The following is a 57,418-nucleotide window of genomic DNA, read 5'->3' on the forward strand; positions in this document are numbered from 1 at the left end:
CCTGCCCACAACGACGGCGCGGGTGGTCAGCGCCGTCGTTGTGGGCAGGGGTGTACTGGCTGGAAGTCATACGTCGTTCCTCAACAGTCCGGTGGCCACCGTTCATCCACCGGGCGCGGGGCACCCGTCAGGGGCCGCTTCGCACGTCGGGGTCGGACGTCGGGTCGCCGGCGCGCCTCCGTGGCGCTGCCTCGCGCCGACGTCGAGTCCACCCGCTCTCGGATTGAGCGGGGGGCGGCGCCGGTGATCCCCACTCTGCCAGAGCGGGGCCGTGCTGCGCAGGGACGCCACGGAGGCGCTCGTCACATCGGGGTGGCCGCTGCGCCGGTCGGCGCGGACCCGCGGAAGGTGCGCCGGTAGGTCAGCGGCGCCACCCCGATCGCGGCGTGCAGGTGCTGGCGGAGCGACGCGGTGGTCCCGAACCCCGCCTCGTCGGCGACCCGCTCGACCGGGGTGTCGGTCGACTCCAGCAGGTGCCGGGCCAGCGCCACCCGCTGCTGGGTCAACCAGCGCTGCGGGCTCAGCCCGGTCTCCTGGCGGAACCGCCGGGTGAACGTGCGCACGCTCATCCGGGCGTGCCCGGCCAGCTCGGCCAGGGTCAGCGGCTCGCCCAGCCGGGTCATCGCCCAGGCGCGGGTGTCCGCCGTCCCGGTCCCTGCGGGGTCGGGCAGCGGCCGCTCGATGAACTGCGACTGGCCGCCGTCCCGCCACGGCGAGGCCACCCGCCGGCGGGCGACGCTGTTGGCCACCTCGCTGCCGTGGTCACGGCGCACGACGTGCAGCAGCAGGTCGATGCCCGCGGCGTTGCCGGCCGAGGTGAGCACGTCGCCGTCGTCGACGAAGAGCACGTCGGGGTCCAGGCGCACCTGCGGGAAGAAGCCGGAGAAGGCGGCGGCGTGCATCCAGTGCGTGGTGGCCGGGCGGCCGTCGAGCAGCCCGGCGGCCGCGAGCACGAAGGCGCCGGTGCAGATCGAGACGATCCGGGCGTGCGTCGCCGCGCGGGTCAGCGCGTCGGTCAGGGCGGGGGAGAGGACGCCGTCGGACTGCGGTCCGCCGTAGACGCCCGGGACGACCACGGTGTCCGCCGTCTCCAGCAGGCGGAGGTCGTGGTCGGGCAGCACCGCGTAGCCGGCGCTGGTGCGCACCGGGCCGCCGTCCACCGTGGCGACCCGGACCCGGTACAGCGGGCGCCCCGCGGCGTCGACCGCGCCGCCGAGGAAGGCGTGCGGCAGCCCGAGCTCGAAGGCGACGGTCGTGTCCATGGCCAGGACGGCGACCTCGTGGACGGCGGAGTCGGGCATGGCCGGATCGTTGCACATGCTGGCTTCCCGGCCACTGGTTGCGCGCCTGCGGTGCCCGGCAGGATCTGCTCCGTGACCACCGCGCTGCCGACCCGCACGTCCCGGATCCACCCTGCGTGGTGGGTCGCCGCGGTGACCTTCCTGGCGCTGATCGGCGCCGCCGCGTTCCGTGCCGTGCCGGGTGTGCTCATCGACCCGCTGCACGAGGAGTTCGGCTGGTCGCTGTCGACCATCTCGCTGGCCGTCGCGATCAACCTGGCTCTCTACGGCCTCACCGCGCCGTTCGCCGCCGCGCTGATGGAGCGCTTCGGCATCCGCCGGGTCGTCGTCGCCGCGCTGCTGGTGGTCGCCGTCGGCAGCGGGCTGACCGTCTTCATGACCGCGAGCTGGCAGCTGGTCCTCTGCTGGGGCGTGCTCGTCGGGCTGGGCACCGGCTCGATGGCGATGTCACTGGTCGCGACGGTCACCGGGCGCTGGTTCGTGGCCCGCCGGGGGCTGGTGTCCGGCGTGCTGACCGCCGCCGGTGCCACCGGGCAGCTGGTCTTCCTGCCGCTCGTCGCCTGGGTGAGCGAGCACTGGGGCTGGCGCCCGGCGGCGCTGGGCACCGCAGCGGCGGCGCTCGCGGTCGCGCCGTTCGTCGCCTGGCTGCTCCGGGACCGACCCCGCGACGTCGGGGTGGCGCCCTACGGCGGCACGCCGGAGGACGACGTCGAGCCCGCCCGCGGCAACCCGGCCCGCACCGCGCTGCGCGGGCTGGCCGAGGCGGTGCGCACCCGGCCGTTCTGGCTGCTCGCCGGCGGCTTCCTCATCTGCGGCGCCTCGACCAACGGCCTGGTGCAGCCGCACTTCATCCCCGCCGCGCACGACCACGGCATGCCGGTGACCACCGCGGCCGGCCTGCTGGCGATCGTCGGGGTCTTCGACGTCGCCGGCACGATCTTCTCCGGCTGGCTCACCGACCGGGCCGACCCGCGGGTGCTGCTGCTGGCCTACTACGGGCTGCGCGGGATGTCGCTGTTCCTGCTGCCGCAGCTGTTCGGCACCGACATCCAGGCCTCGATGATCGCCTTCATCGTCTTCTACGGCCTGGACTGGGTGGCCACCGTGCCGCCGACGCTGGCGCTGTGCCGGCAGTACTTCGGTGCCCGGGCGCCGGTCGTCTTCGGCTGGGTCTTCGCCTCCCACCAGGTGGGTGCCGCGCTGGCCGCGTTCGGTGCCGGCGTCATCCGCGACGTCACCGGTTCCTACGACGGCGCCTGGTACGGCGCAGCCGCGCTCTGCGTGGTCGCCGCGGCGCTGTCGATCTCCATCCGCCGCCGGCCGTCGTCCCCAGAGACCACGCTGCCGGTCGAGCCGGTCCCCGCCGCCGCCGACCAGGCCCACGGCTGAGCCGGGGCGCCGGACACCCTTCCGGTGGGTGCGGTGGGCGAGCAGCATGGCGGGGTCGGGGAGACGCCCGACACCCGTGAGCGAGCCTGGCGCCGGGGGCTCCGTCGACCCGCCATCCCACGCGAGGAGACGACCATGGCAGTCGACCAGGACAAGGTGATGGACTTCCTGCACCGGTTCGTCGGTGACCTGGGAGCCGCGATGGCGGCGGGCAACGTCGTCGTCGGTCACCGGCTGGGGCTCTACGCCGCACTGGCGCAGGGGCCGGCGACGCCGGCCGGCCTGGCGGAGCGCACCGCGACCGATCCCCGCTACATCACTGAGTGGCTGCGCGGGCAGGCGGCCGGTGGCTACGTCACCCGGGACGCCGGAGCCAACGAGGAGACCTACTCGATGACCGAGGAGCAGGCCTTCTGCCTGACCAGCCCGGACAACCCGGTCTACGTTCCGGGGGCGTTCCTGCTCACGCTGGGCGCGCTGCGCGCGGAGCCGCGGATCACCGAGGCGTTCCGGACCGGTGGCAGCATGGGGTGGCACGAGCACGACGGGGACGTGTTCGTCGGCACCGAGCAGTTCTTCCGCCCGGGCTACCACGCGAACCTCACGACCAGCTGGCTGCCCGCACTCGACGGGGTCGAGGCGAAGCTGCAGGCGGGTGGGTCGGTCGCGGACATCGGCTGCGGCCTGGGCGCCTCCAGCGTGCTGCTCGGCCAGGCGTACCCGGCCGCGCACGTGACCGGCTCGGACTACCACGATGGCTCGATCGAGCTGGCCCGCAAGCGCGCGGCCGATGCCGGCGTCGGCCACCGGGTCAGCTTCGAGGTCGCGACGGCGCAGACGTTCAGTGGCAGCGACTTCGACCTCGTGACGTCGTTCGACTGCCTGCACGACATGGGTGACCCGCTGGAGGCCGCCCGGCACGTGCTCCAGGCGCTGGCTCCTGACGGCAGCTGGATGATCGTGGAGCCGATGGCAGCCGACGACCCGGCGGACAACCTCAACCCGGTGGGTCGCGTCTTCTACAGCGCCTCGACGTTCCTCTGCCTGCCCAACGCGAGGTCGCAGCCCGGCGGCTACGCGCTGGGGGCCCAGGCGGGGGAGGCGGCGATCCGGCGGGTGGTCACCGACGCCGGCTTCACCCGGTTCGCCCGGGTCGCGGAGACCCCGTTCAACCTCGTCTTCGAGGCCCGCCCGTAGCCCCGCCTCCGGTTTCGGCGCCGGACCCCGACCGGGGTTTCGGCGCCGAGACCGGCTGGGTTCAAGCGGGGACGGCGGAGGCCGTGGTTCCGACGGCGGCTCTGATCAGGTCGGACGCCCGTTCGGCGATCATGATCGTCGGGGCGTTGGTGTTGCCGGGCACCAGCGTCGGCATGACCGAGGCGTCGACCACCCGCAGGCGGTCGATGCCGCCGGCCTCCAGCAGCAGCACCCGCAGCGAGGGGTCCTCGGTCAGCCGGCCGGCGAGCGTGCAGCCCGCCGACCCCGCACCGACGACGACGACGTCGAACTCGTCCAGGGCAGAAGTGGCCACTTCTGCCCTGGTCACCGGTGGCGGCCGTGCACGATGCCGATGACCCGGGCGAGCACGTTGGCGGCGGCGGCCGGGCGGCTGAAGCTCATCAGGTCCACCGGCAGCGGGAAGCGCTGGCGGGTGATCGCCTTGGCCCGGGTGAACTCGCGCAGCCCGTCCTCGCCGTGGATCCGGCCGAAGCCGCTGTCGCCCACCCCGCCGAAGGGCAGCGAGGGCACCGAGGCGAAGGTCAGCACCGAGTTGATCGACGTCATGCCGCTGCGCATCCGGCGGGCCAGGTCCATCGCCTTCGCGGTCGAGCCGCTGAACACCGAGCCGCCCAGGCCCAGCGAGGTGGCGTTGGCGCGGCGCAGGCCCTCCTCGGCGTCGGCCACCCGCGCGATGGTGATCGTCGGCCCGAAGGTCTCCTCGGTGACCGCTGTCGACGTCTCGGGGACGTCGAGCAGCACGGTCGGGGCGATGTAGCCGCCGTCCAGCGTGCCGCCGGTCGCGGCCCGCCCGCCGGCGCCGATGGCGTCGTCCAGGTGCCGGCGGACGACGTCGCCCTGGCTGGCCATGGTCATCGGGCCGTAGGTCGCCTCGTCGTCCGAACCCGGGCGCAGGTCGGCCACCTGCCTGGTGACCTCGGCGACGAACCGGTCGTAGACGGCGCTGGTCGCGTAGACCCGCTCGATGCCGATGCAGGTCTGCCCGGCGTTGCTCATCCCGCCCCACACCGCGGCGTCGGCCGCGGCAACAATGTCGGCGTCGTCGTCGACGATCATCGCGTCCTTGCCGCCGCACTCCATGAGCACCGGGGTCAGCGTCTCGGCGCAGGTGGCCATCACCTTCCGTCCGGTCGCCGCCGAGCCGGTGAAGGCCAGCTTGCCGACGCCGGCCCGGCACAGCGCCGCGCCGGTCTCCCCGGACCCGGTGACGAGCTGGAAGGCGTCGGCCACGTCGGGGACGGCGGCCCGCCAGGCCCCGGCCAGCCACGCGCCGACGGCCGGGGTGAACTCGCTGGGCTTGAAGACGACGGCGTTGCCGGCTGCCAGCGCGTAGGCGATCGAGCCCATCGGCGTGAACACCGGGTAGTTCCACGGCCCGATCACGCCGACGACGCCCAGCGGCTGGTACTCCAGGGAGGCGGCGTGGTTGGCGGCGAGCAGGCCGGGGTTGACCCGGCGCGGACCGAGGGTCCTCCTGGCGTGCGCGCCGGCCCAGGCGAGGTGGTCGACGGCGAGGGTGATCTCCAGGACGGCGTCGGCGTGCGGCTTGCCGTTCTCCCGGTGCACCAGCTCTGCGAGCTCGTGCACCCGCCGGGCCAGGTACCCGCGGTAGGCGGCGAGCCGGAGCCGGCGCTCGGCGAAGCCGAGGGCGGCCCACCGCTCGGCGGCGACCCGCGCCCGGGCGACGGTCTCCCGGACGGTGTCTGCGTCGTGCACCGGGAAGACCCCGACAACGGCGCCGGTGGCCGGGTTCGTGGACTCGAAGGTCTGCTGGGTGGAGTGGCGGTCCACGGTCCCGGCGGTGGTGGCCGAGACGCTGTCCAACTCCTCGCTGAGCGGCATGGCACGGCAGGTTACCGGCCGGTAGTGCGGTCCGCGTCCGCGCCTGCTTGGTGCCCAACTCCTTGGCACGCGACCGGTCAGGGGTGACCGATACCCTCGCGCGGTGCGCCCGGCTGTCGGGTGCGGGAGGCGGAGGCACGTGGAGCAGGCCGGGGCAGCGCACGGCGGGATCGACCTGGCCGCGGTGTTCGGCGCACTGCCGACGTCCTTCCTGGTCATGACGCCCGACCTGGTCATCGTCGAGGCGAATGACGCCTACCTGGCCACCACCGGGCGTACCCGCGCGGAGCTCGTCGGCCGGCCGGTCTTCGAGGCGTTCCTGGGCAACCCGTCCGACAGCGAGGCCGACGGCGGGGTCGGCAAGGTCCAGGCCTCCCTGGAGCGCGCCCGGGACACCCGGCGGCCGGACACCATGCCGGTGCAGGAGTACGACATCCCCGACGGCACGGGGGGCTTCAGCAAACGCTTCTGGAGCCTGATCAGCACGCCGGTCCTGGACGCCGAGGGCCGCTGCGCCTACCTGGTGCAGCGGGCCGAGGACATCACCGACTACGTGGTCGAGCAGCGCCGCATCGGCGTCGACGACCCCACCGACCTGCAGCGGCGCGTCCTCGAGGTCGAGTCCGACCTCTACGCCCGCGGCCTCGAGCTCGCCGACGCCCGCGCAGCCCAGGCCGCCAGCGCCGGGCGTCTCACCGCCCTCGCTGGGGTGGCGCGGCGGCTGGCCGGCGCGGAGACCGTCGCCGACCTGGTCTCGGTGGTCACCGAGGGCGGGCTGGCCGTGGTGGGCGCACCCGGCGGGGCCGTGGCGGTCCGCGACGGCGACGTGCTCCGGTCGGTGGTCTCCGGGGAGCTGGGCGGCCCACGGACCCAGCAGACCTACCAGCTGCTGCCCCTCGACGGGCCGCTCCCGGTCAGCGTCGCGGCGCGCACCGGCCGGCCGGTGCTGCTGCCCGACCGCGCGGCGTCGCTCGGGTTCGCCCCGGAGATGGCCGGCGTCGTCGAGGCCACCGGCGGAGTGGCCTACGCGAGCCTGCCGCTGCGCACCCCGACCCGGGACATCGGCGTGCTGACCGTCGTCTGGGACGAGCCGCAGGCCTTCGTCCCCGCCGAGGTGGAGGTGCTGGTCGCGTTCGCCGCGCAGTGCAGCCAGGCGCTCGACCGCATCCAGACCCGCGAGGCGGAGCTCCGCAGCGCCCGGCAGCTGACCGCGCTCGCCGAGCTCGCCCTGGCGCTCGGACGCGCGGAGTCGGTCCACGAGCTGACGGCGACCGTGGTGGACCGCGGCCTCGCGGTGCTCGGTGCCCAGGGCGGCGCGGTGGCGATCAGCGACCCCGACGACCCGGCGATGCTCCGGCTGGCGATCACCGACGGGCTGGGGGAGGACACCCAGCAGACTTACGGGTTGATCCCGGTGGCCGGTCCGCTCCCCGCCAGCATCGCCGCGCGCACCCGTCGACCGGTGGTGCTGCACGACGGGGCGGAGTCCCGCGCGCTGACCGCGGACATGGCCCAGGTCATCACCGACACCGGCTGCCAGGCGTGGATCGCGGTCCCGCTGGAGAGCGGTGGCCGGCTGCTCGGGTCGCTGACCGTCGGTTGGGCCGACCCGCAGCTCTTCGGTCCTGCCGACCTCGAGGTCGTCGTCGCCTTCGCCGCCCAGGCCGCGCAGGCGCTGGACCGGCTGCAGACCCGGACGGCCGAGCGGACCGCGCTCAACGCGCTGGCCGGCACGGTCGAGGCACTGCAGCGCAGCCTGCTCTCCGACCCGCCGGAGCCCGACCACCTGGAGCTGTCCGTCCGGTACCTCCCCGCCGCGCGCCAGGCCCAGGTCGGCGGTGACTGGTACGACAGCTTCCTGCTCTCCGACGGGCGCACCGTGCTGGTGATCGGCGACGTCACCGGCCACGACAGCCACGCGGCCGCCGCGATGGCCCAGGTGCGCAACGTGCTCCGCGGGGTCGCCCACCACAGCGGCGGCAGGCCGTCCGAGGTGCTCACCGGGCTGGACGCCGCCATGCGCGACCTGGACATCGGCACGCTGGCCACCGCGGTGCTCGCGACCGTCGAGCAGACCGCCGCCGACGCCGCCCGCGGGGCCCGGGTGCTGCGCTGGTCCAACGCCGGGCACCCGGCACCCCTGCTGGTGCAGCCCGACGGCAGCATCGAGGTGCTGGAACGCCCGGCGGACCTGCTGCTCGGCGTCGACCCGGAGCGCCCCCGGCACGACCACGCGCGGGAGCTGGCCCCGGGTTCGACGGTGCTGCTCTACACCGACGGGCTCATCGAGCGCCGCGGCGTCCCGCTCGACGACGGCGTGCGCTGGCTCGGTGACCTGCTCCGCGAGCTCCGCCACCTCGACCTCGAGGAGCTGTGCGACCGGGTGCTGGCCGAGCTCGCCGGCCGGGTCGACGACGACGTCGCGCTGCTGGCGATCCGGGCGCACCCGGAGGACCGGCCCCGGCCGCCGTCGGCCGGCTCGGGGCGGCTGCCCGAGGAGCACAGCGCGCTGCGGTGACCGCGGTCAGCGGGCGCTGCCGGGGGTGAGCAGGTCGTCCAGGCCGATCCGGCGGAAGAACTCCACCCGGATCCGGTCGGCGACCGCCCGGTCGGGATCGGCCGGGTGCCCGGCGTGCGCGAAGTGGTGGGTGCCTGACGGGTACGCGCCGGGCACGACGATCGCCGTGTCCACCCCGAACCGGACGAGCTCGCCGGCGCAGGAGACCGCCAGGGCGTCCAGAGCCGCCTTCGCCGCCGCGGAGTACGGCGCCAGGAACGGCGGGGCGCCGCCCCGGGTGCTCGACGAGCCGATCCACACCAGCGGCTGTCCAGCGAGGACGGCCGGCAGCGGCTCGCGGCGGACGCGCTCCCCGACTGACCCCCGCCGGTCGGGCATGCTGCGCAGGTGCCTGACCCCGCCGAGCTGCGCCGCCGGGTGCTGGCCGCCTGGACCGACGCCCCGGCCCGCTTCCGGGAGGACGCGAACGCCGAGGAGGACCTGGTCCTCGGCGGCTACCGCGACCGGCTGCTCGTCGAGCTCGCCCAGAACGCCGCCGACGCCGCCGCCCGGGCCGGCGTCCCCGGCTCCCTGCGGCTGCAGCTGGACGGCGACGTCCTGCGCGCGGCCAACACCGGCGCCCCGCTGGACGACGACGGCGTCCAGGCGCTGGCCAGCCTGCGGGCCTCGGCCAAACGGGGTGCGGGCGACTCCGTGGGGCGGTTCGGCGTCGGGTTCTCCGCCGTCCTGGCCGTCAGCGACCAGCCGGCCGTGGTCTCCACCGGCCGCTCGGTCCGGTTCAGCGCCGAGGGGACCCGGGCCGCCGTCGCCGCCGTGCCCGCCCTCGCCGACGAGGTGGCCCGCCGGGGCGGTGCCGTCCCGGTCCTCCGGCTGCCGTTCCCGGCCGACGGCACCCCACCCGCCGGCTTCGACACCGAGGTCGTCCTGCCGCTGCGGGCCGGCACGGCCGGGCAGGTCCGCGCCGCCCTGGGCGGCCTGGACGCCGAGCTGCTGCTCGCCCTCCCGGCGCTGACCCGCATCGACGTCGACCTCGACGGCGCCGTCCGCACGCTGACCTCGCGGCCCGGTCCGACCGCGGACGTGGTGCTCGGCGACGGGGACCGGACGACGACGTGGCGGGTCGTCCAGCGCTCCGGCGAGCTGCCCGAGCGGCTGTTCGCCGACCGACCGGTGGAGGAGCGGGACCGCCGCGGCTACACCGTCACCTGGGCCGTCCCGGTCTCCGACGACGTCCCGCTCCCGCTGACCGGCCGGCAGGTGGTGCACGCCCCGACGCCCAGCGACGAGCCGCTCTCGCTGCCCGCCCGGCTGATCGCGCCGTTCCCGCTCGGTCCCGACCGGCGGCACGTCGCACCCGGCCCGGTCACCGACGCGCTGGTGCAGGTGGCCGCCGACGGCTACGCCGAGCTGCTCGCGGACCTGCCGGCCGACCCGGTCCTGCTCCGGCTCGTGCCCCGGACCGGCCTCGCCGCCGCCGAGCTGGACGCCGTGCTGTGCCGCGCCGTGCTGGACCGGATCCGTGGCGCGGCCTGGCTGCCGCCCGCCGACCCGGAGGAGGCACCGCTGCGGCCGGACCGCGCCGTCGCCCTCGACGACCCCACCGACGAGCGGGTCGCCGCGCTCGTCGGGGTGCTGCCCGGCCTGCTGCCGGCCGCGTGGTCCCGGCGGTCGGACGCGACGGTGCTCAGCGCGCTCGGCGTCCGCCGCGCCGGGCTGGCCGAGGTGGTGGAGGCGGTGCGCGGCGTGCAGCGGCCGGCGGGGTGGTGGGCCGGTCTGTACGCCGCGCTGGAGAGCGGCGACCGGGACGAGCTCGCGGCCCTCCCGGTGCCGCTGGCCGACGGCCGGACGGCACAGAGCCCGGCCGGGGTGCTGCTGACCGACGCCTCGCTGCCCGCCGACCGGCTGGCCCCGCTCGGCCTGCGCATCGCCGACCCGGTTGCGGCGGCCGGCCCGGCGCGCCGGGTGCTGGAGCGGCTGGGCGCCCGCCCGGCGACCGCCGCCGCCGTGCTCGCCGATCCCGACGTGCGGGCGGCGGTGGAGAACTCGCTGGACGAGGCCGACGACGGCGTGGACGTCGAGCCGCTGGCCGTCGCCGTCCTCACCCTGGTCGGCGCCGCCGGGACGGCGCCCGGGGAGCTGCCGTGGCTGGCCGAGCTGGCGCTGCCCGACGACGACGGCGGCTGGGCGCCGGCCGGGGAGCTGGTGCGCCCGGGCTCGCCGCTGGCCGACGTCCTGGCCCCCGCCGCGCTCGGCGCGCTGGACCCCGAGTTCGCCGCCGGCCAGGACGTCGCCGCGCTGCGGGCCGTGGGGGTGCTGGACACCTTCGCGCTGCTGACCGCCGAGGACCCCGACGACCTCGACGTCGACCGGGTCGACGAGTGGCTGGACGCCGTCCTGGACCGGCTGCCCGCCGACGCCCCACCGCCGGTCTGGCCGCCGCTGACCGCGGTGCGCGACCTGGAGCTGGTCCGGGACTGGGACCGCGCGCTGCCGCTGCTGGCCGGCCTGCCGGCCGCCGCGCTCGCCGACGTCGACCTCGGCGGGACCGTGGTCCCGGGCTACCTGCGCTGGTGGCTGCGCACGTCCCCGGTGCTCCGTGGCACCCGGCCCGACCGGCTGCGCTCCTCTGACAGCGTCGAGCTGCTGGGACTGTACGAACCGGTGCCCGAGCTCCCGGCCGACGTCCTGGCCCTGCTGCGGCCGCCGGCGACGGTGGCCGACGTGCTGGCCGACGTCGAGGACGCCCTCGACCTGCTCGACCGGCTCGGCGACCCCGCGCGGACGGTCGGCCCGGCGGTGCTGCGCACCGTGTACGCCGACCTGGCCGCCGCGCTGGCCGACGTCGACGTCGAGCCCCCGCGCCGGGTGCGGGTCGCGCCCGGCCGGGTGAGCGACGAGGCGGTGGTCCTGGACGCGCCCTGGTTGCAGCCACTGGTCCCGGCCGCCGTCGTCCCGGCGGGCGGGGCGTCCGGTCCGGTCGCCGACCTGCTCGACCTGCCGCTGGCCAGCGAGCAGGCCGGCCGTGCGCGGGTGACCAGCCGGGCCGCGCGCACGGTGGGGTGGGCCGAGGTGCCGGGGGCCGGGCTGGCCGCGGCGCGGCTCGGCCTGCCCGAGCTGCCCGGGTCGGTCGCGGTCCACCCGACGCTGACCGTGACCGGCGGCCGGACCGTCTCCTGGTGGCCCGGCGAGCCGGACGCGGTGGACGGCTCACCCGCGGCGCTGGGCCGGGCGCTGGCCTGGCGGTCCGGGGTCTGGCCGCTGAGGCAGGCGCTCGCCGAGGCGTTCGCCCACCCGCAGCGGGCCGCCGAGCTGGCCGGCGAGGACGCCGTCGGCTGAGGAACCGGCTCCCGCGGTTTCGTGGTGCAGATCACAGCCACGTGCGAGACTCCCTCAGCCGGCACTCGGTCGACGCACAGGGAGCACCTCTCGGGGACGTCCCAGCGACCTGCTCCGGTGCAGCTGAGTCCCGAGGACGAGCTCGAGGGGTGGCACGCGGATGAGGCACCGGACCCGCTGGACCGGACGGGCGCTGGCGACAGCGGCGGCAGTCGCACTCGGCATGGGCGTGGTGGTGGCGCCGACCGCGAGCGCCACACCACCGGCAGGCGGGGCTCCACCACCCGTCGGCTGTGCGGAGGTGAGCACCGCTCGGCTGGCCCTGCCGAACACCACCGTCACCTCGGCCGTGGCCGACCCGGGTGACGCCACCACGCCGGCGTCCTGCCGGGTCACGCTGACCGTCACGCACCCGCCGGCCGGGGACGCGGTGACCGTCTGGGTGCACCTGCCCACGGACACCTGGAACGGCCGGTTCCAGGCGATGGGCGGCGGCGGGTTCCGCGGCGGCTCACCGGACTCGCTGCTGACCCCCCTGCGCGACGGCTACGCCACCGCGGCCACCGACGCCGGGCACGCGGGCGCCACGGCCGACTTCGCGTTGAACCCCGACCGGACGCTGAACTGGCCGGCGATCGAGGACTTCGGCTACCGCGGCGTGCGCGACATGACCGTCACCGCGAAGGCCGTCATCGCCGCGTTCTACGGCACCGGGCCGGAGTACTCGTACTGGAACGGCTGCTCCACCGGCGGCCGGCAGGGCCTGATGGAGGCGCAGCGCTACCCCGACGACTACGACGGCGTGCTGGCCGGTGCTCCCGTCATCAACTACTCGCGCCTGCAGATCGCCCAGATGTGGGGCCAGGTCGTGATGCTCGAGGAGGCCAACCCGGTCGCCCCGTGCAAGTTCGACGCTGCTCTCCGGGCGACCGTCGCGGCCTGCGACACCGTCGGGGACGGCGTGGTCGACGGCGTGATCGGCGACCCGCTGGGCTGCTCCTTCGACCTGGGCACGCTGGTCGGCACCGCGACACCGTGCGGCGACATCACCGCGGCCGACGTCGAGGTGATGCGCCGGATCGCCGAGGGCCCGCGCACGCAGGACGGGCAGTTCCTCTGGTACGGCCAGGCGCCGGGCACCCCGTACGCCGGGCTCAACGACACCGAGGTGGTCGACGGCCAGCTGGTGGGCAAGCCGTTCCAGTACGACCTGTGGTGGATCGGCCTGTTCCTCGCCCAGGACCCGGACTGGGACTGGCGGACGCTGACCTACGCCGGCTACGAGGCGTTCTTCCAGCAGTCGGTCGAGATGTACTCGGCGGTGTTCTCCGCTGACGACCCCGACCTGTCCGCGTTCGCCGACTCCGGCGGCAAGGCGCTGCTGTGGCACGGCGCGGCCGACTTCGGCGTCCCGTTCCAGGGCACCGTCGACTACGTCGAGCGGGTCCAGGACACGATGGGACCGGGGCGGACGAAGGAGTTCCTCCGGCTGTTCCTCGCCCCGGGCGTCGGCCACTGCGGCGGCGGCGCCGGTCCGCAGCCGGTCGGCCAGTTCGAGGCGCTGGTCGACTGGGTCGAGCACGGGAACGCGCCGCGGACCATCGACGCGGAGGCGGTCGACGCCTCGGGGGCGGTCGTGCAGACCCGCCCGCTGTGCGCCTACCCGAAGGTCGCGCGGCTGGTCGGGCACGGCGACCCTGCCGACGCCGGCAGCTACCGCTGCGTCCGCGGCACGGAGATGGAACCCGCCGTCCGTTGACCGGGAGCCGGGGGCACCGGCGGGCAGGTCCCGCCCGGTGACCCCCGGATCCCGGCCGAGGGGGTCCTTGCGCTCAGAACCAGCGGGGAGCAGCCTGCGCGCCGGGGGCGTGGCCGTGCCGGCTGTCCGCGCGCGGACCGTGGCCACCGGACCGGCCGGTCGACCTCGGCGCCTGCTCGTGCGACCGCCACGCGGTGAACAGCGACACCCAGTGCTCGGCAGTCAGCGCGGACGCCCGGGACATCGGGGACAGGCCCTCGGCGTGCAGCCAGCGCACCCCGGCGGTGCCGGGGAGCTGGCTGCGCAGGACCGCGCCGAGCGCGGGCTGCCTGGTCGCTCCCGGGGCGGAGAGGACGGCGTGCGCGAGCCGGTCGAAGTCGGCCCGGTCGTCCTCGGGGAGCTGGGCGCGGGCGGCGACGGCAGGGCCGTCGAGGGCAGGGGTGGGGCGTGACATGGAGGACCTCCAGCAGGGGTGAGGGCACCCGCGACGTCCGGCGGGCACGCCGGGGAACGGGGGAGAGCGGTCGCGCCCGGTCACGAGGGGACCGGCGGACGGCGGGCCGGGGCCCGCGGGTCAGCTCAGGAGGTGCGCAGCCGCAGCCGCAGCGAGGTGTCGCCCATGGGGAGGACGGTAGCGGCGGCCCGGGGCGGCCGTCGAGGGGTTTTCAGGACGCCCGCTCGTCGGCGCCGCGCTCCTGCGCCGCCCGGGCCTTCTCCGCCTGGCGGGCCTGGTGCGCGGCGTACCGGGCGGCGTCCTTCTCCCGCTTGCCGGCGTCCCGCTCCCACTTCTGCTTGCGCTTGCGGGCCCGGACCAGCTCGCGGGCGGCGAAGTCCGGGTGCTCGTCCCAGCTGCTCGCCAGCTGGACGACGACCACGCCGATGCCACCGAAGATCAGCACGCAGGCGCCCAGGACGGGGTCGACGAGGAACGCCAGCACGGAGAGGAGGACCCAGACAGCTCCGGCGACGACGGTCCGCTTCGACATGCCCCCAGTATCCGCGCCCTCCCTGTGCAACCGGGACGACGGCCGGTGAGGACGACCGTCGGCGGCGGGCGTCGGGCATGCTCGCGCGCTGACCTGGGACGAGCAGGTCGCCGAGCTCGCGGTGGTCGTGGCGGTGGCGGAGGCGGTCTGAGGGTGACACGCCGGTGACATCGAGGGGGACGCGACGGCGTGGCGCGGCCGCCACGCCGACGACCCCTTGTGCACCACCGATGTCGTCTCTAACGTCCTGTTCGCGGTTCAACCACCAGCCGCGACCGGGCACCCGATGCCCGGCGCACGAGACTGGTGGCAGGTGCCACCGGTCACGACGGCCAGCCGGAGGTCCCCATGACCGCATCCATCGACATGGACCCCACCCGCATCGACGTCCGCGCCGCGACCAGCTCGTCGGGCACCGTCGTCCGCGTCAGCGGCGAGGTCGACTCCACCACCGCCCCGGGCCTGCGCAACTGCCTGCTCGAGGTCGTGGCCCGGCCGGGTTCCTCGGCCGTGGAGGTCGACCTGCAGGGCGTCACCTTCCTCGACTCCGCGGGGCTGTCCGCGCTGGCGACCGCGCACCGGGCTGCCGTGGCCGCGGGGCGGGTGCTGCAGATGCGCTGCGGCAGCGCGCGCGCCGTCGTCCGCCCGCTGCAGATCACCGGCCTGTGGAGCGTCTTCACCGTCGTCGACGCCGACTGAGGGGGCCCCGGCCGGCCATGATGGCCGGATGGTCGACGGCGTTCCTCCCCAGCTCCACCCCCAGCTCGCGGCGCTGCTGCCCGCGCTGCCCACCACACCGGCCCGCGAGGTCGGCCTCGACGCCGCCCGCCACAGGTTCGGCGAGCTGCTGGCCGCCGGGCTCGCCGGGGCGCCGGAGGTGGACGTGGACGACCTCGTCCTGGACGGCGGGCTCCCCGCGCGGGTCTACCGGCCCGCCACCGCCCGGGGCGCCACCGTCGTCTTCCTCCACGGCGGCGGCTGGACGCTGGGCAGCGTCGCCGACTACGACGGGCTGGCCCGCAGGCTGGCCGACGGCCTGTCCGCGGTGGTGCTCGCCGTGGAGCACCGCCGCGCTCCCGAGCACCCGTTCCCCGCCGCCGTCGACGACGCCGTCGCCGGCACCCGGTGGGCGCTGGCCCACGCCGCGGACCTGGGCGGGGACCTGCGGCGGGTGGCGGTCGCCGGGGACAGCGGCGGCGGCAACCTGGCCGCGGTCGCCTGCCAGCAGCTCCGGGACGCCGGCGGTCCGCAGCCGACGGCGCAGCTGCTGCTGTACCCGAACGTCTCCCGCGGCGCCGACCAGCCCTCGGTGCAGGCCTTCGGCCACCTGCCGTTCCTCACCCTGTCCGACATGGGCTGGTACACCCGCAGCTACGTGCCGCAGGGCACCGACCTCGGCGACCCGCGGATCAGCCCGGCGGAGGGCGACCTCGCCGGGCTGCCGCCCGCGTTGGTCGTCACCGCCGGGGTCGACCCGCTGCGCGACTCCGGGCGGGCCTACGCCGAGGCGCTCACCGCCGCCGGCACCCGCGCCGAGTGGCTGGACCTGCCGGACATGCCGCACGGCTTCGCCCACCTGGGCGCCCTCGCGCCGGCCGCGGAGGCGGCGCTGGTGCAGGTGCTCGCCCGCGCCGCCGTCCTGCTCGATGGGGACTGAGCGGTCCTCGCTCAGGTGGCGGGGTCCCGGTCGGGGAAGCGCGCCCGGGCCAGGGCGTAGACGCCGAACGCGGCGAACCCGACCGCGACGGCGGTGAGCAGCCACCGCCCGGTCGGCACGCCGGCGATCGCGTGCATCGCGCCGTCCAGCCCGGTCGCCGTCGACACGTCCTCGGTGGCCGCGGCGTAGACCAGCAGCCCACCGGAGACGGCGAAGGCGATGCCCTTGGCCACGTAGCCCACCGAGCCGATCCGCTCGATCAGCGGCTCCCACCGGTCGGGGGCCGCGGCCAGGTCGACGTCTTTCATGAAGCCGCCGGTCAGCCCGCGCACCAGCGTGTACGTCCCGACGGCGGCCACCCCGACCCCGACCAGGACCACGGCCGCCGCTCCGCCGGGGATCTCCAGGGCCTCGTCGGTCAGCTCCCGGAACCGGTCGGCGGCGTCGTACTCGGCGCCCACGGCGAAGAAGAGCGCGGTGACCCCGAGGACCGCGTACACCGTGCCCTTGGCCCCGCACTTGGCGCAGACCACGGCGGTGCGCACCCGGCGGGCCGGCCGCAGCAGGCCGGTCCACACGCGCAGCACCTCACCGGCCTGCCACAGCGCGAGCGCCAGCATGCCCAGCCCGATCACCCACAGCAGCACCCGGCCGCCGGGGGAGCCGGCCACCGTCTGCAGCGCACCGGTCTGGTCGGCGTCCTCGGCGCGGGGACCGGCGGACCAGGCGACCCGGGAGGCGAGCCAGCCGATCAGCACGTGCAGGACGCCGTAGGCGACCAGGCCGACCCGGGCCAGGTGGGTGAGCACCGGGTGGTCGGTCACCTCGCGGGCGCGGGCGACGGCGTCGTGCACCCGTTGCAGGACGGCGGTCACCCCGGGATCGTGCCCGACCCCGGGCGCGCCCGCACGGCGGTCAGGTGCGCTCGGGGTACCGGGCCCGGAAGAGGCAGAAGACGCCGAACGCCGCGATGCCCAACGCGACGACGGTGAGCAGCACCTTGCCGAACGGGGCGTCCAGCAGCGTCCGCATGGCGCCGTCCAGGCCACTGGCCTTCGCCGGGTCGAAGGTGATCGCCGCCCAGCCGAGCAGCCCGCCCACGAGGGCGAGCGCGACCCCCTTCAGCGGGTACCCGACGAGGCCGAGCCGCTCGATCACCTGCTGCTGGCCCGCCGTGGCCTGCGCGGTGTCGATCTCCTCCATGAAGTGCTTCGTGATGCCCTTGTGCACGTGGTAGATGCCCACGCCGATGACCACCAGCGCGGCGAGGCCGACCAGGAACCGGCCGGCCGGCCAGCTGAACACCCCGGCCACGGCCGACTGCTGCTGCTGCCCGCTCGACTGGCCGCCACCGGTGGCGAACCGGAAGGCGGTGACGGCGAGGAACAGGTACACGACGGTCTTGGCGACCGCCTTGGCGGTCTTCACGGCGGCCTTCTTCTTCGCGTCGCCGGAGCCGCGCAGCCGCGAGCGCTGCCGCAGCACCTCGGCCAGCTGCCAGAGGGCCAGCGCGACGAGCCCGATCGCCAGGACCCACAGCAGCCCCTTGCCGAACGGCTTCGAGGCGAGGGTGGCCATGGCGCCGGACTGGTCGGCCGAGCCGCCGCCCCCGCCCCCGCCCCAGGCCAGCTGCAGGGCCAGCCAGGCCACCAGCAGGTGGACGACGCCGTAGGCGATCAGCCCGACGCGGGCCAGGTCCTCCAACGCGTCGCTGTCGCCCGCCCGGTCGGCACTGGACGAGGTGCCCGATCTGGTCACGGTGGGTCCCTTCGGTCGCGGGAGCGGACGGCGCCCGGATCCGGTGCTCGCGTCCCCGTGGCCGCTCAGATTGGCACAGCCGCAGGTCGGGTGCGCGCCGGACGAGCGCGGCGTCAGCCGACCGGGTGCCGCGCGCGGGCCGGGCGGTGCGCCTGGGTGGTGTGCTCACCGGTGGGGGAGACTGGGTGCGTGACGAACGCCGTGACCGCCGGCCGGCTGGCCGGGACCCCCGCCGCCCCGCCCACGCCGCAGCAGGCCCGGTCGACCTGGCCGCGGATGGCCGCCCTCGGTGCCGCCCTGCTCGTGCTCGGTGTGCTGGCACTGACCTGGTCGGGGGTCGGGCCGCGGCTGCTGCTGGCGGCGCTGGGCCTGTTCGCCGTCGTCCGCGGCGTCGCGCTGCTCCGCAGCGCCCGCGCCGGTGAGGTCGAGCGGTCCGGCGCGGTCCTCGGCGCCGGTGCCGTCTGGGTGGGGCTCGTCCTCGCCGCACTGGGGCTGGTGTCGGCGACCACGGCCGGCTGGGGCCTCGTCGCCGCCGTCGTCCTGCTGCTGCCGGTGCTGGCCGCCGCGGTGACCGCCCGCCGCGCCGCGTGGGCCGGCGCCGCGGTCGCCGTCGCCGTCGCCGTCGCCGCCCTCGCGCTCGGGCTGCTCGCCGGCACCGACGCCCTGCTCTCGGCCGGGCGGGTCGTCGTCGGCGTCGTCGTGGCGGCGCTGGGGCTGGCCAACCTCGCCGGGGCCGCCGGCCTGGCCCGGATCGCCCGCCGGCCGGAGCCCGCGCCGGTGGCGGCCGGGTGCGGTGGCTGCGCCTGCGGCGCGGGGGGCTGCGGCGCGCTCGGCTGACGGGGCGCTCGCTGAGGGGCGCGCGTCCTCCAGTCGTTCCGTGCCGGACACCTCCCCGACATGCGACCGACCTACCGTCGGGTGTGCGGTGGCCGGCGATCCCGGACCACCGGCACAGCGGCCGCGACCGCCGGCCCGGCACGGAGGAGGGGACATGCGCACCATCGAACGCACGGTGTGGACCTGCGACAACTGCAGGTACACCAACGCCGCTGACCGCAAGCGGTGCACCGACTGCGGCACCACCCGGCACTGAGCACCGAGGACTGAGCACCGAGGCCCGCGACCGCGCGCGACGAGGCGCCGGTACGTGGGCGCCCGCAGGAGTGACCTGACCTCCCCGGGGTAACCCCGGCAGACATGGCAGACCTCATGGACGCCGCCGGCCGGCTGGTCGCCGTCCCCATCGCCGCGCTGACCCGGGTCCGCGGCGCCAAGCCGATGCACCCCCGGGGCACCCTGTTCGCCGCGGTGCTGCAGCGTTCCGGGCTGGCCGCCGGCATCCCGTGGCTGGACGCCACCGGCCGCGACGACGTCCTGGTCCGGGTCTCCCGCGGCGCCGGGCTGCCCCCGGCGCTGCCGGACCTGCTCGGCTTCGCGCTCCGGGTGCCGGGGGAGCACCCGGTCGACCTGCTGCTGTCCTCCACCGGCCGCGGGCGGTGGAGCCGGCGGGTGCCGGTGCTGCGCCGCGACGCGGCGACCAGCTACGGCTCGATCATGGCCTACCGCAGCGCCGGCGGGCCGGTCTGGCTGGCCGCCGACCCCACCGGTGGCCCGCTGCCCACCGCCGTCGACCGGCTCGCCGCGGCCGCGCCCGGCCGGGTCGTCACGCTCTCCGCCGCGGTCGGTCGTGGACCGTGGGAGCCCTTCGGCACGGTGACGCTGGGGGAGCCGAGCACACCGCCGGACCCGGAGCTGCCCTTCGACGCCGTCCAGCACGCACCCCCGGGCCTGGTTGCCGACGGCCCGCTCGCCCGCTTCCGCCGTCCCGCGTACGCGGCGGCCCGCGCCGCCCGCGGGGTCGCGCTGGAGACCGGCCTGCGGTGAGCGGTCACGTCTTCGTCGTCGGCGCGGACCTCACCCGGCTGTCCTGCGACGACGTCGTCATCCCCACCGACCGGTCCCGGCGGGTGACCGCGAGCTGGGTCCCGCTGCTGCCGGCGGACGCCGTCCGGGCGGAGGACGAGGACGGGGCGTGCGTGGCCGGTACCTGGCGGGGCGAGGAACGGGTGCACGAGGTGCCCGGCTGCGGCGACCGGCGCGCCTGGCTGGTCGACACCGTGGACCGCGACGGCTCCCGGGACGGGGAGCGGGGCCTCAGCTGGCTGCTCGACGGCGCCCGCGAGGTGCTGGCCGCGGTCGCCCGCCGCGAGGTCGCCGCACCGGCGCACGGGCGGGCCCGCCGGCTGGTCGGGCTCCCGGCGCTGGGCACCGGCTGGGGTGGGGCCGCCGGACAGCGCGGCGCACTGCTCCAGCAGCTGCTGCCGGTGCTCCGCCAGGCCGCCGACGAGCACGGCTACGACATCGCGCTGGTGCTCCGCCGGCCCAGCGACCTGGCCGCGGCCCAGCGGGTCCGGCGGGGCGACGGCGGTGGCTGGCGGTTGCCCGAGGCGCTGGACGGGCTCGCGGAGGACCTGGGCCGGCGGGCCCGCGAGGGGGAGCTGGCCGTCTTCCTCGGCGCCGGCGTCAGCGCCGCGGCCGGGCTGCCCACCTGGGAGCAGCTGCTCGCGGAGCTCGCCGTCCGCGCCGGCCTGGACGACGGCTCGCGCGCCGGGCTGTCCGGCCTCCCGCCGCAGGACGCCGCCGCCCTGCTGGCCCGGGTGCTCGGCCGTGACGAGCTGGCCGCCTACGTGCAGGAGCGCTTCGGCCCGGGCTCCTACTCGCTGGCGCACGCGCTGGTCGCCGCGCTGCCGGTGCGCGAGTTCGTGACCACCAACTACGACCCGCTGGTGGAGCTGGCCGCCGCCGACATCGGCCGGCCGATGCGGGTGCTGCCCTTCGACGAGCCCGCGCCGGGCGTGCCCTGGCTGCTCAAGCTGCACGGCGACGCCGCCCACCCGGACAGCGTCGTGCTCACCCGCGAGCAGTACCTGGAGTTCGGTGACCACCGCAGCGCCCTGGCCGGCGTCCTGCAGTCGCTGCTGCTCACCCGGCACGTGCTGTTCGTCGGCACCTCGATGCTGGACGACGACCTGATCCGGATCGCCCACCAGGTGCGCAGCGTGCTGCACGTGCCCGAGTCCGCGGACCGGCGGCGCAGCGGCACCGTGCTGGCGCTGCGCGAGGACCCGGTGCGCGCCCGGCTGTGGGAACGGGACGTCGAGACGGTGGCTATGACGAGCGCCGCGGAGGCCGCCGACGTCCCCCCGGCCGAGGCGGCCCGCCGGCTCGAGGTGCTGCTGGACCTGCTCGGCTGCCTCGCCAGCCGGCCGACCGGCTACCTGCTCGACCCGGCCTACCGCGGGCTGCTCGACGAGGAGGAGACCGCGCTGGCCGACGCGCTGACCGACGCCGCGGCGGCGCTCGGCGGCGGGGCGGGGCGGAGCTGGGCCGGCCAGGAGGTGCTGCGGCTGCTCCGCGAGCTCGGCCGGGGCGACGGCTGACCGTTTCCCGCACCGCCCGGCGGGCAGTGCACACCGCATGCGCCGGCCCCGGTTCGACCAGTCCCTCCCCATGCTCGCCAAGGGCTACGCCTGGCTGCCCGACCGCCGGCGCACCGCGGGCCGGGACACCGTGCAGACCCGGCTGCTGGGGGTGCGCCGGACGCTCGGGGTGGAGGGCCCGGCCGGGGCGCGGTTCCTCTACGACGAGGACCACGTCCGGCGCAGCGGCGCCCTCCCCGAGCCGGTGGTCAGCACCCTGTTCGGCCACGGTGCGGTGCACACGCTGGACGGCGAGCCGCACCGGGTGCGCAAGGCGATGTTCGTGCACCTGCTGATGGACAGCGGCACCGCGGACCTCGTCGACCGGGTCGGCGCGGCCTGGGACGACGCCGTGCCGCGCTGGGCGCACCAGCCGCAGGTCGTGCTCATGGACGAGGCGGCCCGGGTGCTCACCCGGGGCGTGTGCGACTGGGCCGGCGTCCCGGTGTCCGACGAGGAGCTGCCCGCCCTCGCCGCTGACCTGACCACGCTGGTCGACGGCTTCGCCACCGGCGCGCCACGGCACTGGCGGGCCCGGCGGGTGCGGCAGCGCCGTGAGGCGTGGCTGGCCGGCATCGTCGACGCGCTGCGCGCCGGCGAACGGACCGCGGCGGCCGGCTCGGTCCTCGACGTCGTCGCCACCCACCGCGACTCCGAGGGCGAGCTCCTCGAGCCGCGGGTGGCCGCCGTCGAGGTGCTCAACGTCATCCGGCCCACCGTGGCGGTCAGCTGGTTCATCGGCTTCGCCGCGCACGCGCTGCACCGCTGGCCGGCCGACCGCGAGCGGCTGCGCGCCGGGGGCGCCTACGCCACCGCGTTCGCCCACGAGGTGCGCCGCTACTACCCGTTCGCGCCGTTCATCGGCGGCCGGGCACCCCGGGACGTCGAGTGGGACGGCGAGCGGGTGCCGGCCGGCTCGATGGTGCTGCTGGACCTCTTCGGCCAGTCCCACGACCCCACGCTGTTCCCCGAGCCCTACGCCTTCCGCCCCGAGCGGTTCCTGACCGGGGACGGCGACCGGGTCCGCGACATCGGTCCGTGGGAGCTGGTGCCGCAGGGCGCCGGCGACCCGCGCACCGGGCACCGCTGCCCGGGGGAGGACGTGACGGTCGCGCTGCTGGCGTCGCTCGCCGTCCGGCTGGCCCGGCTGGGGTACCGGCTGCCCGACCAGGACCTGACCATCTCGCTGCGCCGGATCCCGGCTCGACCGGCCAGCGGGGTGGTGCTCAGCGACGTCCGGCCGGGCTGACCCGCAGGACCCCCGAAGGGTGGTCTCGGAACGGCGCGGTCGCGTACCTTCCGAGCATGAACGTCCGCGCACGGAACGACGTCCGTGTGAGTGGTGCGGCCGGTGCCCGCCCCATGGTGTTCGCGCACGGCTACGGCTGTGACCAGAACATGTGGCGGTTCATCACCCCCGACTTCGCGGTCGACCACCAGGTGGTCACCTTCGACCACGTCGGCTTCGGCAACTCCGACCTGTCGGCCTACGACCCGGTCCGGTACGAGTCCCTGCACGGGTACGCGGCCGACGTCGTCGACGTCATGCGTGACCTGGAGCTGACCGACGCGATCTTCGTCGGCCACTCGGTGAGCGCCATGATCGGCGTGCTGGCCCATGCCCGGGCGCCGGAGCTGTTCGGCGCCATGGTGATGGTCGGACCCAGCGCCCGGTACGTCGACGACGGCGACTACCGAGGCGGGTTCACCCGCGAGCAGATCAGAGAACTGCTGGACAACCTCGACGCCAACCACCTCGGCTGGTCCACGACGATGGCCCCGGTGATCATGGGCAACCCGGACCGGCCGGAGCTGACCGAGGAGCTGACCAACAGCTTCTGCCGGACCGACCCCGACGTCGCGCGCCAGTTCGCCCGCGTCTCCTTCCTCTCCGACAACCGCGCCGACCTGCCCGGCGTCGACGTGCCGAGCCTGGTGCTGCAGTGCTCCGAGGACGTCATCGCCCCCGAGTCGGCAGGTCGCTACGTGGCCGAGCAGGTCCCGGACGCCCGCTTCACGCAGCTGGCCGCCACCGGGCACTGCCCGCACCTCAGCGCCCCGGAGGAGACCACCGCAGCCATCCGGGCGTGGCTGTGACCCCGACCCCCACGACGGACCGGCGCCGCGACGACGACGCCCGGGGCCAGGTGCAGCAGCTGCTCGAGGACGACCCGGCCGACCTGTTCGAGAACGCGCCGTGCGGGTACCTGTCCACGCTGCCGGACGGGACGATCATCAAGGTCAACCGCACGCTGTGCAGCTGGATCGGGCAGTCCGCCGAGGAGGTGCTGCGGGTCCGGCTGCGGGACCTGCTCAGCGTCGGCGGCCAGGTGTTCCACGACACCCACCTCACGCCGCTGCTGCGGATGCAGGGCGCCGTCCGCGAGGTCGCGCTCGACGTCGTCCGGGCCGACGGCTCGCTGCTGCCCTGCCTGGTGAACGCCGTGGAGGTGCAGGGGCCCGACGGTGAGCCGGTGCTGGTCCGGGTCACCCTCTTCGAGGCGACCGCCCGCCGCCGGTACGAGCGCGAGACCCTCGCCGCCCGGCGGGCCGCCGAGGCGTCCGAGGCGCGCTCGCGCACCCTGCAGCAGTTCACCTCCGAGCTGGCCACCGCGGTCACCACCGCGGACGCGGCGGGCGTGGTCGTGCACCGCAGCCGCCGGGCGGTCCAGGCCGCCGGTGCCGCGCTCTGGCTGCTGGGCACCGCTCCCGGGCCCGGGGAGGAACCGGCCGTCGAGCTCGCCGCCGCCGAGGGGATGACGCCCGAACTGCTGCACCAGCTCAGCGGCGCCGCTCCCGGCCGGGTCCTGCCGGTGCTCGGTGCCGGGGTGCGCACCGTGCCGGTCGGCGACGCGCTGCGGGCGGCCTGGCCGGAGCTGGCCGCGGCCGCCGAGAAGGCCGGCTGCACCGACCTCGTCGTCGTCCCGGTGATCGCCGACGGCGACCACCTCGGCGCGATGGTGCTCGCCCGCGGCCGGGTGGACGAGAGCGCGCTCATCTCGCTCAGCGAACCGGGGGAGCACCACGCGCTGTCCGAGGCCGACGCCGACCTGCTCGCCACGCTGGGCCGCCAGGCGGGACAGGCCCTGGAGCGCGCCCGGCTGCACGAGGAGACCGCCCGCCAGGCGGAGCGGTCGACGTTCCTGCTCGACGCCGCCCGGCTGCTGGCCCGCGCGACCGGTGTGACCGAGACCGTCGAGCGGCTCGCGGAGATGGTGGTGCCCCGGCTGGCCGACATGTGCCTGCTCGACCTCGTCCTGGAGCACGGGATGAGCCGGGTGGTCGCCCGGCACGGTGACCCCACGCGGCAGCAGCACGTCGAGGAGCTGCGCGCGTGGGCGCCGCCGTTCCGAGACCTGCCGGCACCGGCCCGCGCGGCTCTGGAGGAGGGGCGCACCCGCTGGTTCCCGTCCCTGCCCGACGAGTGGCTGGCCGAGGTCGTCCGGGACCCCGCCGAGCTCGCCGCGGTCCGCGCGCTGGACCTGTCCAGCGTGATCAGCGTGCCGCTGGTGGCCGAGGGCAGGTCGCTGGGCGTGATGACGCTGTCGGCCGACCGGCGGCGCGCGCCGTTCACCGCCGCCGACGTCGAGCTGGCCGAGCAGCTCGCGCTGCAGGTGTCGCTGATGATGGCGAAGGCGCAGCGCTTCGAGCTCGAGGCGCGCACCTCGCACACCCTGCAGGCCACCCTGCTGCCGCCACCCCCGCCGGGGGTCCCGGGCGTCTCGGTGGCCGTCCGGTACCTGGCCGCGACCCACGGGGTGGAGATCGGCGGCGACTTCTACGACGTCGCGCCGCTGCCGGGGGACCACGTGGCCATCGCCGTCGGGGACGTCGTCGGGCACGACATCACCGCTGCGGCCACCATGGGGCAGCTGCGCAGCGTCTACCGGGCGCTGCTGGTCGAGGGCCCGGCGCCGACCGCGGTCATCGACCGGCTGCAGGCCAGCTGGCCGCTGCTCGGGCTGCAGCGGATGGCCACCGCGCTGTTCGCCACCCTCGACCTGCCCACCGGCGTGCTGCACATCGCCTCGGCCGGCCACCCGCCGCCGCTGCTGGTGGCCGACGGCCGCGCGGAGTTCCTGCCGGTGGTGCCCAGCCGGATGCTGGGCGCCCCGCCGGCGCCCGCCGTCGAGTGGACCGGGGTGCTGCCCCGGGGCGCCACGCTGGTGCTGTTCACCGACGGGCTGGTGGAGAGCCGCACCAGCGACCTCGACGCCGGCCTCGCCCGGCTGCAGGCTGCTGCTGACCGACGGGTGACGACCGACCCGGAGGAGCTCTGCGACCGGCTGCTCGGCGACCTGGCCGGCACCCACCGCGCCGACGACATCGCCCTGCTCGCCCTCACCCGCGACCCCTGAGGCCCCTCGCCCGTCGCACGCTGTGCCGACTGTGCAGCTACCGGGCTCCCGAGCGCGCTGAGGGCCCGGTAGCTGCACTCCCGACGGGGCCTGTGGACGGCGTCAGCGCCGACCCTCCTCCGACGGGCACCCTGCTCCGGTGGCCGTCCGTCCCCGCGTTCCCGCGGAACTGCGCACTGGGGTGTTCCGCGGGTCGACAGCGGTGCAGCGAGGCCTCCTGACGCCCGACGAGCTCCGCGGTCCGGCGTGGACGGCATTGTTCCGCGACGTCCACGTCGCCGCGGACCAGCCGATCACCCACGCACTCCGCGCCCGGGCCGCTGCAGGCGTGCTACGCCCTGGGGCAGTCGTCATCGGCCGGAGCGCCGCGGTCCTCTGGGGCGTCGACCTGGCCTCCGCGCAGGACGACGTGGAGCTGGCCCTCCTGCCGGGGGCGCACCCCATGCGCGTGCCCGGGGTGCGGGCCCGGCGGGTGCTGCTCGATCCCCGGCACGTGTGCGCGCGACGGGGCGTGCTGGTGACAGATCCTGACGCGACGGCCGTGGCCGTGGCAGGCGCCCTGCCGCTGGACGACGCCGTCGTCGCAGTCGATCAGCTGACCTCCCGTGGACCGGCTGACCTCCCGCGGGTCCGGGCGCTGGCGGAGGTCGGGACAGGACGCGGCTGCCGCCGGGCGCGGCTGGCCTGCTCGCTCGCCGACGGGAAGGCCGAATCGCCGCAGGAGACCCGCATCCGGCTGCTGCTCCTGCGCAGCGGGCTGCCCGCACCGATCGCCCAGTTCGAGGTGCCGCGAGCCGGCCGGCGGCCACTGCGGCTGGACTTCGCCTGGCCCGAGCACCGGCTCGCACTGGAGTACGACGGGCAGTGGCACGGCGATCCGGGGCAGCTGGGCAAGGACCGCAGGCGGTGGAACGAGCTGGGGGACGCCGGCTGGCGGATCGTCTTCGCCACGGCGGTCGACGTCCACCGTCCGGCCGAGCTCATCGCCCGCCTCAGTGCCCTGCTCGTTCCCTGACAGCGAATGTGCAGGCAACGGGCTCTGCGAACCGTCCAGGGCCCGCTGCCCGCACACTCGGTGCCGGGACCGGGTCAGGCGTCGGTGAGGCGGTGCAGCTCGGCGGGGAGCTCGCCGGGGGAGAGCACCGTGAGCCGCTGGGTCGGGCGGGTCAGCGCGACGTAGAGGTCGCTGTGCCCGCGGACGCCCTCGTCGAGCAGGCCCTGCGGGTCCACCAGCAGCACCGAGTCGAACTCCAGCCCCTTGGCCTCGGCCGGCACCAGCACCACCGGGCCGGCCGAGGAGTCCGCGGCCGGTCCGGCGGAGACGACGGGGAACGCCCCGGCCAGGCAGTCGACGACGGCCGGCACCCGGCTCGGCGGGACGATCACCGCAACCGTGCCGCCGGCCGCGACCAGCTCGGCGGTCACCTCGGCGGCCCGGGGGAGCAGCCGGTCCGCGGGGACCTGCTCGGCGACCGGCGGCACCCCGGTGCTCCGCACCGACTGCGGCGCGGCGGTGACGGCATCGCTCGCGGCCAGCACGTCGGCGGCGACCGCCATGATCTCGGCCGGCGTCCGGTAGTTGACGGTGAGCTGGGCCAGCCGCCACTGCTCGCCGACGTGCGGCCGGAGCACCGCGCCCCAGTCGGTCGCGCCGGCCAGGCTGCCGGTCTGCGCCAGGTCGCCGACGACGGTCATCGACCGGGTGGGGCACTTGCGGGCCAGCAGCCGCCAGGTCATCGCCGAGAGCTCCTGCGCCTCGTCGACGACGACGTGGCCGAACACCCAGCTGCGGTCGGTGGCGGCGCGCTCGGCGGCGGTCCGGGTGTCCAGGTCGGCGTCCCGCTCGGCCAGCTGCTCGGCGTCCAGCAGGTCGCCGGCGGTCAGCTCCTCGCCCTCCTCGTCGTCCTCCAGGTCCGTGGACCGGGAGCCGTGCAGCAGGTCCAGGGTCTCCTGCGCCTCCTCCTGGGCACGGCGGCGGCGGCGCGCCTCCCGCGCCCGCTCGGCGCTGTCGTCGTGGCCGAGGAGCTCGTCGGCCTCCTCCAGCAGCGGGACGTCGGCCGGCGTCCACGGCGCGTCCGCGGCGCGCTCGAGCAGGGCCCGGTCCTCGTCGGTCCAGCCCTTGGTGGCTCGGCGGATGCGGGCCGGGTCGGCCAGCAGCTCGCGCAGCAGCCCCTCAGCGGTGAGCACCGGCCACAGCTCGTCGACCAGCTGCCGGACGGCGGGCTCGCCGGCGATCTCCGACTCCAGCGCCTCGACGTCCCGGCGGTCGAGCAGGTCGGCACCGCCGCGCACGTCGCCGCCGATCCGGTCGGCGTAGCGCTGGGCGACGAGCTCGACCAGGGCCCGGACGAACGCCGGGCGGCCCAAGTTGTGCTGCCGCGAGGCGCGCCGGGCGGTGGTGCGGCAGCGGGTGAGGTCGACCGGGCGCAGCGGCATCCGGACGCCGTCGATCACCAGCTCGCGCACGCCCCGCGGCACCGTCTCCCGGTCGCGGACGGCGGCCTTGAGCACGTCGACCATCGCCAGCCGGCCCTTCACCTCGGCGACCTGGGGCGCCTCGGTGCCGCGCGCGTCCAGCCCGGGCCGCAGCTGGCCCAGCCCGGCGAGCAGCACGCCGGTCTCGCCGAGGGCCGGCAGGACGTCGGCGATGTAGCGCAGGAAGGTCGGGGTGGGGCCGACGACCAGCAGTCCGCTGCGGGCCAGCCGGTCCCGGTGCGTGTACAGCAGGTAGGCGGCGCGGTGCAGGGCGACCGCCGTCTTCCCGGTGCCCGGGCCGCCCTGGACGACCAGCACGCCGCGGGCGTCGCTGCGGATGATCGCGTCCTGCTCGGCCTGGATCGTCGCCACGATGTCGGTCATCCGGCCGGTGCGCTCGGCGGTCAGCGCGGCCATCAGCGCAGCCTCGCCGGTCAGCGGCGGGCCGTCGGTCTCGGTGGCGGCGATGGTCAGCACCTCGTCGTGGACGGCGGTGACCTCGCGGCTGCGGGTGCGGATGTGCCGGCGGCGGAGGACGCCCTCGGGCCGGAACGGCGTCGCGGTGTAGAACGGCCGCGAGGCCGGTGCCCGCCAGTCGACCAGCGCCGGGTCGCCGGCCGGGTCGTCGGCGGGGAGCCCGACCCGGCCGATGTAGAGCGGCTGCGGGGAGACCTCGCGGTCCAGCCGGCCGATGACCAGCCCGTGGTCGGCGGCGTCCAGCGCGGTGATCCGCTGGCCCTGGAAGCGGGCGGCCGCCTCCCGCTCACCGAGCGACTGCGGGTTGATGATCGGCATCGCCAGCGCCTGCCGGAACCGGGTCACCGCCAGCTCGCGGGCGGCGTCCAGCCGGCGGTACAGGTCGGTGACTGCGGCCCGTTCGGCGGCGAGGTCGGGGTCGGGGGCGACATCCTGGGACGAGCTCGACAACGGGGGCTGCTCCTCGGATGGCGTGCGGTACGTCGTGGCGACCTGCAACCGTACGTGTCCCGGCGTCGTCCCGGGCCGCCCGTGCGGATGAGTGTCCGAGTGGACCGCCGGTGGACTGGTCCGTGCCGGGCCGGACGGCGGGCAGGATGCCGGCATGGCCACCGCACACATCGGGCACACCCACCGCCTCGACCTGGCCGACGCCACGGTCCGCGAATGGGACGCCACGGTCGTCGCCGCCGATCCCGAGCAGGGGATCGTGCTGGACCGCTCGGCGTTCTACCCGGGCGGTGGTGGTCAGCCGCCGGACGAGGGCGTGCTGCTGTGGGGCGGCGTGCGCACCCGGATCGCCGGCACCCGCACCGGCGACGAGCTGTACCTGGTGCCCGCCGAGGGTGACCCGCTGCCCCCGGTGGGGACAGCGGTGCGCGGCGCGCTGGACGACGAGCGGCGGACCGCGCTGATGCGCACCCACTCCGGGCTGCACGTGCTCACCGGCGTCGTCTTCCGCGACTACGGGGCGCTGGTCACCGGCGGCAACATGGAGCCGCTGACCGCGCGGATGGACTTCGACCTGGCCGAGGTGCCTCCCGACTTCAAGGACCGGGTCGCCGAGGCGGTCAACGCCGAGCTCGCCGCCGACCGCCCGATCCAGGTGCAGGTGCTGCCGCGCGAGGAGGCGTTCGCGATCCCGGACATCATCCGGACCGCGACCAACCTGCTGCCCCCGGACCTCGAGGAGGTGCGGATCGTGGACATCGTCGGGCTGGACACCCAGGCCGACGGCGGCACCCACGTCGCCTCGACGGCGATGGTCGGCCGGGTCGAGGTCGTGAAGATGGAGAACAAGGGCCGCGGCTTCCGCCGGCTCCGCATCCGGATCGTCTGAAGAAGGACCACCCTTCCCCCACGCCTCGCAGGCTCGGCGCGGGCCCCTGAAGAGTGGCCGTCAGGACGGCGTCGGGGTGAGCCGGGACGTCGTCGCGTCGTCCCGGGCGCCGCCGAAGTACTGGTCCAGGACCTGGGCGAAGACCGGCTCGTCGGAGACGGCGGCGAACAGGGTCATCGACGACCGCAGCTTCTGGGCGTCGATGCCGCCGAGCACCCGGACCGGGTCGGTGGTGCCCAGGTCGGTCAGCGCGCGGGCGGACTCCCGCAGCCGGGGGCCGAGCACCGGGTGGGCCAGGTAGGCACACGCCTCGGCGGCGCCGCTGATCGCGTAGTGCTGCGCCGTCGCGCTCCGGCCCAGGCCGGCGACCTGCGGGAAGACGAACCACATCCAGTGGCTGCGCTTGGCCCCGGCCCGCAGCTCGGCGAGCGCGGCGGAGTACGTGCCATCGCCGTCCTGGGCGTCGACGAAGCGCTGCAGGTCGAAGGCGTCGCTCACCTGGCCAGCCTGCCCTCCGCCCGGTCCGATCGCACGGCAGCCCGCCGCTCGGTCACGCCGGCTCCCGCCACATCGGGAACACCGTCGGGCCGCCGGCCGGCAGCGACACCGCGCCGCGCTGGACGAAGCCGTGCCGGGCGTAGAGCGAGCGGTTGCGCTCGCAGGAGGCTTCGAGGTAGGCCGGGGTGCCCGTGCGGTCACACTCCTCCAGCACCGGCCGCAGCAGTGCACCTCCGATGCCCGTCCCCTGCTCCCGCGGCTCGACGCCCAGGTAGTGCAGGTACCAGTGCCCGGGCAGCGGTCGGTGCGCTTCCATCGCGGACCGTGCCCTGCCCGCCCGCCGCAGCTGCCGGCCGAACAACCGGACCCAGCGGGGCGCGTCCCGGATGTCCTCCCAGGTGGTGGGCGCCCACCGGCCGGGTGGGAACCACATCGCTGCGCCCGCACCGTCGCCGGCGATCCAGGTGCCGCCCCGCTCGTCGCTGCGGGCGGCTTCCAGGTCGAACATCCGCTGCATCCGCCGCCGTCGGTGCGGCAGCGCCGGGGGGAACAGGTACGTGAACACGGGATCCTCGGCGAACGCCGCCGTCAGGACCTGGGCGATCCGGGCGCGGTCCGCTCCGGTTGCACGTCGAACGGCTGGTCCGGTGTCCTCCGCCATGCCCGGCACGATGGCCCGGCTGCCAGGGCGGGAGAAGTCCCGGTGCACTGCCCACGCGCCTGCTCCGCGTGGCCGTGGCCCACCGCAACGGCAGGCGGACCGAGCCGGCGCGCCCTGCCCGCAGACCCCGTTCCGCCGGGGACGGCGGCGACCTGTAGAACCGGTGCAGACGGACCACACCGACGTGGGGAGCACCGCATGGGCAGCAACTCGTTGACGCTGGCGCCCGCGCCACGCTCGGCAGCGGCGGAGGAGGTGCGCGCGGAGGTCCGCGCGTTCCTGGCCGAGGAGCTGGCCGCGGGCAGCTTCACCACCTCCGTCGACACCTGGCTCTCCGGCGTCGACCCGGCCTTCTCCCGCAAGCTGGGCGAGCGCGGCTGGCTGGGGATGACCTGGCCGAAGGAGTACGGCGGTCACGAGCGGACGGCGATGGAGCGCTACGCCGTCACCGAGGAGCTGCTGGCCGCCGGTGCCCCGGTCGCCGCGCACTGGATCGCCGACCGGCAGTCCGGCCCGAACCTGCTGCGCTACGGCACCGAGGCGCACCGCACCGAGATCCTGCCGCGGATCGCCGCCGGGGAGTGCTTCTTCGTCATCGGGATGAGCGAGCCGGACAGCGGCTCCGACCTCGCCTCGATCCGCACCCGGGCCACCCGCGACGGCGACGGCGACTGGGTGGTGAACGGCGCCAAGGTGTGGACGTCGAACGCGCACACCAGCCACTACGCGATCACCCTGGTCCGCACCTCCCCGGCCGACCCGGCCAGCCGGCACGCGGGCATGTCGCAGCTGCTGGTCGACCTCTCGCTGCCCGGGATCACGGTCAACCCGATCCGCATCCTCGACGGCGGTCACCACTTCAACGAGGTCGTGTTCGACGACGTCGTCGTCCCCGGCGACATGCTGCTGGGCGAGGAGGGCAACGGCTGGCACCAGGTGACCGCGGAGCTGGCGTTCGAGCGGTCCGGACCGGAGCGGTTCCTGTCCACCTACCCGCTCGTCGCCGAGTTCGCCCGGCGGGTGGCCGCGGCGCCCGACCCGGCCGGACTGGCGGCGCTGGGCCGGCTCTCGGCCCGGTTGCTGGCGCTGCGCCAGATGTCGCTGCGGATCGCCGGTGCGCTGGACCGCGGTGAGCTCCCCGACATCCCGGCCGCCCTGGTCAAGGACGTCGGGACGACGTTCGAGGCCGACGTGATCGACGAGGTGCGCCGCGCGGTCGACGTGGTGGCCTCGCTGGACTCACCCGACCCGCTGGGCCGGGCGCTGGCCGAGGCCCAGCTGCACGCGCCGGGCTACACGCTGCGCGGTGGGACCAACGAGATCCTCCGAGGGATCGTCGCTCGCGGATTGGGGTTGCGCTGATGTCGGACCAGGACCTGGTGGTCGAGACCGTCCGGGACATCCTCACGTCGTTCGAGCCGTTCGTGCTCACGCGTGACCGGCCGTGGGACGCCGGGCTCTGGGCGGCGCTGGCCGAGGCCGGGCTCACCGGCGTCGGGCTGCCCGAGGAGGCCGGCGGATCCGGCGGCGACCTCGCCGACGCCGTGGCCATCGTGGCCACTTTGGCCCGAGGGGCCGCGGCGGTCCCGGTGGCCGAGCAGCTGCTGGTCGCCGCGCCCGCCGTCCTCGCCGCCGACCTGGACCTGCCCGCGCCGGACCAGCCGCTGACCATCGCGGTCGACGGTGCGGTCAGCGCGGAGCCGCGGGACGACGGCGACGGCCCGGGCAGCTGGACCCTCACCGGGACGGCGACCGACGTCGCGTGGGCCGGGGTCGCCCGGCACCTGGTCGTGCTGGCGACCAGCCCGGTCGGCCCGGTGCTCGCGCTGGTCGACGTCACCGGCCGGGAGACGACGCACGCGGCCAACCTGGCCGGGGAGCCCCGCGGCTCGCTGGTGTTCGACGGGGTGACCTGCGCCGGTGCGCTGCTCACCGACCGGCAGGCCACCGAGCTGCGTGCCCGGTACGCCCTCGCCCGGGCGGTGCAGCTGTCCGCGGCGCTGGAGCAGGTGCTCGCCTGGACGGTGCAGTACGCCGGGGAGCGGGTCCAGTTCGGCCGGCCGCTGGGCCGGTTCCAGGCGATCCAGATGGAGCTGGCCGAGATGGCCGGTGAGGTGACCGCCGTCGCCGCGCTGGTCGACGCCGCGGTGCAGGCCACCGAGCGCGGGGAGTCCCTGGTGCCGGCCGCCGCGGCCGCCAAGGTCCGCGCCGGGGCGGCGGTCGAGGTGGTCGCCCGGCTCGCGCACCAGGTGCACGGCGCCATCGGGTTCACCCAGGAGCACAAGCTGCACCACCTCACCCGGCGGTGCTGGTCGTGGCGGGACGAGGCCGGCACCGAGCTGGCGTGGTCGCGGGTGCTCGGCGAGCGGCTGCTCGCCGACGGCCCCGACGCGCTCTGGCCGGCGCTCACCCGGGTCGTGTGAGGAAGGACTTCCCTGCCCCCACCACTTGCACGCTCGCGGCGGGCCCCTGCACGGGGGCCACCATCCGGCCGTACCGGGCGGCGGACCGGGCCGCGGTCTACGACGTCTGCGTGCGCACGGCGTCCGCCGGCGGGAACGCCCGCGGCCGGTGGTCGACCGACGACCTGATGCCCGACCTGTTCGCCGGCCCGTACGTCGACCTCGAGCCGTCGCTGGCCTTCGTGCTGGACGACGGCGACCGGGCCGTCGGCTACGTGGTCGGCACCGCGGACACCGCCGCGTTCGTCCGCCACTGGCGACGGGAGTGGCTGCCGCGGCTGGCCGACCGGTACCCGGCGCCACCGGTCCCGCCCCGGACGGCGGAGCAGGCGATGGTCGCGCTGCTGCACCGGCCCGAAGGGATGCTCCGGCCCGAGCTGGCGGCGTACCCGGCGCACCTGCACATCGACCTGCTGCCCACCCACCAGGGCGCCGGTCACGGCCGGGCGCTGATCGACACGTTCCGGGCCGCGGCGGCCCGCGCCGGGGCAGCCGCCCTGCACCTCGGCGTCGACCCGGCCAACCACCGGGCCCGCGCCTTCTACGACCACCTCGGGTTCACCGAGATCGCCGTCCCCGACCCGGGCGTGACCTACCTCGGCCTGCCGACGTCCTGAAGCCGGTCCCGGCGCCGAACCCGGCTCGGGTTCCGGCGCCGAACCCAGGCGGGTCTCGGCGCCGGAACCGGCTCAGACGGTCTCGGGGATGCGGAGGCGGGCGATGACCAGGTCGAGCTCGGCGACCTCGGTGATCCGGCCGCCCATCGACCGGGAGTACTCGCCCTGCAGCTGGTCGGCCCGCTGGCCGGCGGCGATCATGGCGTTCCGGTCGACGTAGTTGACCGCGGCCACGGCCCGGCCGGTCAGCCGGTCGACCATCAGGCTGACGCTGGAGAAGCCGGGCAGCTCCTCGATCCGGGGGAGCAGCGTCATCCGAAAGGTCGCGATGTCCTCGTCGACGGCGGCCGGGTCGCGCAGCGCGCTCCAGGTCACCCGGCAGCAGGCGTGGTCACCGGCCTGCTGGGCCCGGTGCATGACGGCGATCTCCCACTGCGCGACCAGGGGGACGGCGCCGAGCAGCTTGCCCAGCTGCGCGCGGTTGGGGCGCATGGCCTGCTCGCTGGCCTTCAGCGCGGCCTCGGTCTCCCACCCGGTGGTGACGATGCAGCGGCCCGAGTTCGGTCCGGCCAGCATCGACATGCCGGTGCAGCCGTCCATCCCGGTGGTCGTGGGCAGCCATTCCTCCCGCACGAACCTGGTCGCCTCGTCGAGCGCTCCTGGGTTCCCGCGCAGCGTGGCGGTTCGGGCGTACATCCGCAGCTCCCCTCGGCCGGCGGTGCCCCGGCGGCACGACCGCAGGACCGACTCTGCCCGCTCGCTCGCCGCTGCGGGAACCGCCCTGCGATACCCCTCCGTTCCGCATACGGCGGTTCGCGACTGTCCGAGACCGCGCTGCGACAGGAGGCCCAGGGGCTGCGGGGCCGCCCGACGAGGACGGCCCCGCCCCCGGGATCAGCCGAGCAGCACCCCCCGCACGACCTCGTGCAGGTGGGTGTTCGGGTAGTAGCCGGTCAGCTCCTCGCTGCCCGGCCCCTCCGCGGTCACCACGGTGGGCACACCGGTGTGCCCGGTCGTCGTCCAGTCCAGCGCGAAGTCGTAGTCCTCGCTCCCGGCGACGAGGAACGGGCCGTCCTCGCCGGACTCGGTGTCGCCCTCGACCGCGGTCTCCTGCGGCAGGGTCCCGCCGGGGCCGCTCTCGTCCTCGGGGTCGACGTCCTCGATGGTCAGCCCACCGCACTCGTGGTCACCGGTGACGATCAGCAGCGTGTCCGGGTGCTCGGCGACGTAGGCCTCCGCGACCTCGACCGCGGCGTCCAGCGAGCGCATCGCCTCGAGCATCCGGGTGCCGTTGTTGCTGTGGCTCATCTCGTCGACGGCCTCTTCCTCGACCAGCAGGAAGAAGCCGTCCTCGTCCTCGGACAGGATGTCGAGGGCCTTGGTGGTCATGTCGGCCAGCGGGACGAGGGGGGAGAACTCGTCGCCCTGGCCCTCGGGTCGCTGCTGGAACATCTCCTCGTTGGCGAAGAGCCCGAGCAGCTGGTCGGAGTCGGCGGCGGCGAACTCCGCGGCGGTGCTCACGTACTCGTAACCCAGGCCCTCGGCCTGCGCGACCAGGTCGCCCTGGGTGCTGCGGGAGACCTCCGGGTCCTCGGTGTCGCCGGTGCGGGGTGCGTAGGTGCCCTCGTCGCCGGCCGGCAGCCACCAGTCCTCGCCGCCGCCCAGGATGACCTGCGGCCTGCTGACCTCGAGGTACTGGCGGGCGATGTCGTCCTGCGCGCTGCGGTTCACCGAGTTGCTGAAGAACGCGGCCGGGGTCGCGTCGGTGACCTGCGCGGTGGTCACCAGCCCGGTGGCCAGGCCTGCCTGCTGGGCCTCCGCGCCGATGACCGGCAGCGGGTTGCCGTCGACGTCGACGCTGATCGCGCCGTTGTAGGTCTTCACCCCGGTCGCCCAGGCGCTCGCCGCCGCGGCCGAGTCGGTGACGGTGTCCTCCGGGTCACGCGCGTCGGTGGTCTGCAGCCCGGCGATCGGGAGGGAGTCCATGGCCAGCTGGCCGTCGAACCCCTCCTGGTCCAGCCGGGCGGCCTCGCGGTGGGCGGCGGCCATGCCGTCGCCGTTGACGAAGATGACGCTCCGCGGGTGGTGGCCGTGGCCGTCCCCGCCGGCGGAGGCGGCGCCGGGCAGCAGGACGACGGCGCCACCGCCCACGAGCGTGGCGGCGAGACACAGCGGCAGGGTCCGGCGCTGGAGGCGCCGCATTCTGGTGGTGGACATGACTCTCCCTGGTGCGGCTGGACGGCCGCGGTCGGTGTGGTCGAGCTGAGAGCAGCCTGCGAGCACACTGTGACCCGCGCCACTCCAGACGTCGATGAGTTCCGCTGTGCCGGACGGTCCCTCCCGCATGACGACGACGACACCGCTGGACCTCACCTCCTCGGTCGCCGAGGTCGCCCGCGTGGTGACGGCGGTGCCCGAGGACCAGCTGACCGCCCCGACGCCGTGCGCCGACACCTCGGTGGCCGCGCTGCTGGACCACCTGCACGGTTTGGCCGTCGGGCTGCGGCTGGCGGCGGAGAAACGGTCGACCGGGGCGCCGAGCCCCTCCGCCGACGCGCTGCCGGCGGACTGGCGCACCCGCATCCCGCGCGAGCTCGACGAGCTGGCCGACGCCTGGCGCGACCCGGCGGCCTGGGAGGGCACCGCCGAGCCCGGCGGCGTCGCGCTGCCGGCAGCGTGGGCCGGGCGGGTGGCCCTCAACGAGGTGGTGGTGCACGGCTGGGACCTCGCCGTGGCCACCGGCCGGGCGTACGCACCCGACCCGGCCGCGGTGCGCGCCTGCACCGCCTACGGGCGCGAGTTCGCCGCGGCGGTGCCCGAGGCGCGGGACTCGATCTACGGGCCGGAGGTCCCGGTGCCGGCGGACGCCCCGGAGCTGGACCAGCTGCTCGGGCTCACCGGGCGCGACCCCGGCTGGCGGCCGGTGGGCTGACCGTCCCCCGGCCACTCCGCGGTGTCCCGGCCCAACGCCACCGCGGCAGGGAGCCGCAACGTGGCGGTGAGCCAGAGCAGCAGGTCGTGCAGCCGCAGCCGGGTCAGCCGGTGCCCGAGCAGGTCGGCGACGACGTCCTCCAGCCCGCCGAAGGCCTCGGCGTTGCCCTGCAGCTCCCGGTGCACGACGGCGGCGACCCCGCTGTCGCCCTCCACCAGGTGCGGCACCAGCTGCAGCCAGGTGGTGCGGGTGACCAGGGGCACCAGCGCCGGGCGGCGGTGGTGCAGCGCGGCCACGACGTAGCGGCCGTGCGGGCCGGGCGGCTCGCCGAGGGCCCGCAGCGCCGCGCCGACGGTGCCGGGCTCACCGAGCACCGAGACCTCGTCGTCGGGCAGCTCCCAGAACGGCCGGCCGCCGGCGCGGGCGGCCAGCGCCGCAGCCGCCGGCCCGACGTCGTCCAGCGCCCGGCGGACCGTCGCCCAGCCTTCCGGGTCCAGCCGGCCGTGCACGCCCTCGGCCACCAGCACGTCGTCGTCCCCGAGCGGGTCGGCCGGCACCGGCCGGCGGTCGAACCGCTCGAAGCCGAACGCCGGCACCAGCACCCAGCGGCCCTCCCGCTCGATCGGGGAGCGGTAGCGCAGCGGACGCCGCCCCCGGGCGTACCCGAGGACGGCGGCCAGCGCTGTGTCCCACGGCAACGGGTCGGGCCCCGCGCTGGGGAGGGCGAACGCCGGCCGGTCGGGGGACATGAGAGGGGTCAGCCCGCGGGGCTGACGTCCTCGACGTCGAAGCTGGCCATGGTGGCCCCGCCGGTGGCGAAGGTGCCGACGTCGGCGCCCGCGGCCCGGCCGGCCTCCGAGCTCATGCCGGCGCCCATCGCCTCGGCCGAGTCGAAGTCCAGCTCGGCCACCAGGTAGGGGGCCGGCGCGCTCGGGTCCAGCGAGGCGGCGTGGCCGATGGAGAACCGCTGCAGGCCGGGGATGGCCTGGGCCAACCCGACGTGCACGTCGCGGTAGTGCCGGTCGAACTCGGCCGGGTCGGTGGGCTGGCCGTACTGGACGATCAGTCGGTGCACGATGGGGCTCCCTCGGAGATGGCCGGGCTCCGCTGCCCGGCGCGCTGACCAGCCAACCAGAGTGTGGCGGGTCAGCGGTGGCCGAGGCCGCCGGGGCCGTGGTCGGCCGGGACCTCCTCGCCCGCGGCGACCGGGCCGGGCGGCGTGCCGTCGCCGAACGGGCTGCCACCGAGCTCCTCGCGGCCGTGCGCGGTCAGCCAGTTCGACGTGTCCGGGCCCTGCGGGATGATCTGCGTCGGGTTGATGTCTGCGTGCACGACGTAGTAGTGCTCCTTGATCTGCGGGAAGTCGGTGGTGTCGCCGAACCCCGGAGTCTGGAACAGGTCGCGCGCGTAGGCCCACAGCACCGGCATCTCGGTCAGCTTCTGCCGGTTGGCCTTGAAGTGGCCGTGGTAGACGGCGTCGAACCGGGCCAGCGTGGTGAACAGCCGGACGTCGGCCTCGGTGATCGTGTCGCCCATCAGGAACCGCTGCGTCGACAGCCGCTCCTCCAGCCAGTCCAGCGCCGTCCACAGCCGGTCGTAGGCCTTGTCGTAGGCGCGCTGGGACCCGGCGAACCCGCAGCGGTAGACCCCGTTGTTGACCTCTGTGTAGACGCGCTGCATGACCTCGTCCATCTCCTCGCGGAGGTGCTCGGGGTAGAGGTCCGGGGCGCCGGCGCGGTGGAGCTCGGTCCACTCGGTGGAGAAGTCGAGGGTCATCTGCCGGAAGTCGTTGGTCACCACGGCCTTGGTGGGCAGGTCGACCATCGCCGGCACGGTGATCCCGCGCGGGTACTCGCGGTCGCGGGCGAGGAACGCCTCCTGCAGCCGCTCGTAGCCCAGCACCGGGTCACGGCCGCCGGGGTCCAGGTCGAAGGTCCAGCTGCGCTCGTCGTGGGTGGGACCGCAGATGCCCATCGAGATCACCGGCTCGAGGCCGAGCAGCCGCCGGACGATCGCGGCGCGGTTGGCCCACGGGCAGGCCCGGGCGATCACCAGCCGGTAGCGGTCGGCCTCCACCGGCCAGCCGCTGGAGCCGTCGGCGGTGATCCGGTCGGTGATGTAGTTCGAGTCGCGCTGGTACTCCTGGCCCGCTTCGACGTAGCCGCTGCCGCTCTGCTCGGTGCTCACGTCCCCAGCCTTCCCGACGGCGCGACCGCGCGCCGGGTGACCGGTGCGTGAGGGGCTGCCAGCTGAGGGTGGCTGCCGGCTCCGGGGGCGTGTCGGCGGGGCGACGCGCCTTCCCGCCCGGCGCCTCGGCTCGGAGGCTGGTCCTCTCACCGGAGAACAGGAGACCGTCATGGCCCGCAGCGACATCGACGCCCTGAACCAGACCTTCGGGCAGGGGCTGGAGAAGGGCGACGCCGACATCGTCATGTCGGTCTACGCCCCGGACGCCCGGCTCTTCCCGCCGGGCAGCGACGTGGTCGAGGGCCCGGCGATCCGCGACTTCTGGCAGGGCGCGATCGACGCCGGCGTGGACGGCGGAGCGCTGGAGACCGTGGCGCTGGAGGAGCACGGCGACGTCGCCGTCGAGCAGGGCCGCTACCAGGTCCGCGCCGGGACCGAGGTCGTCGACCGGGGCAAGTACGTCGTGGTCCACCGGCGGCAGCCCGACGGCAGCTGGCGCTTCGGCCTGGACATCTGGAACTCCAGCGACCCGGTGGCGTCCCCGGCGTGACGCCGGGGTCGCCTAGCCTGGGGGCATGGCCGCCAACCCCGCCCGCCCTGACTGGTTCGCCAACATCGGGGTCCAGCTGCTCGCCGGGGCCGCGGCCGTCTACAACGTCGTGCAACTGGTCCTGAAGCTGGTCGACGGCCGGTACGGCGAGGCCTTCCTCAGCTTCGCCTGGACCGTGCTGTTCGGGTACGTGCTGCTGGAGTCGCTGCGCTTCCGCAAGCTGCAGCGGCAGGAGGCTGCGGCCGGTGAGACTCCCGCCGAGCCGACGCGCCCGGCGGAACCCACCGACTGACGGTCCTCCTCGGCGACGCGCCGTCCCTGCAGAAGTCACCTCGCGGCGTCACGGGATGGTCACTTACAGTCAGTTACCCGTTCACAGCAGTTGCTCATGCTGTGCCGGTCCTGCCGATCGAGTCGCCCTCCGAGAGGACCGTTCGTGCCCCTCCCTCCAGGTACCGCCCGCACCGCCGTCCGGCGCGGAGCACTCAGCGCAGCAGCGGCGTCCGCCGCCGTGCTCGCCGCCGTCGCCGTCCCGGCCGTCGCGGCTGCCGCGCCGCCCAGCGCGCCGTTCCTCTCCGAGGTCCACTACGACAACGCCGGTGCCGACGCCGGTGAGTTCGTCGAGGTGCAGATCCCCGCGGGCACCAGCTCGGCCGGGTTGTCCGTCGTCCTCTACAACGGCGGCAACAACACGGTGTACGACACCGACGCGCTCCCGCTGGTGACCGCACCGGCCGACGCGCCCGCCGTGGTGGTCGTCGACTACCCGGTCGACGGCCTGCAGAACGGCGCGCCGGACGGCATCGCCCTGGTTGCAGCGGACGGCGAGGTGCTCGAGTTCTTCTCCTACGAGGGCACGCTGACCGCCGTGAGCGGCCCGGCCGCGGGCACGACCAGCACAGAGATCGGGGTCGCCGAGGGCAGCGGCACGCCGGTCGGGCAGTCGCTCTCCCGGGCCTACGATGCCGCCGCGGACACGCTGGTCTGGTCCGGTCCGGGCCCGGCCACCAAGGGCGCGGTCAACACCGCACCGGCTCCGGTCGAGCCGCCGCCGGCTGCCGGCGAGGTCTGCGACACCCCAGCGACGCACGAGATCGGCGCCGTCCAGGGCGCCGGTGACGCCACCCCGCTGGCGGGCTCGACGGTCACCGTGCGCGGCGTCGTCGTCGGCGACGTCCCCGGCCTGTCCGGCTTCTACCTGCAGGACCGGGACGGCGACGGCGCCGCTGCGACCTCCGACGGCGTCTTCGTCCACTCCACCGCAGCAGTGGACCTCGGCGACACGGTGGCGGTGACCGGCCGGGCCGAGGAGGCGTTCGGGCAGACCCAGGTCAACGCGGGAACGGCCGTCGGTGTCTGCACCGACGGCACGGTCGCTGACCTGCCCGCGCCCACCCCGCTGGACCTGCCGGCCGACGCCGCCGCTCGCGAGCGGCTCGAGGGCATGCGCGTCGCCCCGGCGGACACCCTCACCGTCAGCGAGGTCTTCGACCTCACGAGCTTCGGCGAGCTGACCCTGTCCGAGGGCGGGCTGCTGGTCCAGCCCACCGAGCTGGCCCGTCCCGGTGCCGCCGCTGACGCGATCGCGGCGCAGAACGCGCTGCGCAGCATCGTCCTGGACGACGCGGCCAGCACCCGGCTCACCGTGCCGAACGCCCCCTACCTGTCCCCGACCACCCCGGTGCGGGTCGGTGACCAGGTGGAGTTCACCGAGCCCCTCGTGCTGGGCTACGGGTTCGACGCCTGGCGGCTGCAGCCGGCCGACGGCACCGCGGACGGCGTCTTCGCCGCCCGGAACACCCGTCCGACCGCCCCGGGCGCGGTCGGTGGTGACGTCCAGCTGGGCGCGTTCAACGTGCTCAACTACTTCCTCACCTTCGGCGGGGTCGGCCGCGGCGCCACCAGCCAGGCCGAGCTCGACGAGCAGGCCGGCAAGATCGTGCCGGCGATCAACGCGCTGGACGCCGACGTGGTCACGTTGATGGAGATCGAGGACACCGACTCCACCGGCCTCACGCCGGGCAACGCCGACACCGCGCTCGCCGAGCTGGTCGGCCGGCTGAACGCCGCGGCCGGCTCGGGGAAGTGGGCCTACGTCCCCTTTCCGCAGGAGCTGTACGCCGTCGACCGGGACGTGATCCGCAGCGCTGTCATCTACCAGCCCGCCGTCGTCACGCCGGTCGGTCCGTCGGTCGGGCTGGTCGACGAGGCGGTCTGGTCCAACGCCCGGGAGCCGATCGCCCAGACGTTCACCAGGGACGGCGACGCCTTCACCGTGGTGGCCAACCACTTCAAGTCCAAGGGCGGCGGCACCGACGCCACCGGTGACAACGCCGACACCGGGCAGGGTGCCTACAACGGCGACCGGGTCCGCCAGGCGCAGTCGCTGGCGGCCTTCACCGAGCGGCTCCGGCAGCAGACCGGCGACCCGGACGTGGTCCTGATGGGCGACTTCAACGCCTACACCCAGGAGGACCCGATCGAGGCGCTGCGCACGGCCGGCTACGTCGACCTCGGCGAGGAGTTCGACCCGGGCCGGTACAGCTACGTGTTCGACGCGCTGTCGGGCTCCCTGGACCACGCGCTGGCCTCGACCGAGCTCGCCGCCAAGGTCACCGGCCTCGTGCACTGGAACATCAACTCGGTCGAGTCCTTCGCCTACCAGTACACCGGTGACCCGGAGCTGTACGCGCCCAACCCGTACCGCTCCAGTGACCACGACCCGCTGCTGCTCGGGATCGACCTGGCCGAGCGGTGCAACGGACTCGTCCCGACGATCCGTGGCACCGCCGGCAACGACACGATCAGCGGTGGCAACGGCGTCGACGTGATCATGGGTTTCGGCGGCAACGACACGATCACCGGTGGCAACGGGAACGACGTCCTCTGCGGCGGCGACGGGAACGACGTCGTCCGCGGTGGCAACGGCGACGACGTGCTGCTGGGCGGCGCCGGGAACGACCGGCTGTTCGGCGACAACGGCAACGACACGCTGCTCGGCGGGACGGGCACCGATCAGCTCGATCAGGGCCGGGGCACCGGCCGGGTCGAGCAGGAGGGCGCCGGGTCCTGACCGGCTCGTGAGGTGACCGGACGGCGGCGTCCTCGGACCGGGGGCGCCGCCGTCTGCCGTTCCCGGCTCAGGCCCGCTCGGCGTCCGGTGCCGAGGGCGCCGCGACCGGGTCGGGCTGGTCGCGCAGGAACAGGTACCAGTAGGACGTCGAGACGAAGACGACGGCGCCCACCAGGTTGCCCACCCCGGCGAACAGCCAGTTCAGCAGCACGTCGCCCCAGGTCAGGTCCGGGACGCCGGCGAAGATCGCGGCGGGCAGGAAGAACATGTTGGCCACCACGTGGTCGAAGCCCATCGCCACGAACGCCATGATCGGGAAGAAGATCACCAGCACCTTGCCGGAGACGTTCTTGGTCGCCAGGGACATCCACACCGCCAGGCAGACCAGCCAGTTGCAGCCGATCCCGCGCAGGAAGACCTGCCAGTGCGACTCCCCGGTCGCCTTGCCCTCGGCGATGGCGGCCAGCCGCTCGTAGGTCAGCCCGGGGCTCCCGCTGGCCCCGGCGTGCCCGATCACGCCGGTCTGCACGGCGAGGAAGAAGGCGACGAAGACCGCGCCGATCAGGTTGCCGATCAGCACCAGGGTCAGGTTGCGGACGACGTCGGCCACGGTGATCCGGCCGCGCATCGCGCTGAGCGGGACCAGCATCATGTTGCCCGTCGCCAGGTCCGACCCCGCGATCAGGACCAGCACCAGGCCGAGGGTGAACGCCGCGCCCATGAACAGCGTCGGCAGCGTGCCCCAGGTCGCCGGGTCGAGGCCCGAGGACACGGTGATCGCCACCAGGGCGCCGAAGGAGATGTACGCCCCGGCGAGGAAGGAGCTGACGAGCACCCGGTCCCAGCTGCGATGGGTCTTCTTCGCTCCCGTCTCGACGGCGGCCTGGGCCATCTCCTGCGGTTCACGATCGGTCATGTGCGCCTCCGAGGGGGTGCCGCGGCGGCCGGGGCTGGGCCGCGAGGGTCAGCGTCCCCGGCGGTGTGCTCTCCCGCCAGGCGAGCCGGGTGCCACCCCCGGCGCTCGTGCTCTGCTGCCTGGCGGGCAGCAGAGCACGACTGCCCGCCGGGTCGCACCGGGCGGGGCGCAGAATGGTTTCCGGTGGCAACGACGTCACCATGAGCTGGAGGTGCCGTGCCCGAGGTCCACGACCCGTTCGACAGCAGCGGCACCGAGGTCGGTGCCGACGGGGTCCGCCGGTACACCGGGCTGCACCGCAACGTCGTCGCCCTGCTCCAGGAGACCGTGCAGCGCCACCCGGACCGCCCCGCCGTGGTCGAGCTGGACGGGCCGGCGGTCGGCTACGCCGAGCTGTGGGAGCGCGCCGCCCGGGTGGCCGGCGGACTGCGGGACGCCGGGGTGGGCCGTGGTGACCGGGTCGCCGTCCGGTTGGGCAACGGGCTGGACTGGCTGCTCGCCTTCTGGGGCACCCACCTGGCCGGCGGCATCGTCGTCCCGCTGAACACCCGGCTGGCCGAGGCCGAGGTCGAGTACGTCCTCGCCGACTGCGGCGCCGCCCACGTCGTCCGGCCGGGGGAGCCGCTGCCCGACGGGGAGCCCGGCGAGGCCGCCGACCCCGCGCACGGCGACGTGGCCGCGCTGTTCTACACCAGCGGCACGACCGGCCGCCCCAAGGGCGCGATGCTCACGCACGAGAACTTCCTGTCGACCATCGAGAGCGTCATCCGCTGCCGCCAGCTCTCCCGCGACCCCGGGGTCTCGAACGCGACCCTCATCTCGGTGCCGCTGTTCCACGTCACCGGCTGCTGCTCGCAGATGATGACCCAGGTCGCGCTGGGCGGGCTGTCCGTCGTGATGCCGCGGTTCGACCCGGCGGCGTTCCTGGCGGCTGTGCCGCGCCACGGCATCACCCTGCTGACCAGCGTGCCGACGATCTACGAGCTGGTGCTGCGGCACCCCGCCTTCCCGACGACCGACGTCTCCACCGTGCGGACGCTGAGCTACGGCGGTGCCCCGATCGCCCCGGACCTGGTGCAGCGGCTGCTCGAGGCGTTCCCGCGCGCGCGGCTGGGCAACGGGTTCGGGCTGTCCGAGACCTCGGCGCTGGCGACCTTCCTGCCGCACGAGTACGCCGCCACGCACGCCGACGCCGTCGGCTTCCCGACCCCGGTGAACGACGTGCGGGTCGACCGGCCGGACGACGAGACCGGCATCGGCGAGCTGCTGGTGCGCGGGCCCAACGTCGTCGCCGGGTACTGGGGCGACCCGGCGCGGACGGCGGAGACCTTCGTGCACGGCTGGCTGCACACCGGCGACATGGCCACGATCACCGACGGCCCCGGCTTCGCCGGCCTGGTGCGGATCGTCGACCGGGCCAAGGACATGATCAACCGCGGCGGGGAGAACGTGTACTCCGTCGAGGTGGAGAACGCGCTGGCCGCCCATCCCGACGTCGTCGAGGTGGCGGTGGTCGGGGTCGCGGACCCGGTGATGGGGGAGAAGGTCGGCGCCGTGGTGCTGCCCCGCCCGGGGGTGACGGCGGGGGAGCTCGTCCCGTCGCTCATCGCCTTCGCCCGCACCCGGCTCGCCGACTTCAAGGTGCCGCAGTTCGTCCGGGTGCTGGAGGCGCCGCTGCCGCGCAACGCCGGCGGCAAGGTGCTCAAGAGCCCGCTGCGCCAGCAGACCGAGTGGACCGCCGTCCCGCGCTGACGGCCCCTCGCCGACGTCGCGCCTCCGGTGAGCCGCCCGGTCGCCGAAGGCGCGCGGTGGGCGATCGAGCGGGAGATCCCTCGATCGGGGCATCCAGTTCTGCGCGCCGGCTGTCGATGCGACCGAACGGCCCGTCTCGGGTCGCGGCGTCGAGCGAAGGCAGCAGATGAGCGAGCACGGCCAGTACCGCAGCGGCAGCACGCCCCCCCTCCGCCGTCCCGAGGACACCTCGGGTCGGTACCGCGGCGTGCTGGCCGGGGCGCGCACCTCACGCCAGCGGGCCGTGGCCGTCGTGGCGACCGCGGCGCTGGGCTTCGGCGGCGCGGCCGCGATCGACCAGTTCGCGCTCGCCGCTCCCGCTCTCGCGCCGGCGGCCGACGCCGTCCCGGCCGGCGACGGGCTCACCCGGCTCGTCGTGACCGGCGCCGCGGGCAGCGTCAGCGACGCCGAACTCGCCGCGCTGCAGGGGCACGCCGGGGTGGCCACCGTGCAGCGGGTCTTCGACGGCTCCGCGCTGGTGGCGACGCACGGCCTCGCCCCGGCCGACCTCGCCGGCGTCGTGGCCGGCGCCGACGTGCAGTTCTCGGCCACCGGGACGTTCTCCGGCGGCACCGTCAGCGACCCCTACTGGGCCCGCTACGGCTACAACCTCGCCAACACCGGCAGCAACGCGCTCAACCAGCCGGCCGTCGCCGGGGCGGACGTCGACGCGCCCACCGGCTGGCGGGCCGGCACCGGGACCGGGATGGTGCTCGCGGTCACCGACAGCGGCATGGACACCAGCCACCCCGACCTGCAGGGCGCGCTGTGGACCAACCCCGACTGCGACACCGACGCCGACGGCGACGGGCTGGTCGGCGACTGCCACGGCTGGAACTTCTACGGCGCCAGCGCCGATGTCGTGAACGGCGGCGGCAACAGCCACGGCACCGGCGTGGCCGGGATCGCCGGGGCCCGCGCCGGCAACGGCGAGGGCTCGGCCGGGGTCGCTCCCGGGGTGCAGATCATGCCGCTGGTGGTCGGCTACGGCTCGTCGGTGGACATCACCGCCGCGGCCGCGGCGATCCACTACGCGGTCGACCACGGTGCCGACGTCGTCAACGCCAGCTGGGGCGGCCCCGGGCTGGCCCCGGTGCTCGCCGCCGCCATCGACTACGCCGACGCCCACGGCGTGCTCGTGGTGGCCGCAGCCGGCAACGACTCCCTCGACCGCGACCGCACCCCGACCTACCCGGCGAACTCCACCAGCCCCGCGGTGCTCACCGTCGGGTCCAGCACCGCCGCGGACACGATCAGCTCCTTCTCCGGCTACGGCGCCACGACGGTCGACCTGTTCGCCCCCGGCCAGGCGATCGTCTCCCCGGCGCCGGGTGGCGGCTACGTCGCCATGGACGGCACCTCGATGGCCGCGCCCGAGGTCGCTGCCGCGGTCGCGCTGTACCGGGCGCACTACCCGGCCGCCACCATGACGCAGCTGCGCCAGCAGCTGCTCGACGACACCCAGCCGGTGGCCGCGTTCGCCCGCCGGTCGGTGAGCGGTGGCCGGCTGTCGCTGACCGCGCTGGGCAACACCGCCGCCGAGGTGCAGTACAGCTTCACCTCGATGGTGGCCGCGGCCGGCCCGGTCGCACCGCAGGTCGTGGTGAGCGGGTCGACACCGCCGGGCGGCTACGCCGTGCGCTTCGGCCTGGGGGAGGAGTACAGCGGTGAGCTGTTCGCCGTCTCCGGGCAGGCGATCACCCTGGACGGCGTCACGGCGACCACCGACGACAGCGGCGAGGCGCTCTTCGACCTGGGCCCGCGCCCCAGCGCCGGCCCGCTGGTGCTGTCGCCGTCCACCGAGCTGCAGGCGGCGCGGTACGTGCTGACCGTGCAGCTGTACCGGGATGGCGCCCCGGTGGGCCTCCGGTTCGCCGCTCCGCTGCTGGTGGGGCAGCGGACGGTGCCGACGGCACCGGCTCCCAGCGGCTCGGCATCCCCGACGCCACGGGCCACCACCACCCCCACGGCGACCGCGACGAGCACCCCGCGGACGACGACCGCCGCGCCGGGCATCCCGAGCGTCGGTGCCCCCACCGCGCCCGGGACCGGACCGGCTGCCCCGACGACGGGCGGCCCGCGCCCGGGCACCTCGGCGCCCGGTTCGGCCGCGCCCACCGCAGCGGTGCCCACCGCTTCCCAGCCCACCGCGACGAAGCCCACCGCGTCGGTGCCACCGGGCTCGGTCCCCGGCAGCTCGACTGCGGCGCCGACGACGACGCGGGCCGCCGGCCCGACGTCCGCCCCGACCAGCGGTGCGGCGACCCCGACCCGGGCGGCGACCCCGACGGCCGGCGTCCCGACCGGCAGCACGCCGTCGGTGGCCGGCACCAGCGCGCCGACCTCGGCCGGCAGCACCCCGGGCGCCGGCACGGCCCCGACGTCGCCGGGACCGGGGGGCAGCACCACTTACCCGCCCAGCGGCCCGTTCGGGCTGACCTCGATCAGCCCGACCCGGGTGGGCGTCGAGGGCGGCACCCGGGTCACCGTCACCGGCAGCGCCATCCCGGCGAACGCCCAGGTGCGCATCGGCCTGACCAGCCCGGCCGTCGTGTCCTCGGTGTCCGCGACGCGGCTGGTGTTCACCACCCCGGCGCTGGTGGCCGGCACCTACGACGTCTACGTGTCGGTCCCCGGTGGCACCCCCACGGTGCTGACCGGTGGGCTCACCTACCTGCCCGCCGCCAGCGCGCCGACGACGCCGGCGGCCGGCACGACCCCGCGGAGCACGCCGACGGCCAGTGCACCGGCCGCCACCCCGACCGCGGCCGCGCCCACCGCCGTCGCCGGGCCGCACGGTGAGCGGCTGGTCCGCTCGTCGGTGTTCCGCTCGCTGGCGCCGGCGATCTGGCGGGTGAACTGCGCGTCCGCCTGCAGCGGCCTGGCGGTCTGATCCTCACCCCATCTTCGCCAAAAGTGCACTTTTGGCGAAGAGGGGGTGGGGTCAGGCTTCGGAGACGGTGATCGCGGCGTTGACCAGCGCCAGGTGGGACAGCGCCTGGGGCAGGTTGCCGAGGAAGTCGCCGGTGGCCGGGTCGAGCATCTCGGCGAGCACGCCGACGTCGTTGGCGCACGGCATCAGCTCGTCCATCAGCGCGCGGGCCTCGTCGACCCGACCGCACAGCGTCAGCGCCGACACCATCCAGAAGGAGCAGGCCAGGAAGACGCCCTCCTCCTTGTGCGCCCCGCTGTACCGGTACAGGTGCGGGCCGGCGCCGAGGTCGGCGCGCAGCGCGTCCAGCGTCGAGCTCATCCGCGTCCCGCGGTCGAACCCGCTGATCGCGTGCAGCACGATCGAGGCGTCCAGCTGGTCGCTGCCGGGGTACCAGACGTAGGCGCCGCGGTCGGCGGACCAGCAGTGCTCGGAGACCCAGGACCGGATCCGCTCGGCCTCACTGCGCCAGCGGGCGTCGTCGCCGGGGACGTGCCCCGCCTCGGCCAGCTCCACCGCCTTGGTCAGCGCCATCCACGCGCCGAGCTTGGACGTCGTGTAGTGCCGGGCCTCCGGCAGCTCCCACATGCCGGAGTCCTTGGCCTGCCACCGGTCGCAGGTCAGGTCGGCGATCTGCGCGAGCAGCCGGCCGGTCTCGGCGTCCAGCACGTTCCCGTTCTCCACGTACAGCGAGACGATGGCGAACAGGTCGCCGAAGACGCCCAGCTGCAGCTGCCCGGCCGCGTTGTTGCCGCTCACCACCGGGCCGATGCCACGCCAGCCGGGCACGTCGCGAAACTCCGCGACCGGTACCAGCCCGCCGTCGAGGGAGTAGACGACCTGCGGCTCCGGCCCGTTCTCCCGCACCGTGGACAGCAGCCAGCTGATCGCGCCGTGGGTCTCCTCGCGCAGCCCGAACCGGAACAGCGCGGTGAGCGCGTAGGCGGAGTCGCGGACCCAGGCGTAGCGGTAGTCCCAGTTCTTGCCGCCGGCCGGGTCCTCCGGCAGCGAGGTGGTCGCGGCAGCGACCATCGACCCGTTCGCGGCGTGGCTCAGCTGCTTGAGCAGCAGCGTGCTGCGCCGGACGGCGGTGTCCCACGGGCCGTCCCAGGAGAACTCGGCCATCCAGGCGGTCCAGTTGCCGACGGTGCGGTCGATGCCGCGGTCGACGTCCTCGGCACGGGGGAGGAACAGCGGCTCGTCCTCGGTGGCCACCAGGCCGAGCAGCTGCCGGGAGCCCGGCGAGGTGGTGAAGGTGACGTCGATCCGCCGGTCGCCGACGGTGACCTCGTCGGCGTCCAGGGTGCGGACGGCGAGGGTGAGCCCGTCGACCCGGAGCACCGGGCCGTGCGCGGTCTGGTGCACCCACGGCGCAGCGGTGTTCAGGCAGGTGCCCGGCCGGACGGCGGCGCGCATCCGCACGGACCCGGTCAGCCCCTCGATCCGGCGGCCCAGCTCCGACCACGGCAGCCGGCCGGCGATGCCGGAGTTCAGCGCGTCGGTGACCCGGACCGACCCCGAGGCGGTGGTGAAGGTGGTGGTCAGCACGTTGGTGTGCTCGACGTAGGACCGGGCGACGGTGAACTCCTCGACCGGGCACAGCTCGATGCAGCCACCGTTGTCGGCGTCCAGCAGCGCGCCGAACGCGGGGGCGGCGTCCATCTCCGGCAGCGGCAACCAGTCGATCCGGCCGTCCCGGGCGATCAGCGCGACGGTGCGGCCGTCGCCGATCGCGGCATAGGAGCGCAGGTCGGCGTAGCCGTCGTCGTCCCGCTCCGCGACCGGGGCCGGGGCGCCGCCCGCACCCCAGTGCAGGTGCGGGCGGCGCTCGGTGTCCTGCGGCGCGGGGTCGTCCGGCGTCACGGCGTCGGCATCCCACCGTTGACGTTGAGGGTCTCGCCGGTGACGTAGCTGGACTCGGGCGAGGCGAGGAAGACGTGGGCCGGGCCGAGCTCGGCCGGCTGGCCGGCGCGACCCAGCGGGGTTTCCTTGCCGAACTCCGGCAGCGCCTCGGGAGGCTGGCCGCCGGTGGCCTGCAGTGGGGTCCAGAACGGGCCTGGTGCGACGACGTTGACCCGGATGCCCCTGGGGGCGAGCTGCTGGGTGCCCCGGTAGCTCTGCTCGCCGTGGTCCGCGCCGGGCGCGAGGTCCTCCGCGAGGCCGGGGGCGTCCTGGTGCTGCTCCGGGTAGCCGCCGGTCCGGTAGAGCGTGGTGGGGTCGCTGAAGGTGAACTGGTCGGCCACGACCCCGGTCGTGCCCCACTCGGCTGTAGGCGACACGTGCGGCCGCGGCCCGTCACGCCGACCGCGCTCAGGCCACGAGGGAGGCGTAGACGACCACGTTGTCCCGGTAGCTGTCGACGTCGGGATCGAAGCCGCCGCCGCAGGTGATCAGCCGCAGCCCGGCCTCGTCGATGTCGCCGTAGACCGACCCGGCCGGGAACTCGTCCTTGGCGTACTGGGCGACCCGGTCGACGGCGAAGGTCGCGGTGCTGCCGTCGGCGCGGTCGACCAGCACCTGGTCACCGGGGCGCAGCGTGCGCAGGCCCCAGAAGACGCCGGGCTCGCCGCCCCAGTCGACGTGTCCGGCCAGCACCGCCGGCCCGAGCTCCCCGGGCGTCGGGCTGCGGTCGAACCAGCCGGCCGGGTACCCGCCGGGCGGCACCTCCATCGACCCGTCGTCGTCGAACCCGAGCTCCATCACCGGGCTGCGGACCCCCAGCTCGGGGATGGTGACCCGCACCGGCGCACTGCGCGGCATCGTCACCGGCTCGACCGGCACCGGCACGGTCACCCGCGCGCCGGCCCGCACCGGCGTCGGCTCGAGCGCGTCGACGTCCACGGTGACCAGGGCACCGGCGACGGTGACGGGGCCAGGTCCGCCGGCCGGCAGCAGGCACACGGCGGCCACCCCGGCCGCGGAGAGCAGCACCGCCGTGACCGTCCAGGCGCGCGCGGCGAGGGGACGGCGGGCGGCGCGACGATGGTGCCGGGACACCGGGTCAGGCGCGCGACGCCCGGCGCGCGGCGAGCGCGGCACCGCCGGCGGCCGCGAAGGCCAGCCCGCCGGCGACGTAGGACAGCGGGCTGCCGCCCTCGTCCGGGGCCCGGCCGGCCGAGCTGCCGTCACCCGCGGCGACCCCGCCGGTGGGCTGCACGGCGACCTGGCCCGCGGTCGTCGCCACCGCCGTGTAGCCGTAGGCCTCGCAGGCCACGCGGTTGCCGTTGGAGTCCAGGCTGTTCGGGTCGGCCGGGTCGGCGTCGAGGACCACCTGCGCGGCCGCCTGGTTCGGGAAGTCCGCGCAGTCCAGGTCCGCGGCCGAGGCGGTGCCGGTGAGGGGCAGCCAGACGGCGGCGGTCAGGACGACGACGTCGGCGGCGCGCGGCAGGCGCATGGGTGCTCCTCGAGGACGGCAGTGGATCACCCAAAATTATCGAGACGCGACCGTCTGTGACAGGAGTGACCGGCGTGTCGGGAGGGGACCGCGATCGTGTCGTGACCTGACCGGGTCAGCCGTTGCTGCCGTTCCCGTTGCCGTTCCCGCGGCCGCTCCCGTTGCCCCAGCGGTCCCCGTTGCCGTTCCCGTTGCCGGGGAGGTCGTCGGTGGGCGCCTGCTGCTCGGGCTCGGTCTCCACCGGCTCGCTCTCGTCCGGCTCCGGCTCGTCGGCGCCGGGGTCCGTCACGGTCGGCGTCGGCGTCGGCGTCGGGGTCGGGGTCGGCGTCGGCGTCGGCGTCGGCGGAGCGACGGCGTAGCTGACGGTCACCGGGCTGTTGGGGGTGAGCGGGCCGTCCGGGGCGACCCCGGTGACCAGCCCGTCGGCGACGTCGGCGGTCTCCTGCGCGCTGAGCGTGACGACCAGCCCGCGGCCGGTCAGCTCCGCCTGCACGTCGCCCACCGGGCGCCCGACGAAGTCGGACGAGGCGAGGTCGACCAGTTGCACGGTGGGCGGCGCGGGCGCGGTGGAGGACGGCGCGCTGCTGGTCGGCGAACTCGTCGCGCCGGTCGCGGTCCGGTCGTCGTCCGCACCGCTGGTGAGCATCTGCCACCCGCCGAGGGCGACCGCCGCGACGACGAGCAGCGCGAGCAGCGGCACGAGGAGGCGCCGCCGCCGGCTGTCCTCGCGCTGCTCCTCGGCCGGCTCCGGGCTCCAGTCCTGCGCGGGCTCGGCGTGCCAGGCCGGCCGCGGCTGGGTGGCCGGGAACTCCGCGGTCGGCGCGGCCACCGCGGGCATCACGGTGGTGGCGGCCGGTCCGGCGGAGGCGACCGGGCGGCCGAAGGCCCGGCCGGCCATGACCTGGTCGATCGCGTCGCGGAAGGCGGCGCCGTCGGGGAACCTGTCGGCCGGGTCCTTGACCATCGCCGTCTCGATCAGCGCGCGCACCGGGGCGGGGACGTCGTCCGGCAGCGGCTCGGGGTGGTCCCGGATGTGCATGAGCGCGACCTGCACCGAGCTCTCCGCGTCGAAGGCGCGGTGCCCGGAGAGGCACTCGTAGCCGACGACACCGAGTGCGTAGACGTCGCTGGCCGCCGTCGCGCGGTTCCCCTGGGCCTGCTCGGGGGAGAGGTAGTGGGCGGTGCCGATGACCTGGCCGGTCCGGGTGAGCGGCACGCTGGCGGCGGAGACGGCGACGCCGAAGTCGGTGATCTTCACCGAGCCGTCGTTGCCCAGCAGCACGTTGCCCGGCTTGACGTCGCGGTGCACCACACCGGCCGCGTGCGCGGCGGCCAGCCCGGCGGCGCTCTGCCTCAGGACGGCGAGCGTGCGCTCGGGCGGGAGCCGGCGCTGGCGGCGGAGCAACGCGGACAGCGACTCGCCGCGGACCAGCTCCATCACCAGGTAGGCGAGGTGCTCACCCCGCGGGTCGGCGGGAGCGACCTCGCCGTAGTCGAACAGCGTGGCGATGTTGGGGTGCACCAGGCCGGCCGCCAGCTGCGCCTCGGCGCGGAAGCGGGCCAGGAAGGTCGGATCGCCGGTGTACTCGTCGCGGAGGACCTTCACCGCGACGTCCCGGTTGAGCACGGTGTCGCGCCCCTGCCACACCTGACCCATGCCACCCGTGGCGATGAGCGCGGTCAGTTCGTAGCGCCCGCCGAGGAGTCGGCCGTTCGGTTCCAACTCAGCTCCCCCCGCTGGTCGACCTCGCCCGGCTTGGGCGGCGGGTCCACCATCCCACCACGGGGGCGGTCGGCACAGCACTGGGACCACGGCTTCGGCGACGCCCCGCCGCGGAGGAGCGGACACGCCGGGCCTCGGTTCGCCGAAGGCACGCCTCCGGCGTCGGTGGCGGGACGCCGGCCGGCGGGCGGAGCTCGCCGGCCGGCACGGGGTCAGGCCATCTCGGGCACGCGCAGGTGCGCGAGCGCGAGGTCGAACTCGGCGACCTCGGTGATCCGGGCGCCCATCGCGGTGGCGAAGTCGTCGCGCATCGACGCGCCCATCTGGCGGGAGCGCATCAGCGCGTCCCGGCTCTCGTAGGTGACCGCGGCCGAGGCACGTCCGGTCATCCGGTCGATCATCAGGCTGACGCTGCAGAAGCCGGGCAGCTCCTCCATCCGCGGCAGCAGGCTCATCCGGAACGCGTCGACCATGCCGTCCAGCGACGACGGGTCGGCCTCGGTCCAGATGACCCGGGCGCAGGCGTCCGGCCCGGCCGGGTGGACCCGGTGCAGCGCGGCGATCTCCCACTCCTGGACGTCGACCGTGTCGGCCCGCAGCACCTCGGCGGCCTTGCTCCGGGAGTCCCGGACGCTGGCCGCGCTGGCCTGCATCGCCTCCTCGGTGGCCCAGGCGGCGGTCACGATGCACCGGCCGGCCTCCCGGTCGGCGAGCATCGACATGCCGACGCAGCCGCTCATGTGCTGCAGCATCGGCCAGACGGCGTCCCGGACGTACTCGATGCCCTCGTCGACGGCACCCGGGTCGCCGCGCACGGTGGTGGTCCTGGCGTACATGCCAGTGCTCCTCCCTGGCAATGCCCCTGCGGCATCGCCGCGGGTCGAACTCTCCTCGCGCGACGCCGTCCGGTCGGGCACTGCGGTCCGCCGGGGCCGGCCGACGGCGCGTGCGGACCCTCCGCACACCCGCGCGCACACCCCGCGGCGGTGGTCGGTCAGGCGGTGAGGAGGCGTTCGAGCCGGGCGCAGGCGGTGAGCAGGGCGGCGTCGGCTCCGGTCCGGCCGATCAGCTGGACGGCGAAGGGCAGGCCGTCGTCGGTCCGGCCGGCCGGCAGCGCGACCGCGGGCTGGCCGGTGACGTTGAACGGCCCGGTGAACAACCCCTCGACCTCGCCCTCGGGGGTGTCGATCGGCGGCGTCGTCCCCGGCGCGACGTAGGGCGCAGCCGGCCCGAGCAGCACGTCGACGCCGTCGAGCAGCGCCTCGGCGGCGGGCAGCAGCTCGGCCTGGCGGGCCAGCGCGCGGTCCCGAACGGCGGGGTCGGCGTCGCGGGCGGCCTCGAACAGCCGCAGCGTCTCGGGGCCGTACCAGCCGGGCTCGGCGGTCACCCGCTCGCCGTGCACCGCCCAGGCCTCGGGCAGCAGCACCGGCACCAGCAGGTCGCCGAGTTCGGTCAGCACGTCGTCCCGGACGTCGACCAGCTCCGCGCCGGCCTCGGCGAGCCGGTCGAGCAGTGCGCCGGTCCGCTTGGCGAGCTCCGGGTCCAGCGCGGGGTGCGCGAGCTGACCGATGAGGACGCCGATCCGCAGCCCGCGCACCGGTGCCGGGTCGTCGGCCGCGGTCGCCAGCGCGGGTCGGTCGGCGATCACCGCCAGCACCCGGGCGGTGTCCCGGACGGTCGCAGCCAGCACGCCGACGTGGTCCAGGGTCGGCGACAGCGGGGTGACGCCGTCGACCGGGACGAGCCCGGAGGTCGGCTTGATGCCGACGACGCCGCAGTAGTGCGCCGGGAGCCGGATCGACCCACCGGTGTCGGTGCCGAGCGCCGCTGGGACGACGCCCGCGCCGACCAGCGCGGCCGACCCGCCGCTGGAGCCACCGGCGGTGCGGTCGGGGCGGACCGGGTTGAGCGCCTCGGGCAGGTCCGGGTGCGGCGCGCCGGCGGCGTACTCGAGCAGCGATGCGGTGGCGACGACGTCGGCGGCCGCGGCGCGCAGCCGGGCGACGACCGGGGCGTCGTGGGCGGCGGGCGAGCCGGCCATCGCGCTGGGGTTGCCGTCGCCGCGGACGGACCCGGCGACGTCGATCATGTCCTTGACCGCGACCGGTGTGCCGAGCAGCGGGCCCTCGGCGGCGCGCGGCGGGGCCGGCAGCACCTGGACCACCGCGCGCAGCGGACGGCCCAGCCTCTCCAGGCCCTCGTAGGCGGCGAGCAGGGCGAGGTTCGCCGACTGCGCCGTCCGCTCGCCGTCCGCGATGGACTGCTGCAGCGCCGCGATCGAGTCGGCGAGCCTGGGGAGCGCCGGCGCGAGGTCGGCCCACCGGGGATCGGCGAGGACGTCGTCCCTGCTCAGCCCGGTGAGGGCGACGACGGCCTGGACGAGCGGGTCGGACGGCGACATGGCCGGACCCTAACCAGCGCCGAAGGCGCGACTGCGGCGAGAAGGCGGCATGCGGCGCCGAGCGCGGCAGGCGGAGGGCCGGGTCCTCCGGTCAGGGCGTGCTGGAGGTGTCGATCGTCGCCAGACCCTCGGCCGACCAGGCGGTGACGAGGGCATGATCACCCGACATCGCGACGGTCGTCGGGTCGGCGAGGCGGGCGGCGGCAGCGCAGTGGACGGCGTCGAACCCGCGAAGTGCGTGCCGGCGCGCCAGCCGAGCTGCCGAGTCGACCAGTTGGTCGTCGATGTCGAGGAGGTCGAACTGCCGCCACAGCTCGTCGAGACCCGCGAGGCTCGCGTCGTGCTCCGGAGGTCCCAGGCGGCCCAGCCGCGCCGCGCGGGCCAACGCCGCGGCGGCCTCGACGTACGTCAGCCTGGTCGTGACGAGGGTGGCGGCGGAGTCCCAGATGCGCCGGCAGACGGGCCCGCCGGGTTCATCGGCCACCAGGAGCGGGATGACCGCCGACGTGTCGAAGTAGGCGATCATCCCCGGTCGTCGGCGACGAGCTCGGTCACCGGGCCCGTGGCCCGCACGGGCTCCGGTCGAGAGCGGACAGGCTGCGCCGCAGGACGGACCACGCCTTCTGCGACCAGCTGTTCCAGGACGGTGGGCGCGTCGACCGGCACGATGCGTGCGATCGGATGCCCGTGATCGGTGACGGTCACCACCGTGCCTGCCCGGACAGCGGCGAGGTGTCGGCTCAGCCCGTCGCGCAAGTCCTTGATCCCGATGGCGGGCATGATCAGCTCCTCGACTGTCGCCACTTTCCCGAGGCGAAGAGTAGCCACCCGAGGTGATCGTCGTACAGCTCGGGAGGGCGGCGTCGCAGGCGCCTTCGGCGAGACACAGGTCAGGCGGCTTGGAAGGAGCGCTTGCTCAGCCCCATCGAGTAGCCGTTGATCGCGGTGGTGACCGGCGCCTCCGGGTCGCTGGCCGCGCCGAGGGTGACGAACAGCGGCGTGAAGTGCTCGACCGTCGGGTGCGCGTAGGGCATGCCGGGCGCGGCCGACCGGAAGCGGGCGAGCTCGTCGACGTCCCCGCGGGAGAGCGCGTCGGCGGCCCAGGCGTCGAAGTCGCGCGACCACTCGGGGACGACGGTGCCGCTGAACATCTCCCGGGTCAGGAACGGCAGCCCGTGGGTCATGAACCCGCTGCCGATGACCAGCACGCCGTGCTCGCGCAGGGTGCGCAGCCGCCGGCCGAGGCCGAGCAGCGTCGAGGCGTCGTGGGTCGGCATGGACAGCTGCAGCACCGGGACGTCGGCGTCGGGGTACATCACCTTCAACGGCACCCACGCGCCGTGGTCGAGACCGCGGCTGCGGTGCTCG

General features: G+C 75.5%; 51 protein-coding genes (1 of these 51 cut by a window edge). 24 read left to right on the forward strand and 27 right to left on the reverse strand.

From position 1 onward, the window contains the following. Positions 1-302 precede the first annotated feature (302 nt). A complete protein-coding gene (locus FHL79_RS04835) occupies positions 303-1,301 on the reverse strand; it encodes a GlxA family transcriptional regulator (RefSeq protein ID WP_171058020.1) in 999 nt (332 codons plus the stop codon). A gap of 72 nt (positions 1,302-1,373) precedes the next feature. Here FHL79_RS04835 and FHL79_RS04840 point away from each other — a divergent pair, with 72 nt between their 5' ends. Further along, positions 1,374-2,690 (forward strand): MFS transporter, encoded by a 1,317-nt coding sequence (locus FHL79_RS04840; RefSeq protein ID WP_138757500.1) that lies wholly within the window; start codon positions 1,374-1,376, stop codon positions 2,688-2,690. Between the two features lie 135 nt (positions 2,691-2,825). Further along, positions 2,826-3,887, forward strand: coding sequence for a class I SAM-dependent methyltransferase (locus tag FHL79_RS04845; protein ID WP_138757501.1), 1,062 nt, complete (start codon positions 2,826-2,828; stop codon positions 3,885-3,887). 61 nt (positions 3,888-3,948) lie between these two features. Here the strand turns inward: FHL79_RS04845 and FHL79_RS04850 are convergent, their stop codons facing one another. Then, positions 3,949-4,221: a GMC oxidoreductase gene (locus FHL79_RS04850; RefSeq protein ID WP_171058021.1), complete on the reverse strand. Its 273-nt coding sequence runs from the start codon at positions 4,219-4,221 to the stop codon at positions 3,949-3,951. A gap of 11 nt (positions 4,222-4,232) precedes the next feature. Further along, positions 4,233-5,771, reverse strand: coding sequence for an aldehyde dehydrogenase family protein (locus tag FHL79_RS04855; protein ID WP_138757503.1), 1,539 nt, complete (start codon positions 5,769-5,771; stop codon positions 4,233-4,235). Between the two features lie 139 nt (positions 5,772-5,910). Between FHL79_RS04855 and FHL79_RS04860 the strand changes: the two genes are divergently transcribed. Continuing rightward, positions 5,911-8,289 (forward strand): SpoIIE family protein phosphatase, encoded by a 2,379-nt coding sequence (locus tag FHL79_RS04860; protein WP_138757504.1) that lies wholly within the window; start codon positions 5,911-5,913, stop codon positions 8,287-8,289. 6 nt (positions 8,290-8,295) lie between these two features. Here the strand turns inward: FHL79_RS04860 and FHL79_RS04865 are convergent, their stop codons facing one another. Continuing rightward, positions 8,296-8,667 carry a Rossmann-fold NAD(P)-binding domain-containing protein gene (locus FHL79_RS04865; protein ID WP_218938328.1) on the reverse strand — a complete coding sequence of 124 codons (372 nt, stop codon included), beginning with the start codon at positions 8,665-8,667 and terminating at the stop codon, positions 8,296-8,298. 9 nt (positions 8,668-8,676) lie between these two features. On the opposite strand from FHL79_RS04865, the gene FHL79_RS04870 reads away from it, so the two are divergent. Further along, positions 8,677-11,625 carry a sacsin N-terminal ATP-binding-like domain-containing protein gene (locus tag FHL79_RS04870; protein ID WP_138757505.1) on the forward strand — a complete coding sequence of 983 codons (2,949 nt, stop codon included), beginning with the start codon at positions 8,677-8,679 and terminating at the stop codon, positions 11,623-11,625. Positions 11,626-11,926: 301 nt separating this feature from the next. Further along, positions 11,927-13,384, forward strand: a complete 1,458-nt coding sequence (locus FHL79_RS04875; protein ID WP_171058022.1) for a tannase/feruloyl esterase family alpha/beta hydrolase — start codon at positions 11,927-11,929, stop codon at positions 13,382-13,384. Positions 13,385-13,457: 73 nt separating this feature from the next. On the opposite strand, the gene FHL79_RS04880 is transcribed toward FHL79_RS04875, so the two are convergent. Further along, entirely contained in the window at positions 13,458-13,838 is a 381-nt protein-coding gene (locus tag FHL79_RS04880) for a hypothetical protein (RefSeq protein ID WP_138757507.1), read from the reverse strand. Between the two features lie 211 nt (positions 13,839-14,049). Further along, positions 14,050-14,370, reverse strand: coding sequence for a hypothetical protein (locus FHL79_RS04885; RefSeq protein WP_138757508.1), 321 nt, complete (start codon positions 14,368-14,370; stop codon positions 14,050-14,052). A gap of 348 nt (positions 14,371-14,718) precedes the next feature. Between FHL79_RS04885 and FHL79_RS04890 the strand changes: the two genes are divergently transcribed. Together FHL79_RS04890 and FHL79_RS04895 are read left to right on the forward strand one after the other, a co-directional pair. After that, positions 14,719-15,069 carry an STAS domain-containing protein gene (locus tag FHL79_RS04890; protein ID WP_138757509.1) on the forward strand — a complete coding sequence of 117 codons (351 nt, stop codon included), beginning with the start codon at positions 14,719-14,721 and terminating at the stop codon, positions 15,067-15,069. Between the two features lie 28 nt (positions 15,070-15,097). Further along, positions 15,098-16,027 carry an alpha/beta hydrolase gene (locus tag FHL79_RS04895; RefSeq protein WP_138757510.1) on the forward strand — a complete coding sequence of 310 codons (930 nt, stop codon included), beginning with the start codon at positions 15,098-15,100 and terminating at the stop codon, positions 16,025-16,027. Between the two features lie 11 nt (positions 16,028-16,038). On the opposite strand, the gene FHL79_RS04900 is transcribed toward FHL79_RS04895, so the two are convergent. Then, entirely contained in the window at positions 16,039-16,902 is an 864-nt protein-coding gene (locus FHL79_RS04900; protein WP_138757511.1) for a DUF1206 domain-containing protein, read from the reverse strand. A gap of 40 nt (positions 16,903-16,942) precedes the next feature. Next, positions 16,943-17,785 (reverse strand): DUF1206 domain-containing protein, encoded by an 843-nt coding sequence (locus tag FHL79_RS04905; protein ID WP_138757512.1) that lies wholly within the window; start codon positions 17,783-17,785, stop codon positions 16,943-16,945. Between the two features lie 189 nt (positions 17,786-17,974). Between FHL79_RS04905 and FHL79_RS04910 the strand changes: the two genes are divergently transcribed. The 7 genes from FHL79_RS04910 (at position 17,975) to FHL79_RS04940 (ending at position 26,637) form a co-directional block, all read left to right on the forward strand. Continuing rightward, positions 17,975-18,622: a hypothetical protein gene (locus FHL79_RS04910; RefSeq protein ID WP_138757513.1), complete on the forward strand. Its 648-nt coding sequence runs from the start codon at positions 17,975-17,977 to the stop codon at positions 18,620-18,622. A gap of 360 nt (positions 18,623-18,982) precedes the next feature. After that, the gene (locus FHL79_RS04915; protein ID WP_138757514.1) at positions 18,983-19,669 is read left to right on the forward strand and encodes a phosphodiesterase; all 687 of its coding nucleotides are present in this window, start codon (positions 18,983-18,985) and stop codon (positions 19,667-19,669) included. Further along, positions 19,666-21,225, forward strand: a complete 1,560-nt coding sequence (locus FHL79_RS04920; RefSeq protein ID WP_138757515.1) for an SIR2 family NAD-dependent protein deacylase — start codon at positions 19,666-19,668, stop codon at positions 21,223-21,225. The genes FHL79_RS04915 and FHL79_RS04920 overlap by 4 nt, the downstream gene beginning before the upstream one ends. Before the next feature lie 37 nt (positions 21,226-21,262). Beyond that, entirely contained in the window at positions 21,263-22,513 is a 1,251-nt protein-coding gene (locus FHL79_RS04925; RefSeq protein ID WP_138757516.1) for a cytochrome P450, read from the forward strand. Between the two features lie 56 nt (positions 22,514-22,569). Continuing rightward, positions 22,570-23,361, forward strand: a complete 792-nt coding sequence (locus FHL79_RS04930; RefSeq protein ID WP_138757517.1) for an alpha/beta fold hydrolase — start codon at positions 22,570-22,572, stop codon at positions 23,359-23,361. Continuing rightward, positions 23,352-25,622, forward strand: a complete 2,271-nt coding sequence (locus tag FHL79_RS04935) for a SpoIIE family protein phosphatase (protein WP_138757518.1) — start codon at positions 23,352-23,354, stop codon at positions 25,620-25,622. Before FHL79_RS04930 ends, FHL79_RS04935 begins: the two co-directional genes overlap by 10 nt. Before the next feature lie 139 nt (positions 25,623-25,761). Further along, positions 25,762-26,637 (forward strand): endonuclease domain-containing protein, encoded by an 876-nt coding sequence (locus FHL79_RS04940; protein WP_138757519.1) that lies wholly within the window; start codon positions 25,762-25,764, stop codon positions 26,635-26,637. Between the two features lie 74 nt (positions 26,638-26,711). Here the strand turns inward: FHL79_RS04940 and FHL79_RS04945 are convergent, their stop codons facing one another. After that, on the reverse strand, positions 26,712-29,024 hold the full coding sequence (locus FHL79_RS04945) for a HelD family protein (RefSeq protein ID WP_138757520.1): 2,313 nt from the start codon (positions 29,022-29,024) through the stop codon (positions 26,712-26,714). Between the two features lie 154 nt (positions 29,025-29,178). Between FHL79_RS04945 and FHL79_RS04950 the strand changes: the two genes are divergently transcribed. Continuing rightward, on the forward strand, positions 29,179-29,913 hold the full coding sequence (locus FHL79_RS04950) for an alanyl-tRNA editing protein (protein ID WP_138757521.1): 735 nt from the start codon (positions 29,179-29,181) through the stop codon (positions 29,911-29,913). Positions 29,914-29,973: 60 nt separating this feature from the next. Here FHL79_RS04950 and FHL79_RS04955 read toward each other — a convergent pair whose 3' ends face one another. After that, entirely contained in the window at positions 29,974-30,411 is a 438-nt protein-coding gene (locus FHL79_RS04955) for a DUF1810 domain-containing protein (protein WP_138757522.1), read from the reverse strand. Positions 30,412-30,463: 52 nt separating this feature from the next. Then, positions 30,464-30,976 (reverse strand): GNAT family N-acetyltransferase, encoded by a 513-nt coding sequence (locus tag FHL79_RS04960; RefSeq protein ID WP_171058023.1) that lies wholly within the window; start codon positions 30,974-30,976, stop codon positions 30,464-30,466. Between the two features lie 294 nt (positions 30,977-31,270). Between FHL79_RS04960 and FHL79_RS04965 the strand changes: the two genes are divergently transcribed. The 3 genes from FHL79_RS04965 to FHL79_RS04975 all read left to right on the forward strand — a co-directional run bounded on the left by FHL79_RS04965 (position 31,271) and on the right by FHL79_RS04975 (position 34,151). Continuing rightward, positions 31,271-32,434: an acyl-CoA dehydrogenase family protein gene (locus FHL79_RS04965; protein WP_138757524.1), complete on the forward strand. Its 1,164-nt coding sequence runs from the start codon at positions 31,271-31,273 to the stop codon at positions 32,432-32,434. Next, positions 32,434-33,495 (forward strand): acyl-CoA dehydrogenase family protein, encoded by a 1,062-nt coding sequence (locus FHL79_RS04970; RefSeq protein WP_138757525.1) that lies wholly within the window; start codon positions 32,434-32,436, stop codon positions 33,493-33,495. Before FHL79_RS04965 ends, FHL79_RS04970 begins: the two co-directional genes overlap by 1 nt. Positions 33,496-33,605: 110 nt before the next feature. Next, positions 33,606-34,151: a GNAT family N-acetyltransferase gene (locus FHL79_RS04975; protein ID WP_246080362.1), complete on the forward strand. Its 546-nt coding sequence runs from the start codon at positions 33,606-33,608 to the stop codon at positions 34,149-34,151. A gap of 72 nt (positions 34,152-34,223) precedes the next feature. Here the strand turns inward: FHL79_RS04975 and FHL79_RS04980 are convergent, their stop codons facing one another. Next, complete coding sequence (locus tag FHL79_RS04980) at positions 34,224-34,847, reverse strand: antibiotic biosynthesis monooxygenase (RefSeq protein ID WP_138757526.1); 624 nt, start codon at positions 34,845-34,847, stop codon at positions 34,224-34,226. 198 nt (positions 34,848-35,045) lie between these two features. Next, complete coding sequence (locus FHL79_RS04985; protein ID WP_138757527.1) at positions 35,046-36,368, reverse strand: alkaline phosphatase; 1,323 nt, start codon at positions 36,366-36,368, stop codon at positions 35,046-35,048. Positions 36,369-36,495: 127 nt separating this feature from the next. On the opposite strand from FHL79_RS04985, the gene FHL79_RS04990 reads away from it, so the two are divergent. Then, a complete protein-coding gene (locus FHL79_RS04990; protein ID WP_138757528.1) occupies positions 36,496-37,083 on the forward strand; it encodes a TIGR03086 family metal-binding protein in 588 nt (195 codons plus the stop codon). Here FHL79_RS04990 and FHL79_RS04995 read toward each other — a convergent pair. From FHL79_RS04995 to FHL79_RS05005, 3 genes are all read right to left on the reverse strand, one after another. After that, positions 36,987-37,832: a hypothetical protein gene (locus FHL79_RS04995; protein ID WP_246080363.1), complete on the reverse strand. Its 846-nt coding sequence runs from the start codon at positions 37,830-37,832 to the stop codon at positions 36,987-36,989. The two genes, FHL79_RS04990 and FHL79_RS04995, sit on opposite strands and share 97 nt — an antisense overlap. An 8-nt stretch (positions 37,833-37,840) precedes the next feature. Beyond that, complete coding sequence (locus FHL79_RS05000; RefSeq protein WP_246080365.1) at positions 37,841-38,158, reverse strand: EthD family reductase; 318 nt, start codon at positions 38,156-38,158, stop codon at positions 37,841-37,843. 71 nt (positions 38,159-38,229) lie between these two features. Continuing rightward, positions 38,230-39,270 (reverse strand): glutathione S-transferase family protein, encoded by a 1,041-nt coding sequence (locus FHL79_RS05005; RefSeq protein WP_138757529.1) that lies wholly within the window; start codon positions 39,268-39,270, stop codon positions 38,230-38,232. A 169-nt stretch (positions 39,271-39,439) separates the two neighbouring features. On the opposite strand from FHL79_RS05005, the gene FHL79_RS05010 reads away from it, so the two are divergent. The 3 genes from FHL79_RS05010 to FHL79_RS05020 all read left to right on the forward strand — a co-directional run bounded on the left by FHL79_RS05010 (position 39,440) and on the right by FHL79_RS05020 (position 42,893). Next, positions 39,440-39,820 (forward strand): YybH family protein, encoded by a 381-nt coding sequence (locus FHL79_RS05010; RefSeq protein ID WP_138757530.1) that lies wholly within the window; start codon positions 39,440-39,442, stop codon positions 39,818-39,820. Between the two features lie 25 nt (positions 39,821-39,845). Continuing rightward, positions 39,846-40,112, forward strand: coding sequence for a hypothetical protein (locus FHL79_RS05015; RefSeq protein WP_138757531.1), 267 nt, complete (start codon positions 39,846-39,848; stop codon positions 40,110-40,112). Between the two features lie 144 nt (positions 40,113-40,256). Further along, a complete protein-coding gene (locus FHL79_RS05020; protein ID WP_246080366.1) occupies positions 40,257-42,893 on the forward strand; it encodes an ExeM/NucH family extracellular endonuclease in 2,637 nt (878 codons plus the stop codon). Positions 42,894-42,960: 67 nt separating this feature from the next. Here FHL79_RS05020 and FHL79_RS05025 read toward each other — a convergent pair whose 3' ends face one another. Continuing rightward, positions 42,961-43,809 carry a formate/nitrite transporter family protein gene (locus FHL79_RS05025; RefSeq protein WP_138757533.1) on the reverse strand — a complete coding sequence of 283 codons (849 nt, stop codon included), beginning with the start codon at positions 43,807-43,809 and terminating at the stop codon, positions 42,961-42,963. Between the two features lie 216 nt (positions 43,810-44,025). On the opposite strand from FHL79_RS05025, the gene FHL79_RS05030 reads away from it, so the two are divergent. Both FHL79_RS05030 and FHL79_RS05035 read left to right on the forward strand, forming a co-directional pair. Continuing rightward, the gene (locus FHL79_RS05030; protein ID WP_138757534.1) at positions 44,026-45,561 is read left to right on the forward strand and encodes a class I adenylate-forming enzyme family protein; all 1,536 of its coding nucleotides are present in this window, start codon (positions 44,026-44,028) and stop codon (positions 45,559-45,561) included. A 166-nt stretch (positions 45,562-45,727) separates the two neighbouring features. After that, positions 45,728-48,493: a S8 family serine peptidase gene (locus FHL79_RS05035; RefSeq protein WP_138757535.1), complete on the forward strand. Its 2,766-nt coding sequence runs from the start codon at positions 45,728-45,730 to the stop codon at positions 48,491-48,493. A gap of 51 nt (positions 48,494-48,544) precedes the next feature. On the opposite strand, the gene FHL79_RS05040 is transcribed toward FHL79_RS05035, so the two are convergent. From FHL79_RS05040 to FHL79_RS05085, 10 genes are all read right to left on the reverse strand, one after another. Beyond that, positions 48,545-50,395, reverse strand: a complete 1,851-nt coding sequence (locus FHL79_RS05040; protein ID WP_218938329.1) for a glycoside hydrolase family 15 protein — start codon at positions 50,393-50,395, stop codon at positions 48,545-48,547. Next, a complete protein-coding gene (locus FHL79_RS26090) occupies positions 50,392-50,775 on the reverse strand; it encodes an SDR family oxidoreductase (protein WP_138757536.1) in 384 nt (127 codons plus the stop codon). The genes FHL79_RS05040 and FHL79_RS26090 overlap by 4 nt, the downstream gene beginning before the upstream one ends. A gap of 67 nt (positions 50,776-50,842) precedes the next feature. Then, a complete protein-coding gene (locus FHL79_RS05050; protein ID WP_246080369.1) occupies positions 50,843-51,529 on the reverse strand; it encodes a class F sortase in 687 nt (228 codons plus the stop codon). Positions 51,530-51,533: 4 nt separating this feature from the next. Beyond that, complete coding sequence (locus tag FHL79_RS05055; protein ID WP_138757537.1) at positions 51,534-51,926, reverse strand: hypothetical protein; 393 nt, start codon at positions 51,924-51,926, stop codon at positions 51,534-51,536. A gap of 115 nt (positions 51,927-52,041) precedes the next feature. Further along, positions 52,042-53,649, reverse strand: a complete 1,608-nt coding sequence (locus FHL79_RS05060; RefSeq protein WP_246080371.1) for a protein kinase domain-containing protein — start codon at positions 53,647-53,649, stop codon at positions 52,042-52,044. Between the two features lie 212 nt (positions 53,650-53,861). Next, positions 53,862-54,485, reverse strand: coding sequence for an antibiotic biosynthesis monooxygenase (locus FHL79_RS05065; RefSeq protein ID WP_138757538.1), 624 nt, complete (start codon positions 54,483-54,485; stop codon positions 53,862-53,864). Positions 54,486-54,643: 158 nt separating this feature from the next. Then, positions 54,644-56,050, reverse strand: coding sequence for an amidase (locus FHL79_RS05070; RefSeq protein WP_138757539.1), 1,407 nt, complete (start codon positions 56,048-56,050; stop codon positions 54,644-54,646). Between the two features lie 91 nt (positions 56,051-56,141). Beyond that, entirely contained in the window at positions 56,142-56,576 is a 435-nt protein-coding gene (locus FHL79_RS05075) for a type II toxin-antitoxin system VapC family toxin (RefSeq protein ID WP_138757540.1), read from the reverse strand. Continuing rightward, positions 56,573-56,854, reverse strand: coding sequence for a type II toxin-antitoxin system Phd/YefM family antitoxin (locus FHL79_RS05080; protein ID WP_138757541.1), 282 nt, complete (start codon positions 56,852-56,854; stop codon positions 56,573-56,575). Before FHL79_RS05080 ends, FHL79_RS05075 begins: the two co-directional genes overlap by 4 nt. Before the next feature lie 86 nt (positions 56,855-56,940). Continuing rightward, positions 56,941-57,418, reverse strand: partial view of a dioxygenase family protein gene (locus FHL79_RS05085; protein ID WP_138757542.1) — the 3' portion only. It continues 386 nt past the right edge of the window; the window shows 478 of its 864 coding nt (coding positions 387-864); its start codon lies off the right edge, out of view; it ends in the stop codon at positions 56,941-56,943.

Source organism: Modestobacter altitudinis, from assembly GCF_005930475.1.
In the GTDB taxonomy this organism is placed as follows: domain Bacteria; phylum Actinomycetota; class Actinomycetes; order Mycobacteriales; family Geodermatophilaceae; genus Modestobacter; species Modestobacter altitudinis.

What these genes read in the sequence shown, in the direction of transcription:
- FHL79_RS04835 (WP_171058020.1), bottom strand. Translation starts at nt 1,301, where the DNA reads ATGCCCGACTCCGCCGTCCACGAGGTCGCCGTCCTGGCCATGGACACG.
- FHL79_RS04845 (WP_138757501.1), top strand. Translation starts at nt 2,826, where the DNA reads ATGGCAGTCGACCAGGACAAGGTGATGGACTTCCTGCACCGGTTCGTC.
- FHL79_RS04855 (WP_138757503.1), bottom strand. Translation starts at nt 5,771, where the DNA reads ATGCCGCTCAGCGAGGAGTTGGACAGCGTCTCGGCCACCACCGCCGGG.
- FHL79_RS04865 (WP_218938328.1), bottom strand. Translation starts at nt 8,667, where the DNA reads ATGCCCGACCGGCGGGGGTCAGTCGGGGAGCGCGTCCGCCGCGAGCCG.
- FHL79_RS04880 (WP_138757507.1), bottom strand. Translation starts at nt 13,838, where the DNA reads ATGTCACGCCCCACCCCTGCCCTCGACGGCCCTGCCGTCGCCGCCCGC.
- FHL79_RS04885 (WP_138757508.1), bottom strand. Translation starts at nt 14,370, where the DNA reads ATGTCGAAGCGGACCGTCGTCGCCGGAGCTGTCTGGGTCCTCCTCTCC.
- FHL79_RS04890 (WP_138757509.1), top strand. Translation starts at nt 14,719, where the DNA reads ATGACCGCATCCATCGACATGGACCCCACCCGCATCGACGTCCGCGCC.
- FHL79_RS04895 (WP_138757510.1), top strand. Translation starts at nt 15,098, where the DNA reads ATGGTCGACGGCGTTCCTCCCCAGCTCCACCCCCAGCTCGCGGCGCTG.
- FHL79_RS04915 (WP_138757514.1), top strand. Translation starts at nt 18,983, where the DNA reads ATGGCAGACCTCATGGACGCCGCCGGCCGGCTGGTCGCCGTCCCCATC.
- FHL79_RS04925 (WP_138757516.1), top strand. Translation starts at nt 21,263, where the DNA reads ATGCGCCGGCCCCGGTTCGACCAGTCCCTCCCCATGCTCGCCAAGGGC.
- FHL79_RS04930 (WP_138757517.1), top strand. Translation starts at nt 22,570, where the DNA reads ATGAACGTCCGCGCACGGAACGACGTCCGTGTGAGTGGTGCGGCCGGT.
- FHL79_RS04950 (WP_138757521.1), top strand. Translation starts at nt 29,179, where the DNA reads ATGGCCACCGCACACATCGGGCACACCCACCGCCTCGACCTGGCCGAC.
- FHL79_RS04965 (WP_138757524.1), top strand. Translation starts at nt 31,271, where the DNA reads ATGGGCAGCAACTCGTTGACGCTGGCGCCCGCGCCACGCTCGGCAGCG.
- FHL79_RS04970 (WP_138757525.1), top strand. Translation starts at nt 32,434, where the DNA reads ATGTCGGACCAGGACCTGGTGGTCGAGACCGTCCGGGACATCCTCACG.
- FHL79_RS04980 (WP_138757526.1), bottom strand. Translation starts at nt 34,847, where the DNA reads ATGTACGCCCGAACCGCCACGCTGCGCGGGAACCCAGGAGCGCTCGAC.
- FHL79_RS04985 (WP_138757527.1), bottom strand. Translation starts at nt 36,368, where the DNA reads ATGTCCACCACCAGAATGCGGCGCCTCCAGCGCCGGACCCTGCCGCTG.
- FHL79_RS04990 (WP_138757528.1), top strand. Translation starts at nt 36,496, where the DNA reads ATGACGACGACGACACCGCTGGACCTCACCTCCTCGGTCGCCGAGGTC.
- FHL79_RS04995 (WP_246080363.1), bottom strand. Translation starts at nt 37,832, where the DNA reads ATGTCCCCCGACCGGCCGGCGTTCGCCCTCCCCAGCGCGGGGCCCGAC.
- FHL79_RS05010 (WP_138757530.1), top strand. Translation starts at nt 39,440, where the DNA reads ATGGCCCGCAGCGACATCGACGCCCTGAACCAGACCTTCGGGCAGGGG.
- FHL79_RS05015 (WP_138757531.1), top strand. Translation starts at nt 39,846, where the DNA reads ATGGCCGCCAACCCCGCCCGCCCTGACTGGTTCGCCAACATCGGGGTC.
- FHL79_RS05025 (WP_138757533.1), bottom strand. Translation starts at nt 43,809, where the DNA reads ATGACCGATCGTGAACCGCAGGAGATGGCCCAGGCCGCCGTCGAGACG.
- FHL79_RS05035 (WP_138757535.1), top strand. Translation starts at nt 45,728, where the DNA reads ATGAGCGAGCACGGCCAGTACCGCAGCGGCAGCACGCCCCCCCTCCGC.
- FHL79_RS05055 (WP_138757537.1), bottom strand. Translation starts at nt 51,926, where the DNA reads ATGCGCCTGCCGCGCGCCGCCGACGTCGTCGTCCTGACCGCCGCCGTC.
- FHL79_RS05065 (WP_138757538.1), bottom strand. Translation starts at nt 54,485, where the DNA reads ATGTACGCCAGGACCACCACCGTGCGCGGCGACCCGGGTGCCGTCGAC.
- FHL79_RS05070 (WP_138757539.1), bottom strand. Translation starts at nt 56,050, where the DNA reads ATGTCGCCGTCCGACCCGCTCGTCCAGGCCGTCGTCGCCCTCACCGGG.
- FHL79_RS05075 (WP_138757540.1), bottom strand. Translation starts at nt 56,576, where the DNA reads ATGATCGCCTACTTCGACACGTCGGCGGTCATCCCGCTCCTGGTGGCC.